General features: G+C 37.4%; 41 protein-coding genes (1 of these 41 running past the window's edge). 18 read left to right on the forward strand and 23 right to left on the reverse strand.

The window, feature by feature from the left end:
- On the forward strand, positions 1-122 hold the 3' end of the coding sequence (locus BC008_RS40960; protein WP_027844235.1) for a DUF1349 domain-containing protein. It extends 514 nt beyond the left edge of the window; 122 of the gene's 636 nt are visible here — the last part of the coding sequence; its start codon lies beyond the left edge, outside the window; it ends in the stop codon at positions 120-122.
- Entirely contained in the window at positions 109-606 is a 498-nt protein-coding gene (locus BC008_RS40965; protein ID WP_058184634.1) for an NUDIX domain-containing protein, read from the forward strand. The genes BC008_RS40960 and BC008_RS40965 overlap by 14 nt, the downstream gene beginning before the upstream one ends.
- A 126-nt stretch (positions 607-732) precedes the next feature.
- Here BC008_RS40965 and BC008_RS40970 read toward each other — a convergent pair whose 3' ends face one another.
- From BC008_RS40970 to BC008_RS40995, 6 genes are all read right to left on the reverse strand, one after another.
- Positions 733-1,893 carry an ATP-binding protein gene (locus BC008_RS40970; protein ID WP_027844234.1) on the reverse strand — a complete coding sequence of 387 codons (1,161 nt, stop codon included), beginning with the start codon at positions 1,891-1,893 and terminating at the stop codon, positions 733-735.
- Between the two features lie 128 nt (positions 1,894-2,021).
- On the reverse strand, positions 2,022-3,539 hold the full coding sequence (locus tag BC008_RS40975) for a DUF5691 domain-containing protein (RefSeq protein ID WP_027840835.1): 1,518 nt from the start codon (positions 3,537-3,539) through the stop codon (positions 2,022-2,024).
- A gap of 229 nt (positions 3,540-3,768) precedes the next feature.
- The gene (locus tag BC008_RS40980; RefSeq protein ID WP_027840834.1) at positions 3,769-5,079 is read right to left on the reverse strand and encodes an SWIM zinc finger family protein; all 1,311 of its coding nucleotides are present in this window, start codon (positions 5,077-5,079) and stop codon (positions 3,769-3,771) included.
- A 124-nt stretch (positions 5,080-5,203) separates the two neighbouring features.
- Positions 5,204-5,515 (reverse strand): DUF6464 family protein, encoded by a 312-nt coding sequence (locus tag BC008_RS40985; protein ID WP_058184636.1) that lies wholly within the window; start codon positions 5,513-5,515, stop codon positions 5,204-5,206.
- A 571-nt stretch (positions 5,516-6,086) separates the two neighbouring features.
- Positions 6,087-6,593, reverse strand: a complete 507-nt coding sequence (locus BC008_RS40990) for a hypothetical protein (RefSeq protein WP_058184638.1) — start codon at positions 6,591-6,593, stop codon at positions 6,087-6,089.
- Positions 6,594-6,860: 267 nt separating this feature from the next.
- Positions 6,861-9,509: an ATP-binding protein gene (locus tag BC008_RS40995; protein ID WP_235596013.1), complete on the reverse strand. Its 2,649-nt coding sequence runs from the start codon at positions 9,507-9,509 to the stop codon at positions 6,861-6,863.
- Between the two features lie 546 nt (positions 9,510-10,055).
- Between BC008_RS40995 and BC008_RS41000 the strand changes: the two genes are divergently transcribed.
- Complete coding sequence (locus tag BC008_RS41000) at positions 10,056-10,892, forward strand: hypothetical protein (protein WP_027840833.1); 837 nt, start codon at positions 10,056-10,058, stop codon at positions 10,890-10,892.
- Positions 10,893-10,924: 32 nt separating this feature from the next.
- Here BC008_RS41000 and BC008_RS49015 read toward each other — a convergent pair.
- A protein-coding gene (locus BC008_RS49015; protein ID WP_235596014.1) for an IS630 family transposase occupies positions 10,925-12,009 on the reverse strand; the annotation gives its coding sequence in 2 pieces (ribosomal slippage) (positions 10,925-11,535 and positions 11,535-12,009; 1,086 coding nt in all).
- 156 nt (positions 12,010-12,165) lie between these two features.
- On the opposite strand from BC008_RS49015, the gene BC008_RS41015 reads away from it, so the two are divergent.
- The 5 genes from BC008_RS41015 to BC008_RS41035 all read left to right on the forward strand — a co-directional run bounded on the left by BC008_RS41015 (position 12,166) and on the right by BC008_RS41035 (position 18,259).
- Positions 12,166-14,805 carry a CPBP family glutamic-type intramembrane protease gene (locus BC008_RS41015; protein WP_036264389.1) on the forward strand — a complete coding sequence of 880 codons (2,640 nt, stop codon included), beginning with the start codon at positions 12,166-12,168 and terminating at the stop codon, positions 14,803-14,805.
- A 1,041-nt stretch (positions 14,806-15,846) separates the two neighbouring features.
- Positions 15,847-16,212 carry a Mo-dependent nitrogenase C-terminal domain-containing protein gene (locus BC008_RS41020; protein WP_036264387.1) on the forward strand — a complete coding sequence of 122 codons (366 nt, stop codon included), beginning with the start codon at positions 15,847-15,849 and terminating at the stop codon, positions 16,210-16,212.
- Positions 16,213-16,245: 33 nt separating this feature from the next.
- Positions 16,246-16,533 (forward strand): cupin domain-containing protein, encoded by a 288-nt coding sequence (locus BC008_RS41025; protein ID WP_036264385.1) that lies wholly within the window; start codon positions 16,246-16,248, stop codon positions 16,531-16,533.
- A 218-nt stretch (positions 16,534-16,751) separates the two neighbouring features.
- A complete protein-coding gene (locus tag BC008_RS41030) occupies positions 16,752-17,498 on the forward strand; it encodes a creatininase family protein (RefSeq protein WP_027840828.1) in 747 nt (248 codons plus the stop codon).
- 179 nt (positions 17,499-17,677) lie between these two features.
- Complete coding sequence (locus tag BC008_RS41035) at positions 17,678-18,259, forward strand: TetR/AcrR family transcriptional regulator (RefSeq protein WP_027840827.1); 582 nt, start codon at positions 17,678-17,680, stop codon at positions 18,257-18,259.
- A 461-nt stretch (positions 18,260-18,720) separates the two neighbouring features.
- Here BC008_RS41035 and BC008_RS41040 read toward each other — a convergent pair whose 3' ends face one another.
- Positions 18,721-21,435: a DUF3536 domain-containing protein gene (locus tag BC008_RS41040; RefSeq protein WP_027840826.1), complete on the reverse strand. Its 2,715-nt coding sequence runs from the start codon at positions 21,433-21,435 to the stop codon at positions 18,721-18,723.
- Positions 21,436-22,011: 576 nt separating this feature from the next.
- On the opposite strand from BC008_RS41040, the gene cax reads away from it, so the two are divergent.
- From cax to BC008_RS41060, 4 genes are all read left to right on the forward strand, one after another.
- The gene (gene cax / locus BC008_RS41045; RefSeq protein ID WP_027840825.1) at positions 22,012-23,106 is read left to right on the forward strand and encodes a calcium/proton exchanger; all 1,095 of its coding nucleotides are present in this window, start codon (positions 22,012-22,014) and stop codon (positions 23,104-23,106) included.
- Positions 23,107-23,349: 243 nt separating this feature from the next.
- Positions 23,350-23,535 carry a DUF4089 domain-containing protein gene (locus BC008_RS41050; RefSeq protein ID WP_027840824.1) on the forward strand — a complete coding sequence of 62 codons (186 nt, stop codon included), beginning with the start codon at positions 23,350-23,352 and terminating at the stop codon, positions 23,533-23,535.
- Complete coding sequence (locus BC008_RS41055) at positions 23,532-24,938, forward strand: AtzE family amidohydrolase (RefSeq protein WP_027840823.1); 1,407 nt, start codon at positions 23,532-23,534, stop codon at positions 24,936-24,938. The genes BC008_RS41050 and BC008_RS41055 overlap by 4 nt, the downstream gene beginning before the upstream one ends.
- Before the next feature lie 322 nt (positions 24,939-25,260).
- Positions 25,261-26,757, forward strand: coding sequence for a serine/threonine protein kinase (locus BC008_RS41060; RefSeq protein WP_027840822.1), 1,497 nt, complete (start codon positions 25,261-25,263; stop codon positions 26,755-26,757).
- A 42-nt stretch (positions 26,758-26,799) separates the two neighbouring features.
- Here BC008_RS41060 and BC008_RS41065 read toward each other — a convergent pair whose 3' ends face one another.
- The 4 genes from BC008_RS41065 to BC008_RS41080 all read right to left on the reverse strand — a co-directional run bounded on the left by BC008_RS41065 (position 26,800) and on the right by BC008_RS41080 (position 31,034).
- Complete coding sequence (locus BC008_RS41065) at positions 26,800-27,234, reverse strand: DUF488 domain-containing protein (RefSeq protein WP_058184642.1); 435 nt, start codon at positions 27,232-27,234, stop codon at positions 26,800-26,802.
- Between the two features lie 15 nt (positions 27,235-27,249).
- On the reverse strand, positions 27,250-28,053 hold the full coding sequence (locus BC008_RS41070; RefSeq protein WP_027840820.1) for a hypothetical protein: 804 nt from the start codon (positions 28,051-28,053) through the stop codon (positions 27,250-27,252).
- Between the two features lie 147 nt (positions 28,054-28,200).
- The gene (locus BC008_RS41075) at positions 28,201-29,013 is read right to left on the reverse strand and encodes an ester cyclase (protein WP_027840819.1); all 813 of its coding nucleotides are present in this window, start codon (positions 29,011-29,013) and stop codon (positions 28,201-28,203) included.
- Positions 29,014-29,240: 227 nt separating this feature from the next.
- Complete coding sequence (locus tag BC008_RS41080; protein ID WP_058184644.1) at positions 29,241-31,034, reverse strand: HEAT repeat domain-containing protein; 1,794 nt, start codon at positions 31,032-31,034, stop codon at positions 29,241-29,243.
- A 560-nt stretch (positions 31,035-31,594) separates the two neighbouring features.
- Here BC008_RS41080 and BC008_RS41085 point away from each other — a divergent pair.
- Both BC008_RS41085 and BC008_RS41090 read left to right on the forward strand, forming a co-directional pair.
- Positions 31,595-34,054, forward strand: a complete 2,460-nt coding sequence (locus tag BC008_RS41085; RefSeq protein ID WP_027840818.1) for a 3'-5' exonuclease — start codon at positions 31,595-31,597, stop codon at positions 34,052-34,054.
- Positions 34,055-34,887: 833 nt separating this feature from the next.
- Positions 34,888-35,565: a response regulator transcription factor gene (locus tag BC008_RS41090; protein ID WP_036264392.1), complete on the forward strand. Its 678-nt coding sequence runs from the start codon at positions 34,888-34,890 to the stop codon at positions 35,563-35,565.
- 186 nt (positions 35,566-35,751) lie between these two features.
- Here the strand turns inward: BC008_RS41090 and BC008_RS41095 are convergent, their stop codons facing one another.
- The 4 genes from BC008_RS41095 to murC all read right to left on the reverse strand — a co-directional run bounded on the left by BC008_RS41095 (position 35,752) and on the right by murC (position 39,822).
- Complete coding sequence (locus BC008_RS41095) at positions 35,752-36,240, reverse strand: low molecular weight protein-tyrosine-phosphatase (RefSeq protein ID WP_027840816.1); 489 nt, start codon at positions 36,238-36,240, stop codon at positions 35,752-35,754.
- Positions 36,241-36,494: 254 nt separating this feature from the next.
- Positions 36,495-36,839: a YbaB/EbfC family nucleoid-associated protein gene (locus BC008_RS41100; protein ID WP_027840815.1), complete on the reverse strand. Its 345-nt coding sequence runs from the start codon at positions 36,837-36,839 to the stop codon at positions 36,495-36,497.
- A gap of 381 nt (positions 36,840-37,220) precedes the next feature.
- Positions 37,221-38,228: a UDP-N-acetylmuramate dehydrogenase gene (gene murB / locus BC008_RS41105; RefSeq protein ID WP_027840814.1), complete on the reverse strand. Its 1,008-nt coding sequence runs from the start codon at positions 38,226-38,228 to the stop codon at positions 37,221-37,223.
- 133 nt (positions 38,229-38,361) lie between these two features.
- Positions 38,362-39,822, reverse strand: coding sequence for a UDP-N-acetylmuramate--L-alanine ligase (murC, locus tag BC008_RS41110; RefSeq protein ID WP_027840813.1), 1,461 nt, complete (start codon positions 39,820-39,822; stop codon positions 38,362-38,364).
- Positions 39,823-41,059: 1,237 nt separating this feature from the next.
- On the opposite strand from murC, the gene BC008_RS41115 reads away from it, so the two are divergent.
- Positions 41,060-42,079, forward strand: coding sequence for a type I glyceraldehyde-3-phosphate dehydrogenase (locus tag BC008_RS41115; RefSeq protein ID WP_027840812.1), 1,020 nt, complete (start codon positions 41,060-41,062; stop codon positions 42,077-42,079).
- Between the two features lie 173 nt (positions 42,080-42,252).
- Here the strand turns inward: BC008_RS41115 and thiL are convergent, their stop codons facing one another.
- The 7 genes from thiL to BC008_RS41150 all read right to left on the reverse strand — a co-directional run bounded on the left by thiL (position 42,253) and on the right by BC008_RS41150 (position 51,689).
- Positions 42,253-43,260, reverse strand: coding sequence for a thiamine-phosphate kinase (gene thiL, locus BC008_RS41120; protein ID WP_027840811.1), 1,008 nt, complete (start codon positions 43,258-43,260; stop codon positions 42,253-42,255).
- Positions 43,261-43,516: 256 nt separating this feature from the next.
- Positions 43,517-44,626 carry a peptidylprolyl isomerase gene (locus BC008_RS41125; protein ID WP_027840810.1) on the reverse strand — a complete coding sequence of 370 codons (1,110 nt, stop codon included), beginning with the start codon at positions 44,624-44,626 and terminating at the stop codon, positions 43,517-43,519.
- Between the two features lie 353 nt (positions 44,627-44,979).
- Entirely contained in the window at positions 44,980-47,136 is a 2,157-nt protein-coding gene (locus BC008_RS41130) for a GumC family protein (RefSeq protein ID WP_027840809.1), read from the reverse strand.
- A gap of 48 nt (positions 47,137-47,184) precedes the next feature.
- Positions 47,185-48,561, reverse strand: coding sequence for a polysaccharide biosynthesis/export family protein (locus BC008_RS41135; protein ID WP_027840808.1), 1,377 nt, complete (start codon positions 48,559-48,561; stop codon positions 47,185-47,187).
- Between the two features lie 215 nt (positions 48,562-48,776).
- The gene (locus BC008_RS41140) at positions 48,777-49,493 is read right to left on the reverse strand and encodes a cyanoexosortase B system-associated protein (RefSeq protein ID WP_027840807.1); all 717 of its coding nucleotides are present in this window, start codon (positions 49,491-49,493) and stop codon (positions 48,777-48,779) included.
- A 101-nt stretch (positions 49,494-49,594) separates the two neighbouring features.
- Entirely contained in the window at positions 49,595-50,461 is an 867-nt protein-coding gene (gene crtB, locus BC008_RS41145) for a cyanoexosortase B (RefSeq protein ID WP_027840806.1), read from the reverse strand.
- Positions 50,462-50,495: 34 nt separating this feature from the next.
- Complete coding sequence (locus tag BC008_RS41150; RefSeq protein ID WP_027840805.1) at positions 50,496-51,689, reverse strand: DegT/DnrJ/EryC1/StrS family aminotransferase; 1,194 nt, start codon at positions 51,687-51,689, stop codon at positions 50,496-50,498.
- An 808-nt stretch (positions 51,690-52,497) separates the two neighbouring features.
- Between BC008_RS41150 and BC008_RS41155 the strand changes: the two genes are divergently transcribed.
- The 3 genes from BC008_RS41155 (at position 52,498) to BC008_RS41165 (ending at position 57,450) form a co-directional block, all read left to right on the forward strand.
- Positions 52,498-54,090: a GAF domain-containing sensor histidine kinase gene (locus BC008_RS41155; RefSeq protein WP_027840804.1), complete on the forward strand. Its 1,593-nt coding sequence runs from the start codon at positions 52,498-52,500 to the stop codon at positions 54,088-54,090.
- A gap of 305 nt (positions 54,091-54,395) precedes the next feature.
- A complete protein-coding gene (locus tag BC008_RS41160) occupies positions 54,396-55,823 on the forward strand; it encodes an IctB family putative bicarbonate transporter (RefSeq protein ID WP_027840803.1) in 1,428 nt (475 codons plus the stop codon).
- A gap of 169 nt (positions 55,824-55,992) precedes the next feature.
- Positions 55,993-57,450, forward strand: coding sequence for a serine/threonine-protein kinase (locus BC008_RS41165; protein ID WP_027840802.1), 1,458 nt, complete (start codon positions 55,993-55,995; stop codon positions 57,448-57,450).
- Positions 57,451-57,546 lie beyond the last annotated feature (96 nt).

A 57,546-nucleotide genomic window follows, 5' to 3' on the forward strand; every position in this document is an offset into this window, starting at 1 on the left:
TAGCAGAGCAGTCTATAAAATTTGGTTTGTACGCTTGTAGTCCTTTGAATTCATCTTTTAAAGCTAAGTTTGATAGTTTTAAACTTAATAACTGTTTATGGAAAGCTCATGAAACACAATGACACGGTTCTATCCGATTCATATATCTTGCGCTTGAGAAAAAAAGTTGGTTCTCAACTATTATTAAACCCTGGTGGGCGGGCGATCGTGCAAAATAAAGCTCAGGAAATTCTTCTTCACAAACGAAGGGATTTCGGTTTTTGGGATCTTCCCGGTGGTGGTGCAGAAGTAGGTGAATCTGCTGAGCAATGTGTGATTCGTGAAGTTTATGAGGAAACTGGCTTAACCGTTGAAAGTTTTGAACCCATTGGTTTTGCATCTAATCCCGAACTGGAAGAAGTTATTTATCCTAATGGAGACATAATTCAGGGTTTTTCTCTGATACTGCACATTACTAAATGGTCTGGAAGTTTAAAAGCATCAAGTGAATCAACTTCACTAGAATTTTTTAAGATAGACAAGCTACCAGAAATGCGTCGGAATATTCGTATAACAATTGATAAGTTTTTAGAATATCAAAGCAGTGGAAAATTTCAGTTGTTTTAATAGTTTATTTTATTAATTATGATGTGCTGTTTTTCCCAAAAAAACCAGAAAGACGTAGTGTAAATATTACAATCATACTACGTCTTTACAACTATGAGATATCTTACAAATAACTTAAAAACTATTCTAACTGACTTCCCTACAAGCTCTGTATAAATCTCCCCACCCATCTCGTTCTTTAACAACCGTTTCCAAATATTCTCGCCACACAAGTTTATCTTGCACTGGATCTTTGACTACTGCTCCAATTAATCCAGAAGCTACATCCCCAGCACTCAAACTTCCATCACCAAAATGTGCGGCTAGCGCCATTCCACTATTAACTACAGAAATAGCCTCAGCTGTACTCAAAGTACTTGTAGGAGATTTAATCTTAGTTTTACCATCTTCCGTTACCCCACTACGCAGTTCCCGAAATACTGTTACAATGCGTCGAATTTCTGTTAATGCTGGGGGTTCTGCAGGTAATTCTAACGCCCGTCCTAAAGTTTCCACCCGTCGTTGAACGATTTCCACTTCTTCTTCTGCAGTTTTTGGTAAGGGTAACACTACCGTATTAAACCGTCGTTTCAAAGCACTAGATAAATCGTTAACGCCCTTATCGCGATCGTTAGCAGTTGCAATTACACTAAAACCTTTATTTGCTTGCACCTCCGAACCTAATTCTGGAATGGGGAGTGTTTTTTCGGAAAGAATAGTAATTAATGTATCTTGAACGTCTGCCGGAATTCGAGTTAATTCTTCCACCCGAGCAATTTTACCATCTTCCATTGCCCGCATTAGGGGACTGGAAACTAAAGCCGCCATAGAAGGACCATCAGCCAATAATTTAGCGTAATTCCAACCATAGCGAATTGCTTCTTCACTGGTTCCCGCAGTTCCTTGAATTAACAAGGTTGAATCGCCGGATATAGCTGCTGATAAATGTTCGGAAACCCAAGATTTCGCTGTTCCCGGTACTCCAATTAATAATAAAGCCCGATCCGTGGTCAAAGTCGCCACCGCAATTTCAATAATTCTGCGATCGCCGATATACTTGGGCGATATCTCAAACCCATTTTCCAATTCTCCACCCAATAAGTAAGTAGTCACAGCCCAAGGTGATAATTTCCAGTTAGGGGGACGATGACGTTTATCGACCTTTTCTAGTTCTGCGATTTCAGCAGCAAACTGTTGTTCTGCATGTTCCCTCAATAAACTTGTACTAGGAGTATTATTGGTTTTTACCTCTTCTTTCTTCTTTCTCGATGTTCTTGGTGTTTTTGTTGTTTTATTCTCTTCAGCCATTTCTTAATTTCCTAATTTTGGTTGGTAATTGGTAATGGGTAATTGGTAATGGGTAATTGGTAATGGGTTATGAATAATTTATTCTCTCAACTTCTGACTTTTTACTTTTTACTTCTTACTCCTAACTTTTAACTTTTCAAAGCTTCTTGCATCTCCCCCCGAAAACGCAACTTAGCCAAAAATTCATCTATACATTTATTCCAAAATTGATCTTCTTTTAATCCAGAAAGTAAAGTTGTAGCTTGTTCAATTGTGCAAGGTTCCATATAAAGAGCAAAGCTTTGCAAAGCAGAACGCAAATTCCAGTCAGATTTATTTTGATTAGACTTAATAGAATCAACTAACATCGACAGGACGCGATCGCTAATTTCATAATTCCAAGCATAACCACTATTTTGAAGTAGCTCATATGCTGGATGTTTTTGGTTAAAAACTTTGGATTGGTTTTCTAACAAAACATCTAAAACGAAACTTTGAGCTTTTTCTGGCGGTAATATTTTCAGCAATTCATCCTTATTCATCGCAACACCCACACTACCAAATTGGAATTGCTCGGAAACCTCAAGTAAAGCAATAGCCCAAGAATCATCTTGATTTCTAATAGCAGCAACAGCCCAACCCTCTAACAATACTTTTTTCCATTGGTTGTAATTAACTGCTTTTACCAATTCCCTTGGTGTTTTTTCCCAAGTATTACACCAAAAACTTGGCGGTACGCAGGAAAGCATTTGTAAAAATAAACTTGCTTTTTCACCCAATCCAGAATTATATCTCGATTGATCGATACCATCGCGAGTCATGTCTTGAGTGCAATTATGAGGTAGTCTAATTTCCATTGCTTTTGCATTCAGACTGATTAACGGACTGACTCGTTCTATCATCCGTTTGACTAAATCGGAATCTGGTAATTGTAGGAGTAGCTGCGCTGCAATATCTCGTACCTGCTTGCGGCGATCATCTAGGACAAATTCTAAAAATTGTTGATCGTTGACACTCAAGCCAGTTTGCAAAACCTGCAGTAAAGTTGCTTTCTCCTGAGCATTTGCTTTCTTCCAACTTTTTTCTAACAGTTCTAACGCCTGTTTGGGGTCTTCCAAGCGTAATTTTCGCAATAATAACTGTCTTGCCTCTAGACTCCCAGTTTCCCAAGTTTTGCGATCATTTTCACCTACTACATAATTCCACTCAGAGTTTTGTGCTGCTAACCAAAGTCCTCGTTTCCCCAAAACCGGTAAGATTAGATTTCTTAATTCCTGCTTTTTTCTCCCTAATGTCAATAAATCAGGTAAATACTTAAAAGGAACTCTTATTCTGAGTTTATTTGCTAATGTTAACCATTCCGGTAAAATATCGGAATGTTCGCCAGCTAACATTATTGATAAATGCTGTTGTGCGAATTGAGTGCAGCAAGGTAAATCATTTTGTTCGCAGGGCTTAAGTTGTGTTTGCTTATTTTTTACAGGTAATTGACCTGCTTTTTGATATGAAGAAATAGTTCCAGCAGCGCCAAGTAAATAAGCTTCACTATCATTACTATCGAGGCTACTTAATACTTCACCCAATTTATTATCTGGAAGGGTGAGTTTTAACTTTTGTCGTTCGGTACCGACAATTGCTGTTTTAACCAATTCTTGCCAGAGATTCATAATAATTATTAATTATTAATTATTAATTCGTAATTCGTAATTCGTAATTCGTAGTTCACACGCGCTAGAGCCTGCAGCGTCGACATTTGTCCTTGGCGCTGTCAAAACTGTTGTACGACAACATCCTCTACACCTAATACCGAACTAATTCGAACTAATTCAAATTACCTTAGCGCAAGCGCGTAGCAATACCTTAGGTATTGGGTGGCGTCAACCATATTACGAATTATTAAAGTGAAACAAGCATATTATCTGTCCACACACTCAAAGGTAAGAAATATTCACCATCCCATTCCCCAAATATATCGAGGGGATAACCACCACTGAGTGCTAATATTTGCCAATTTTTACGGGACTTGGGCTGGATGGGAAGTGGATGTTTATGCGCGTCATATACAAACCAAATACCATTTTTTTGATTAGGGATAACATCGTGCAACGCTACTGGAAATTGCTCTATCCAAGGATTACGTGCTAAAGCTTGAGCACAGGTTTGCATAATTTCAGCAATAGTTTTGCTTCCAGGTATTTTATGCAGTGGAGTCGGAATCCCATCACGATTTTTCACTATCGCTCTTAAAGGATAGGCGCTTTCAAAAAATACTAACTCTGCATCGATACAAGTTCCTGGTACGAGACTAGTATCAAATGGCTGACTACCATGGGCAAAATTAAGAATTAATGCTGTTTGTTGAGTTTGTTTTCCCCACAACCAAATACGCTGGGCTCTTAAACGGTCTTCTTCTTCCACATTTTGCCCTAATATTAGCCAAGAATCTTTTAATCCCTGTTTTTTCGATAATTCTTCCTTGGTTTGGGTCCAACCAATTTGGGTTCGGATATCTGCTTGTACCTCAGGCGATAATTTATCCAAGTTTTTAAAACCTTCAATCAAAAGGTAAACTTTTCCTAGCTGTGCTAATAATCTTTCTTGCCATCCTTCACCAGAAAAAGGAATGCTACCCATCTGACGTACTAAACGAGCTACTCCTGGAGCTTGGGCGTCAACTAATCTAGCAGCAGTACCGTCCCAAAAACTGTAAGATTCTCCTTGTACAGTGGCTAATCCTTGACGTATTAAATCCCGCAACCACAATTCTAAATCTTGCATTCCTGCAGTTACTTTATCCAAACGTTTTTGAGCCCGCTTAGCTCGAGTTGCAGGGTCAACTTCTTTCTTGACTTTCTCAGTCTGCTTAGCTTTTCTTTCTTTGCGGCTATCCAGCCAAGAAATTACCCACTCCGGTGGTACATTTCCACTAAATTTGCTAATGTCATTTGCAAATAAAAGAAACAAACCAAGACCGTGTTTGCACGGGAATTTGCGGCTAGGACAACTACATTTAAACGCAGGTTCTGTAAGATCGATTTGAGTGCGATAAGGATTTTTCCCACTTCCAAGACACTCACCCCAAAGAGCTTGTTCGTTATGACCCAAGGATGACCATTTTCCCGGATTGGCTAAAGCTTTACCATTTTTAGTAGAACTTGCATCTGGTGATAATGCCAGAATTTGTTCTGACGTCCAATTTGCAGACATAAGTTATAGTAATATATCTACGACAAAATATCCGAGAGTGATGATAATTTCTTGTAAACTGCCATAAATGCGTTGATAATTCAAATTTAAACTTCAACGCCTAGTTTTAACAGTCATACCTAGTTTAAGCTACTTCTTGATGTGCTTCATAAAAACGGCAATTTTCACATGGACCTTCGGGGTTGACAGCACAGCGCAAATAACCAGAACGGGCATTATATTGGCAACTAATATCGCCAACTAAATAACCAACTCCTTCTAAATAATAGCGGTCGCTGGGGAAGGATATGGTGTTTTCTCGAATCCTGTCTACGGTAAATCTTGTAGCACGTCGTCTAATTTGTAACCGCCGTCGCCACCTTTGTTTTCGCATTACCCACAGGGAGAATAAAGACGGTAAGAAACCGATGGCTACTACCACAAGTATCTTGAACATCTTCTATTTACCTTACTATTGTGCGTTGATTGTTTGAAACAGCAAGTATTATGTGCACAAAGTATCACCTACTCGCTTAAACCAGCATAACAGTTACTAATTTATAATTCGTAGCTCGTAGTGAGACGCGTCCTGACGGACGAACGTAATATGTCCTATCATATGGGGCGGAGCCGTTCATTGACGCAGCTACGCTGAACACCGTCAGGTGCGGGCTAACGGACACGCAATACCTATAGCTCGCTACCTACGGTTAAGCCTTACGGCATTGCTGCGCTAACGGCGCAAGCCGCGTGCATTCGTCTTTAGACGCGTCTAAACCGGTACGCTGTTGCTAGGCGCTAACATAGTTTGCATGAGCTAGAGCCTACGGCGTCGACTTTAGCCTCTAGCTGAACTACCTGCGGATCCAAGAACGTAATTCACATTATGGCCTTCAACCGAAAAATTTGGCTTTTAGCTGCTTAAGTTGAAATCAATGTAACGCCACGATCTACTAGCGTAAGCATACCTCAGGCATTGCATGGCGTTAATCATATTACAAACTATAAATTATTTACCTTTACAACAATTAACTAAGATTAATATATTTTTTTGCTTTTGCTTGTTTGAAGTGGAAGTTTTTTCTTTTGATTTGATGGCGAAGTTTTTGCGCTAAGTATTTCGCTTCTCTTTCCGAACGAAATAAATCGACCTTGCGTTTTTTTACGATTAATGTCCCATCTGATTTCTGTTGGACATAGGGTACAGTTAAGGGAATATAGCTACATACTTTTTTACAAGATATTTTTTTCAATGGAAATTGCTTGCTAGCTTGAGCTACTTTCTGCTCGTCCAGATTATCAGCAATCGTCTTTAATTCTAAAATCGCCGCTTCTAACTCATAAGCCAATTGGTTAATCCGCTTTACCTGCATCGATAAATGCTGCCATCCATCTGTAAAATCTTCTTGAGGTGGTTGCAAGGGAAGTATTACGGTATTTTTTTTCTTAAATAGACTAGAAGCAGATAAATAAGGTACTGGTAAAAGGATATTGCGTGCCTCAGATTGTCGATCGCCGTCAGGGAGTAATTTCATACTGATATAATTTAACCTCGCGGACAGTATCCCGGGCATTTTAGCAAAGTAAATACAAAAGTACTATTTTAATTTGAATAAAGTAAGAAAAATTTTGCGGACAGGGTTGCTAATACTCCACCAAATTAATTTTGCTAAGAGAATACAGTAATTGCAGGTTTATACGAGTATCATCAACTACTAAAACTGTATTTTCCTGGTGAGTAATATTCATCGACATCTGAACTAAATTTTTAAAATCTAAATTTTTAAACTAAATGATTTGATTTAAACTAATGGTTTAACTAATTTAATAATGGCTGCATCGTCAAAACTCTCACTAAGTTCTAGCAATTTGTTCGCAAAGGGAATGTATTGGGAATCAATTTGTTTAAGGTGATTAGCTTCTTGTTGCACATCGCCAATAAAACCATCCCTGGCTGCCTGATAAAGAACTATTAACAATTCTGGCGGTGGTGTGACAAATTTCGTTAGCTCAGTGACCTGTGGAGATGTTTCCTCCGTATCTAGCTCGCGATCCTTAATCCACTGGAGTTGTAAATGTTTTTGTAATATTTTTAATAATTCTGTAAATTCAAACGGTTTAGGTAGGAAATCCGTACAGCCAGCATTCAAAGTTTCTTGTGGCTCCACTCGTGACAAGTGGGCAGAAGAAGCAATTATTGGTGTTGTGGCAAAATTGGGAATTTGTCGTAAATGACGAGTCATCTTTAAACCATCCATCACTGGCATAATTGCATCTGTAATTACTAAATCTGGTTGAATTTGGATGATTTTATCTAGCCCTTGTCGTCCATTTTCTGCTGCAATTACTTGGAAACCTAAAGGTTCTAAAGTATCGATGACCACATCTCGGTTCGCCTGATTGTCATCCACTACCGCAATAGTTAGGCGTTCGCCTTGATAACCCACAACTTTACTATTGGAGAATTCAGTTTGAGCAGTCCATTCTGTCGTAGGAGATAACTCCACTTCAAACCAAAAAGTACTACCCTCACCCAATACGCTTTCAACGTGAATTTCACTTCCCATCATTTGCACAATTTGCTGGCTAATTGCTAGTCCCAATCCCGTACCTTCCACATTACGTTGTTGTTTTTCTGTTTGTTCGAAGGGTAAAAATATTTTCGCCAGCTTATCAGGAGGAATACCGATACCAGTATCTTCCACTAGAAAACGAATATGATAACTTTGGCCAGGATTCGTCTTATTTCCCAATACTTTAACTTGGAAGGTTACACCTCCTTCATCAGTAAATTTAACAGCATTACTGAGTAAGTTAAGTAATACCTGGCGCAGGCGTTTATCATCAGCACGAACAGCTATGGGTAGTTGCTCATTGGTTTGATAGTCAAGGAAAATTCCTTTTTGTTCTGCTTTGATCCGACAAATATCAACAGTAGCGGCTAAGAAATTACCTAAATGTAAATTTTGGGGATGGAGTTTCATTTTTTGCACTTCTAATTTAGAAAAGTCGAGAATATCGTTAATTAATGTCAGCAAATGAGAAGCACAGTTAAGAATAGTGGCTAACCCTTGTTGATGTTTATTTGCCGTTTCGGGGTCGCGCTGGAGGATTTGAGCATAACCCAATATGCCATTGAGGGGAGTTCTCAGTTCATGATTCATGTTGGCGAGAAATTCACTTTTGGAACGGTTAGCAACTTCTGCTAGTTCTTTTGCCTGTTCTAATTCAGTAGTGCGTTCTCTAACACGTTGCTCCAAATCAGTATTTACTTTCTCAATAGTTTCTAAAGAGGCTACTAAATCAGCTCCTGTTTGCCGCAATCGTACTTCAGATTTCTTCAGTTCTGTTACTGCTTGTTGGCGCTTGATCCACAAAGTTGTTAGGAACCACAAACCCAAGCCAAAAAACCCAGTCAGTCCAAGATAAATAATCAATAAAATAGGCTGTGCAGCCCACACTTGCTTTTCCAATCTTGCCGTTGGGACAAAGGAAACCAACTTCCATTGGTAGGATTTTGCATCTACAGTTTCTTGATCAAAACCAGATAACTGGGAAATTTCAGTACCCAATTTTGAACTCCAGATATCTTTGAGGGGATAAATTGTTGTAAAGCTAAATAAGCCGTTTACTGTCTGAAACTGACCTTTTTCCAAGGCTGATATCTGCTCCCATGCGTTAGGAAAGGCATTGGCAAAGGTACGATTTTTACCTTCTTCATACATGAACCCCCACTCATCTTCCGATTTTATACCCTTCAACCAATAACCCTGTGAATTAAGCAGGAAAATCTTGCTAGCAGTAGTGGCTTTTTCTTGTTTTAGTTGATTCAAAAGATCCTGAGCAAGATAGTTGAGTACAACCACACTTTCCATTTTTCCAAAATTAAAAATGGGAGTGGTAAAGCGAATCATTGGTTTAATTGGTTGTTCAATCTTGCCATTTTCTACATTTAAATCCATTGGTGAAATGAAAATTTCTCCTTTGCGTAAGTTAAGGCTATTGCGAAACCAGTAACGTTGTGATTGATTTTGTAAGTCACCATCTTGAACAATTTTAGGCTTTCCCTCATTGAAATTTACCCTTACCCTTTCTTGCCCAGCAGTATCAAGAAGGCGTATCTGGTCATATATCTGTTTCTGCTCAGACATTACCAGAAATTTTTTGCTAAGTAACTTTTGAAACCTCTGTTTACTCTGGGGTGAAGTTTTATAACTTAGTAGGATATGCTCTTCATTCCACATGGTCATCATCATCAAATCAGCCCGAATGTCACTAAAACGATTTGCTAAATTTGCTGCTCTGATGCGAATGCTCTGATTTTCAATAATAGTAATTGCACGGCGTTCGCTGTTCTTCTTGTTTTCATAAAATCCTACAAATCCAATACCCAAGAACATAGCTACTGGCAAAAACATACTGAGAAACCGCTTGACGATCTTTGCGGACATTGAGAAACTCCTTTTAAATCTGCAGTTAGTTCAGATCCAAACCTTATAACTACATAAATAATTCCCAATAGTAAACAACAGCAAACATCCCATCGCGAATGATCACATAACTAATTCATTTATAAATCAGTATAATTTCTGTTTACTATGTCTTATCGATCATAAATCGAAGCAATTCCCAACAATTAAAAAAATTATAAAAATAAAATACTGATATTTATTTGAGGTGATTGAATTTTATATCAAAGTCGATTATTGAAAGTTTAGTTTTTTAAAATCTTGTGCGCACTCTGTTCTATTTGAACAGAGAGGTTTAAATTACGAGTCTAAAGCCAAAAAAAAATCTCAGACTTTCTAATCCTAACGATACACAAGGCTAAAGCCTTGTGAGTCGTATTTCATCCCCTCGCTAAAACGGAGGGGTTCTCATGCTCCCACGTTATTTACGATAGGGGTAGTATTCTTTGGACAAGAAATACTTGGGGTACTGGTTTTTATCGGCGAACTTTACTCAGGGTATTTGCCAAAAAAGATGAATATATTCTCATGGGTTCTAGCACCGTTGGGGTAGGAAACGGAGATATCTTACTTTATAAACCTGCAACAGTAACTGGGGATGTAGCAAAGGAATTTATTCCTAATACTGCTGATTTTAGTTGTAATACAGATCAATTAGGAAGAGGAAAAATCCAAAACCGTACTGAGGAATTAGCTGGTCCCAAACCAGTATCCGGTGGTGATAATCCTAATGTGTTGTTAGTAAAACGAATCACATCTATTAATAGTAATATTACTAGTAATGGCGGAGATAATTTAAGTATTTATAACCAAGATGATAGTGATCACTACGATGACAACGTAATAGAAGGTGCAAATCCTCCCACTCAACCACACAAAGATACGGATAAATGGCCAAATACTAGCGGTAAAGACAGTAGCAGCTTCCTTATTGGTGGCATCAATGGTGGGAAAGTCAAACCAGGAGATGATATTGAATATACCATCTACTTTCTCTCCACTGGCAAGAATGAAGCCAAAAAAGTATTATTTTGCGATCGCGTTCCCGAACATACTACCTTTATTCCCGCAGCCTTCAATAGTTTTTCAACCCAAGCTCCCAACGGTTCGCCCGGTGTCCCAAGAGGAATACTCTGGCAATATAATGATGTTATCGAATCTCTAACTAATACCCAAGATGGTGATGCAGGTCAGTATTTTCCTCCAGGAGTAGAGCCCACAACTGTTTACCCTGATATTGATTGTGGAGGTAATAATAGTAATGGTGCAGTAGTCGTAGATTTGGGCGACCTCCCTAATGCGATCGCACCCGGTACACCAACAGGTTCTTATGGTTTTGTTCGCTTCGGGGGAAAGGTGAAGTAGGTGGATAATCGGCGTTGGTGCGTAATATAGGACTAGTATTTGATTTTTGAAAAAACTCCGTACATCTGGAGCGACATAAAATCAAATGTAGTGTTTCGGATAAACCACTCAAACATCCACTTTAAATGAGAGAAGGAGGGGATTAAAGCACAAAAGCGCCGAACCCATGTTTTTGCTTGTAACCAGATATCTTCTATTGGATTTTGTTCCGGGCAGTTAGGAGCAAAACGAATACAATGAATCTTCCATTGTTCTTCAGGTAAGCCCTGGTTTATCTCGCCTAAAAATTCTTGGATAAGATGGGAGCGATGATAAGAAGCGCCATCCCAAATTAGGAGTAATCTTTGGTTGGGTGACTGTGATAACAAGTAACGTAAATAATCAATTGTATTGTCTGAGTTACCAGCATCATATGCTTTAAGGAGTAATGTACCGTCGAGATAGTCAAGAGCGCCATAGTATGTTTGTTTCTCCCGTTCATTAACTACTGGAACTGCTATTTCTTGGTCAGTCCTTGCCCAAACATAGCCGATGGCATCTCCCCATAAAAGATGACACTCGTCTATCAGCAATACCCTCAAAAGCCCTGATTCTATTTCCTGTCTGCAGCTTGCCAGCAATGCTTCAATCTGTTTTTTTTTACTGCAACAGCCTCTGGGTCAGATTTTGGATTATGCTTTGTGGTTTTTTTCCAACTAATTCCTGCTGCATCAAACAAATTGTAATAGCTTCGTTTAGATTCATAAATTACGTCGTATTCAAAAGCCAATTTATACTCCAGTTCTCCAAGCTCCCAGCATGTCTTTGTTTGTAACCAACTTAATACCTCTTCTCTTTGTTCGCTGCTCAAATAGCTTTTCCTTCCTTTATGATTTAGCCGTAGTCCATCAATCCCACGTTCCTCGTAGGCTTGCTTCCAACCTGTTATTGAACCAACAGATACATCTAAAATGGTTTGAATTTCCTCATACAAATAACCTTGATAAACCAGCTTTACTGCTAATGCCTTCCTTACCTCACGCGCATCTGGACGAAGAGCTATAAATTTTTGTAAATCCTCGATGCCGGAGGCTATGCCCTGCGGGCTTATCGCAGATTGTAGATACTGACTTATCATTGTTATATCTTAGACATATTTATCTATAAGTATTATTTCGTAGTTTTTTTCAAAAATCAAATATTATTCCTATAAATAACCTATCACCAGTTACCCATTACCCATTACCCATTAATATAAGGTCGTGGATATAGATATAGGTAAATATTTGTTGATATGCCAAGCCACCGCAAACTTTACCGGCGACCTAGACCGCTATTAATAAAGTTTATTCTGTTGCTAATTGCAACTGTATATTTTACATTTAATACTTCACAAATACTTTTAGCACAACAAGTTAGCAATTATTCCATTCATTTCCAACAAGTTTTTAATCAACCCCAGTTCTATCCTATTAATCAAAACCAGACTCAAAATATATCATTTGACCTTTATCAACCTATAGATAATTGGGTAGGAAGATTAATTCTACCCCAAAAACAAGAAATTAAACCCGGTGAAGATTGGGTGTGGATGGAAATACAACAGGTACCGCCACAAATAAAAAATGACAACTTACTAGGAAAAGTAGTCCGCTTGGAATGGAAAAATACTCCCGAACTTAGGTCTTATATCAAAACTGTCAAGCGAGATGTTAAATTCACTGCAAATACTGAAGCAAGCCAAAAAGAAGGAATAGTCCATCCTTCTCGTCTAAACAATCGCTCCCAAGTTGGACCGTTACAATCCCTTGCAGGTTTTAGACCCAATGATGATGTTATCGTTAGTTTTCATAATTCTGAACTAATAACGTCTGTAGATAGTTTTAATCAAGAAAAATTAAATCAAGAAAAATTAAATCAGAAAAACTCAAAGGAGGATAATACAAGTTTTATCCTAAAAATTGATCGCGAACCTGTTTTAGCAACGGGACGTTTTTACGGTTTGGTAAAAATTCTCAGTTCCCAAGTAACTTCTCAACCTGCAAATAAACTTGATTCTGTAGCTAGGAACGAAACACTTCAAGAAATAAATACAACCTGTACTCAAACTCATCTTTGTGCAAACGAATATTTTACAGTAGTTCATTACAATCGAATATCAGGAAAATTTGATGGTCAAAAAGAAACTATTCGTATTCCTCAACAAGTTATCGATACGCGAGATATTCCCCCTTCGACTGCTTACCAAATAGAAGCTTCAACTGCAGGTGCAAATGGTTGGTATATTTATGGAGCCAGAGATAAAAACGGGATATTTACCGTCCAAGCTTTAGCACCGCGTTCTTTATTTCAATTACAACCAAAACGCGTAATTTTAGGCGAACAAGCTGGATTAACCTACATTAAAGAAAAAAACTGGCAGATAGATCGAACTGATAAAGGTAAAGTCAATACTGTTTTGATCGATCCAAATATTAAGGAAAGCAAACAAGCTATATCTCAATGGCAAGTAGGAGATAAAGCAATTGTTTTAAACTTGTTTGGTGGAATTGGCGGAAAAAAAGCAGAAGAGTTAGGCGTACCCAAAACTATCACTGGACATTTTGCCTTTGGTGTAGCTCAAGTAGTCCGCGAACCCATTACCCAAGAATTACAATTTGACGTAACATACGGGCAAGTTTATGCTCATAATCCTGATGGAATTATTTCTGCAAAACATTCTTGGGTAAATTATATGGGCAATCTGACAAGAGGGTGGATGGCAACCCGCCCAGTTGTCGATATTCTCATTAAATTCGATCCAGTGACCCAAAATTATAATTTTGATGGCGTTAAACTTTCACCATTACAAGAATTTTCGCAGCAATTGCAAATAATGATGGCACGATATCGAGTCGGTGACGGAACTGGAAGTGCAACCGTTACTCCCGCAACTTCTTGCGTTCAAGATTCAGCCCAAGCTTTATATGCAGCGATCCAAGTTATTAAACAAAAAGTTAGTTCCAGCCCAGATATTCAAAATTGGTTAGCAAATCATCTTGACGATCCCCAAACCGAACGCTTCAATAAACTAATTACTTTGGGACAAAGCCTAGAAAAAGACCTATTTCCCTTGGGAATAATTCGGGCTGACTGGGAAAGCAGCATCGGAAATTTAGCCGGAATTGATAACGGTAAAAATCAACTGAAAAAACCATTTCGAGATCCCAGTATTTGGGCTGCATTAACAACTTGGAGAACCATGATGCCCCGACAAGCACAAGATGAACTTGCTACGATGTTTTTACAGCAAGGTGGTAAACTGTGGTTCCTGGAAACAAATCAGGTCGGAGGAGTAAACTCAGATATTCAACCCTTAGCAGCCACACCTTTGTTGGGAACGATCAAGATTCCTTTTACTAATATTTCTCCGATCCCCGTAATTCTTCATCGTATTTTAGCTGCAATTGCTATCCCCTCAATTCAAGATTGGTTAATAGCCGGATTAATGCTAATTATTTATGGCGCGATCGCCCTACCTTTGGGTTTCTCTTCCGGCTTTTTACAAGGAGAAATATGGTCTGCACCTTTGTCTCAACACTGCTTAGCTACATTACAAATTCTGTTTGCCCCAGCTTTTGTAGAAGAATTAATCTTTCGAGTTTTACCCCTTCCCCACCCCACAGAAATCATCAATTGGAGTCAATGGGTGTTTTTAGCAGCATTGCTACTTCTATTGTTTATCTTTTATCATCCTCTAAATGCTAAAACCTTTTATAAAGTTGGAAATCCAACATTTTTTCAGCCAATTTTCCTCATTTTGGCTGGTTTGTTAGGGTTGACTTTAACCATTGCATATGGGATAACAGGTTCTTTGTGGATAATTGTTTTTATTCACTGGATCGTTGTTCTTGTTTGGTTACAGTTATTTGGTGGAATGAAAAAATTAATTTGAAAGTCATTTGCTCAAGGCATTTTTAAGGTTCGAATTTTTAAGGTTTGAAGTTATCGGGTTAAAAGCTCTCTTAAGCCTTAACTATAAATTTTCTCTATGAATTTATGAAGTTAGATAATTTTTTCATTACAAATGCTTGCAACTTAATATTCCCTAATATTTATGACGAGATATATGAGAAATATATAACGGATTGTAAGTAAGATACAGATCAAAAGTTAAAACTCCACTTAAGGTGTAAGGTGCACATCTTTCCTGTAAAATCTTAATATATATTCTGTAGGACATATTTTCCTATTTTTAGTGAGGCTAATCCTTGCTGTAGACGGAACTTAGGATACTCATAATAGCTCCCAGGATTTGACAATTCTGTTACAAACACAAACACAAATTAGTTTATGAGAAAATTTTATCAATTATAGATATTTTTTAATAAAATTTGTACTTATGATTAATTGATATTTACCTATTTTATGATTTTTTGCTTTGAGATAAAAATATTAGATTTATGCCATAACTTAATCTATTAAGTAATCGTAATTTACGACTTTAATATAAACAATTCATATAAGTTATTTAGCAACTAATCAAAAAATTAAGTTTTGTAAAATTGCTTACAATTTGAAAGAATTATATAAAAGTAGTTGACCTTTCAAAGATATAAGGGTAAAACCTATATAGCATGTGTAAATAAGCATTATTTGCAATAAAGTTGGGGGATTATAGGCTTTAACTGCATTAAAAACAAGTTATTAGCATAGGAAAGAGAGAAACAGTGGGTATTGCAAGTAGTAAATCAAAGAAAGAAAAGTATCATTGATTTTTGATTGTTTTGTAGTCAACAGGACAGTTATAAGATTGGTACTAGGCTTAAATATTAATTAGGTCAATGATTTTAGAATCGCACATGAAGTAACTAATTTTATATGCGGGTTTTTTAGTTTCAGTCTTGTAGTGAATTTGGATTATTTGAGAACTACAAATAAAGCAATCATCTTCAGACAACTTGATTTTTTATTTTGATAAAAGAGGCTTAGGACTATGGTGAATACAAACAGTCGATCAATTAATTTTTCTGCTTACGTTCAACCTGTCGCATCTAACGATATCAAACCAGCAAAAAAAGTATCAAAATTAAAATCTTTCCGATTTAATCTTTTGCAACCATTACGTCAATCCTTGGATAGCCTAAATATCAAAAATCGTAAGTTTGCAAAGTTCATAGCAAAGTCGATCCCAGCCCAATGTCCCTTTGAACGCGATATTGTAATTTTTAGTCGCAAAATAGGTCATATTCCTCCCTTATGCAAGTTAAACCCTTTGTACGAAGAACTAGTGTGCTTGCGTTTTCGTGCATTATGTTATTTGGTAGATGAATGTGGTGAAGATATAGAATCTTACTGCTAATATTGGATTCAGATTGATTTGCGACTATACGCGATGGAAACTAAAAGCTCAGAAATTACAATTGAACATCAACCAACCCCAGAACAGCTTCAGAAATTAGGTGTATATAGTTGGGATATTTGGACAAAAGAGGCTTCAAAGTTTCCTTGGAAATATGATTCTCAAGAGATCTGTTATTTTTTAGATGGTGACGTCATCGTAACTCCCGACAATGGACAACCATTGCAGATGGGAAAAGGTGATTTGGTTACATTTCCTGCTGGGATGTCTTGTACCTGGGAAATCAAAAGCGATGTAAAAAAGCATTATAGTTTTGATTAGTTTTTAGGGAATTCTCAAAAATAACTCCAATAAATACTTCCCAAAAAATAATTAATACCACCATTTATTACCTGTAGGATGTACAAATGCCTACATATTGCTTGGTGTTGGTTTGTTTTAAAAGATATTTCTATCGAAGATATTTCTGGAAGTCAAACTCTTCTAGTGAAAACTAGGGTAGGGTTAAAAAAGTTTTACGAAAATATCGGATAGTATCAATGCTGTTACATTTGAGTACTTGGCAAGAAGTCGAGGAATATTTACAGCGCTCTCGCGGGATAATTGTACCAATAGGTTCAACGGAACAGCATGGTCCAACAGGTTTAATTGGTACTGACGCCATATGTGCAGAAGCAATAGCTAGTGCAGTTGGGAAAGTGACACAAGCCATAGTTGCACCGACAATTAATGTGGGTATGGCGTTGCATCATACAGCTTTTCCCGGTACCATTAGCCTGCGTCCAAGCACAATGATCCAACTGGTCAAAGATTATTTGACCTGTTTGGTAAAAACTGGTTTTTGCAAGTTTTACTTTATCAACGGACATGGCGGTAACATCGCGACTCTGAAAGCGGCTTTCTCGGAAACTTACGCTCACTTAGCAGATTTACAGCTATCTAATGCTTCACAGGTACAATGTCAAGTGGCTAACTGGTTTATGTGTGCAGATGTGTACAAACTGGCGAAAGAATTATATGGTTCGGAAGAAGGTTCCCATGCAACACCTTCAGAAGTTGCCTTAACCCAATACGTTTATCCAGATTCTATCAAACAAGGAAATTTATCTGCAGAGGTAAATAAAGAGCGAAAAATATACAGCGCAACCGACTTTAGAGATCGTTATCCAGATGGGAGGATGGGTTCTAATCCCAACCTTGCGACACCAGAACATGGTAAGCAATTTTACGATTTAGCAGTTAAAGAATTAAGCAATAGGTATTTGGAATTTTTGAATTCACAATAAAAGTTCATCTAATTAATGGACTATGATGGACTTATAGTTATATTCAAAGCACTGTAGAGACGTTATATGTGATGGCGTCTCTACAGTCACATGAATCAAATACTTTTTAGTTCCTGGAAGAACATTTGAATGTTTATTCCGGGATCGTCATATTAAATTCTACTTAAGATAAAATTGCTATGGCTCGAAAAAAGGAGTTCGAACGAGAAAAAGTACTTGGACAAGCAATGGAGACATTCTGGCGCTATGGCTACGAAGGTACTTCAATTCAAGACTTGGTCCAAAGTATGGGGATTAACCGCGGTAGTATTTATGATACTTTCAAAGATAAACGCTCTTTGTTTAAAGCTGCATTAGTCCATTATAGTGACACATTTGTCAGTTCTATGTTTGCTGCATTAAGAACTCCTGATGCATCAAAACAAGAAATCATCGATCTTTTTTATGAGCTAGTTGAGAAAGCCATCATTGATTCTCAATACAAAGGTTGCTTGATTACTAACTCAGTCGTAGAAATTGGTCACCACGATCCGGAAATTGCAGCACATTTGACAGAAGAGATCCAAAAAGTTGAAGAACTACTATATGAGGCTTTGGTAAGAGCTAAGAAAAAAGGGGAAATTCAAGCTAATAAAGACCCTCGTGCATTAGCACGTCATCTAGTCTGTAGTCTAAAGGGTTTACGAGTTATTTCTAAAATTAATCCTGAGAAAGAAGTTCTCTTAGATATGGTTGATGTAACTCTTAGTGTTTTGGGATAAGTATTAAAAAAGGAATTAATTGTAGAGGCTATTTTTTTATTTTATATTTACTTTTAATTCTTCGTTTCTCCTTCGAACAAAATATAATTTATTCATCTATAACAATCATATTTAATTTGTGAACGGATAAATCCCGTAGAGACGCAATAGACGCTAAAGCAGATAACACAGCCTCTGTCACATCCCTATAATATTCATTTTTGTGAATGATTTAACATTGCTATGAATGTTTTCTGGTATCAATAAGTTTAATAGATAGAACGGAGAGGTTTATAGCATTAAATTTTTGAATAGGGATGTTTTTTGTTATCAGTTATCAGTTTTCTATTCTATTTTAAGAAATGATTGCTTATAACAGCTTAACCCGTATACTTAATACTATATTTCTCCATTCAAATAGCTGAGCAAAATACTAAATAGTTAGTTCAGGAAACTTTACAAAAAATATTTCCTAGCAATAACTAATATCTTAACCAAGAACTAACATCAACTTGTAATTTTTGACCCAGCTTCAATATTTTCCGGTATTTACTCATCTCCTCAGAGTTGTGGATAAGGATTTGTAATTGTGGAACAATTTGAGTGTACAAACTGTTCAAGTACAATTCTTGGGAGCGATCTAACGAAATACCAATATCTAATTTGTGTGCAACATCAATTAATTGCTCCAAACGTTCAATACATGTGTGGAAACTACCGTTACTTTGATGTAATAATTGCCAAAGCAGTCGTGTAATTAATTGTTCAATTGTTTGCTTACTTTCTGGTACTTTCAAATGACAGCGCAAATGTTTGGCTTCGGCTGCGATCGCTTCTAGTTCCAATAAATGGTTCCAACTTAGCTGTGGTTCGGTAATATCCTGCTCTAAAGCTTTAATAGTTGTTTTACAACGATATCCCAAGGCAACTTCTGCTGCAACTTGCAATTCCTGGGGTGCAGTTTGTCCATCCTGATGAAATGCTAGTAATACACCGTAATTTTCTCGATAGGCTTGGGTATAAAGTTGGTCGAGCCTCGTCAGAGTTTCCTGGGTAAGTAACCGCATAATTCGATGGCGCTCTTCTGCAAACATATTTTGCAGGTTATAGGAATTTTCCCCAAACAACTTAGACATTGTCAAAATCACTCGGGCTGCACTTACTTCTTGCAGTACTCCAAATAATTCTTCCTTAATTTGTGTATAAATCCGTCGTCCGGTAAAAGGTTGAATACAGCAGTGGAAATCCCAACCACCTAGATGAAGCACAGCAAATATGACATCTTCACTTTCCCAAGTAATATCTGACACTAACTTTAAGTGTCCGACAGCTAAAGTTAAAGTTCCCATACGTTGGAGTTGGTAATCTAACTCATGGGCACTGTAACAGTAAACCTGTTTGTATTGAGAATGGGTTTGAGATGCAATTTGAGGGTGAGTTTTCGATTGCTTTCTTTCAGCCGAAGTATATCCATTAAATAGGGAAGCAATTGCATGGTGAGCGGCGACTTTTGGAAGGCTAATTTGGGAGCTAACTACTAACTGACGGTAAACTCCAGCACCAGTTTTAAAGTAATCAATATTGCTCGGTGCTTCCTCCAGACGCTGAAGGAACTCTTTTTCTAATTGTACTCCCGCCACATCTCCTGCCAATTCTAAAGCACGGGCTGCATAACGGAGAATTTGAGTTCCCTCTGGACGTGATATTTCTTCAAAAAACCAACCACAACTGGTAAACATCAACAAAGCATGACGTTGCATTTCTAATAAGCGCAAAGCGTCCACTTCTTCCGATGCATTTAATTCGTGATTTTGGTGACTGCTCAAAAAACGATGTACATTGGCGTTGGAGCGATCGCGAATAACTTCAATATAGTTGTCTCGCGCTTCCCAAGGATCCTTAAAAAACTCTCTACCGTGCTCTTCATAAACTTCAACTAACCGATCCCGCAGCCAATTAAGAGCATTTCGTAACGGACGTCGCCATTTTAGGTGCCATCCCGGCGCACCTCCACAACCACAGTCATCTTGCCATCTATCTACTCCGTGGGAACAACTCCAAGCAGTAATGGGTTTTAACTCAACTTCCCAAGCTGGGGGATTTAAACTTAAATAGTGACCAAAGTTAGTTAGAGTCCAACCTCTTCGTTGAAACTCTTCACTGAAAGCATAAGCCAAAGTTTTTTCAGTACCACCCTTATGGTGTCCGAAAGTTTCTCCATCAGTTGCAACGGAAATTAACTGTGCGGGACGATGGTCCCCTCGGATGGCAGCCCCAATACGTCCAGCAAAATGGCTGGAATTATACACCACATCACTAAAGCCCATATCGCGTGATATAGGGCCGTCATAGAAAAAGATATCGATGTAAGGTTGGTTCTGAATCTCTTGGCAATCAATATTCTGATTCTCAATCTCTTCTAAACCCTGACTTACTGAAATTTCCCTATTTCCTTTTAGGTAACACCGATAAGGTCGGGTGGGATCGATTTGACCTCCCCCGACTTCACACCATTCCGGGTTGGGATCTTCAACTGTCGGCAGAAGACGACAGCGTTCTGCTTGGGAGGGAGCAAGAACAATAAACCGAATTCCTTCGGCAATTAATGCTTCAAGAGTTGGGTAGTCTACAGCCGTTTCCGCCAACCACATTCCTTCAGGATCCCGACCAAATCGCGAACGAAAATCTGCTTTTCCCCAACGAATTTGTGTATATTTATCCCTTTCGTTAGCCAAAGGCATAATCATGTGATTGTATACCTGCGCAATGGCGTTCCCGTGACCATTTAGGCGCTCTCTAGATTTGTGATCAGCGTCTAAAATTCGTTGATAAACTTCTAGGTCATGGGACTCCAACCATGACATTAATGTGGGTCCAATATTAAAACTCAAATACTCATAGTTATTAATGATCCCTGCCAATTCACCTTTATCATTTAAGACTCTCGCAAAGGCATTGGGGCGATAACATTCATAATGTATTCGCTCGTTCCAGTTATGGAATGGTGCAGCACTACTTTGACGTTCAATAGCATCTAAATAAGGGTTCTCCCGTGGTGGCTGATAAAAATGCCCATGTACTGTAACGTAAACACCAGTAGCCGAATTCAGGGGATCGGGCTGATAGCTATTTACCGTATTTTTTTCTTCATCCAGTATCGTGTCAGCATGAGCTGATTTTTCAACTAAAGAAGTCATGTAGAGATTGTCCATGTTATAGAAAAAAATGCAATATCATCCTGAAATGTCATCTTGAAATAATCCATGTATTGCTTAAGATACTTGCATTACAACAAAACAAATTTATAGATGAAAATTATGAAAAATGACAATTATGGAAAGTATAGTTACAACAAATAATCAAACACTTTTGACAACAGACATTAATTTTTCTTTACTTTACTTGACTAGATGGCTTGTCCCTATAGCCAACAAACAACTGTTATTCTAACTAAATTCTTCAGAATTTTTTTTGTTGCAAGTACCGATAAATAAGACACCAAAAATTTTTATTACCCTTTAAGATTCTAAAGCCCATCTTCTCTACAAATTATAAAATTTTATTTACAATTTTATACAGAAAATAACAAATCTGTGATTGGTATTACCTCTACCATTACGAACAAACATTTTTATGAGAAACAGTAGATCTTCGGAACCTGAAATTAAGTCTTGCGAGGGTATTCTAGAGTATAATCCGTTGCGTTACCATCTCTCTGAGGCATCACGAGATTTTGTAATTTTGTGACTGGTATTCCTGATTTGAAATGATAAATGTCAGTTAAAAAGAAAGTATTTTTTGTCTTGCTAGCTTTTGTTCCAGTTTCGATCGCAGCCCACTTCCTAGGGTGGGGAGAATTAACTGTTTTTGTTACCGCTGGGTTAGCGATTTTACCTCTAGCAGCTTGGATGGGTACAGCCACAGAGGAAATTGCTGTGGTGGTCGGTCCTTCATTAGGCGGATTGCTAAATGCTACTTTTGGTAATGCTACAGAACTAATTATTGCTTTGTTTGCATTACGGGCAGGACTTGTAGATGTGGTCAAAGCAAGTATCACCGGTTCGATTATCGGTAACCTGCTCTTGGTAATGGGTCTGGCTATGCTTTTGGGTGGTTTTCGCCATAAGGAACAAAGTTTTCAACCTGATGTGGCACGCTTAAATGCTGCGTCAATGAATTTGGCAGTAATTGCAATTTTGGTACCCACAGCGATGGAATTCACATCGAAAAGTGTTAGCCGGATCGCCCTGCAAAATTTATCCTTGGCTGTCGCTGCGGTTCTAATTTTAGTTTACGGTTTAACCTTATTATTTTCTATGAAAACCCACTCTTATCTTTATGATGTGGGTGTAGTAGAGGGTTCTGAACAATTGGCAAATAATGATCACAAGCCCAATGTTTGGAAATGGATGGGAGTACTGTTACTTTGCACTTTACTAGTGTCATTTGAATCGGAATTTTTGGTTGGTTCCTTGGAAGCAGCTACATCTGAGTTGGGACTAACAGCATTATTTACTGGGGTTGTCATAGTTCCCATAATTGGTAACGCAGCAGAGCATGCTACAGCAGTTACGGTAGCAATGAAAAACAAAATGGATTTGTCTTTGTCTGTTGCTGTTGGTTCTAGCATGCAAATTGCTTTATTTGTTGCTCCTGTACTTGTAATTGCGGGTCGATTACTTGGGCAACCAATGGATTTAGATTTTAACCCTTTTGAATTAGTGGCAGTAGCTGTATCGGTCTTGATTGCTAATAGTATTAGTTCCGATGGTAAGTCCAATTGGCTTGAAGGTACATTATTACTCGCATCCTATGTAATTCTGGGTTTAGCTTTCTATTTTCATCCAGTTATAGAAGGAATTGGATAGATCATCTATTTCAGTATTTGACTATATTTTTTGCAGATTTTTGCACATCAAACCTTAAACTTTTTGCATGTTGGTGTAACTTACGCCAACATATTTTTTTGTTTCAAAGGGAACAGGGAATGGGGAACAGGAAATAGATAATTTGTGGTAATTGCTATAGATCTTTGCGAATAGAAGAGATAGAAAATTTGAGGGACTAAAAACACCATAAAATAAAACTATCACAAGGGTTGTGAATAAAAAATGACTGAAAAAATTGATGTGAGTCAATATGTAGAACAGGCAGCGTTATTAGTAGATTTGCAATTGCGAGATGAATACCGAGATAGTGCGATCGCAAATTTTGAGAAAATTCAAGTTATAGCCAAGCTTGTAAATGAGTTTTCCTTACCGAAAGATATTGAAGCAGCGCCAAAATTTGAACCATGAATCTAGAACGAGCAGACGCGACCGCCACAGCAGATGCAGTACGTAACGGTAAAATTAGCGCAGTGGAAGTTACCCAAGCTGCATTAAATAGAATTACAGCACGACAGCAGGAATTAAACTGTTTTACTGAGGTAACAGTTACAGCAGCTTTAGCAGCCGCAAAACGAATTGATAATGAAATTGCAGCAGGTAAAGACCCTGGGATGTTAGCTGGGGTACCTTTCGCAGTTAAAAATTTGTATGATATCGCTGGTTTAACAACTCTTGCAGGTGCAAAAATCAATGCGGAAAACCCACCTGCCATCCAAGATGCTACAGCGATCGCCAAGTTAAAACAAGCAGGTGCAATCCTTGTTGGCGCTTTAAATATGGATGAATATGCTTACGGATTTGTGACCGAAAATTTTCATTATGGTGCGACCCATAATCCCCATGATTTAAAACGTATTGCTGGTGGATCTTCAGGAGGTTCAGCTGCTGCTGTTGCAGGTGGATTGGTTCCTTTAACTTTGGGTTCCGATACTAATGGTTCTATTCGGGTACCTGCTGCTTTATGTGGGATATTTGGTTTCAAGCCCACCTATGGTAGATTATCGCGTGCGGGTGTTGCCTTATTTTCTAGCAGTCTTGACCACGTTGGACCTTTCACTCGTTCGGTCAGAGATATCGCTACAGTATTCGATTTACTTCAAGGAGAGGACGAACGGGATCCCATCTGTACCAAACGTCCTCCCATAGAAACTCGTAATTCTATCAACATAAAACCCAATATTGATGGCATTAGAATTGCGATCGCAGATGATTATTTTACTAAAAAAGCTGTACCAGAAGCCTTAGAAGCGGTGCACCATGTCGCTAAAGCTTTAAATGTAAGTGAACACGTAACCATCCCAGAAGCAGAACGCGCCCGCGCAGCAGCATATATAATTACAGCATCCGAAGGCTCAAACTTGCATTTAGATGACTTGAGAAAGCGTCCCCAAGATTTCGATCCCGCCACACGCGATCGCTTTTTGGCTGGAGCATTAATTCCTGGTATTTGGTATATTCAAGCTCAACGCTTTAGAACTTGGTATCGAGATCGAGTTCGAGAAATTTTTAGTAAAAATAACCATCATGGAATTGATGTAATTTTGGCACCAACAACACCAATTACAGCACCCAAGATCGGACAACAAACTATGGTGCTGGACGGTGAGGAAATTCTGGTTCGCCCTCATCTCGGCTTATTTACTCAACCATTATCTTTTATCGGGTTACCCGTTTTATCTATTCCCATCCAACGTCCCAATGCTTTACCTTTGGGAGTGCAGTTAATAGCTGCTCCTTATCATGAAGAATTAATTTTAAGGGTTGCAGCAGTATTAGAAAAAGCAGGTGTAATTTCTGCAGCAGTTGTTTAGTTAATGCAATTGGAAATGTAGTCCCTCATAGAAAGAAGAAAATTGTTACGATAGAACAAAGAAGCATTCTAGTTCGTTTTTTAACGATGAGAATAAACTCGTTTCAATAGTGAACTACTAACCCAAGTTGCTATAGGCAAAACTTTTAGATTCTCTTATATATCACTAAATCCGCCTTAAAAAGGTGGACTTTGAATTCATTTACCCCAAATTATTAGACGTGCAGCGCGAAGGATATTTAGGGGGATCTAAATCCAACAGACTTGAACTAGCAACTTACTTTACTATCACGCTTAACAGTTAAAGATAGAGATTAGTTCTGATGAAAGACAAGGTTTTGCAGGGACGTTATCAAATTCAGCGCCAATTAAGAAAAAATGCTGGAAGACGCGCACTACTAGCAAAAGATTTAGTAACAGAAGAATTAGTCATCATCAAACTGTTAATCTTTGGTAACGACTTTAAATGGCAGGATTTGAAATTGTTGACTAGGGAAGCTCAAATTCTTCAAGAACTATCTCATCCTGCAATCCCTCGCTATCTTGACTACTTTGAACTCGATTTACCGGACTTAAAAGGTTTTGCTTTGGTACAAACCCATATTCCAGCAAAGTCTTTAGTAGAACACTTAAGAGCGGGACGTACCTTCAGCGAAGTAGAACTTAAACAAATTGCTAAATCTTTATTAAAAGTACTCATTTACCTTCACGAATGTCTCCCTCCCGTTATTCACCGCGATCTTAAAGCTAGTAATATTTTGCTCGGCGAGCCCCCCTCTTACTACCTAAAGCACAGAACTAGTTCAAATTCAAAATCTCGAAAGAAGTTTGGAAGTGATTCCCTCACCCATCGCTCTTGGGAAAATGTTGGTCAAGTATACATAGTAGATTTTGGGTCGGTTAAAACTGCTATGGCGCAGCAAGATGGGACCATGACAGTGGTGGGAACTTATGGTTATATGCCGCCAGAACAGTTCGGTGGACGTGCTTTTCCCGCATCCGATTTGTATGGTTTGGGAGCAACATTAATTCATCTGGTAACAGGGAAACATCCTGCAGATTTGCTCCAAGATGACATGACAATTAAGTTTGAAGAATTAGTAAATCTTAGTCCTGCTTTTGTTGACTGGCTGAAGTGGTTAACAGAACCAAGTTTAAAGCTTCGCATGGGTTCGGCGCGAAAAGCATTGGAAGCCTTGGACATGTTGTCCCATCGTCACTTCCCCCTGGTTGTTTTTCAACCACAGGATAGCAAAATTAAGTATCTCAACCAAAAAGATCTCCTAGAAGTTATTATCCCTCCCCCTGGTTTTAGTTTGAGGGTAGGATTTCTATGTTTTTTCGATTTGATTTGGCTTTCTTTACTAATTAACTGGAGTATTTCTGTTTGGGGAAAGCCTTTGCTAGTATTGTTTCCACTTTTTCACTGGGTATTTGCTATCTGGATTTTATTAGCAATTCTGTTTACCTTATTTGGCAAAATCCGTTTTTCTCTGACTCCAAAAAAGATTTCCTTAACCTACGAGTTATTCGGATTAAAATATCCTTCACCTTTTTCAGCACACAGTGATGATATTTGGAAAATAGAATTGCTCGACCGACATATTGTTAAACCCCAGGGAGCTAGAGTAGAACCAATTCGAGTTAGTGTGCCTAATAAATTAATTATTTGGGCGAGAAAACGTAAATATATCTTGGGACAAAATACTTTGACTCAATGGTTACGAATTAGTCAAAGAAAAGTTCTTCATGCTTCAGAGTTGGATTGGTTAGCCCAAGAGATCGGTGACTGGTTAGAGCTACCAATTAGTAGAGAATAACTACAAATTATAAGTAAAAAACAATACATTCATAAATCAATCTTATTCAAGATGCTGTATTGAAATTTGTATTAACTCCTCAAGTTTTTCCGCAACCTCCGTCCTATGACATCGACGCCAGTCTTTCTCCGCACACATCAGTAAAATATTTCCATTTACAGCAAATTTTGCAACTTCTTGTAATGATTTTTGAGCCTCTTTTTTATCTGGAGGTTCCCATTTTGCATTACCAGATGTGTTACCGAGGGCTGGTTTAGAAATATATTTAATATTCTTTGAAACACAAAGTTTTTCAACTTGATCGCCGTACCATTTTCGACTCCAAGCACGCGGACGAAATCTCACGTCTACAACAAATGATACATTATATTTTTCAAGATAATCGACAAATTCTTTGTAATCTTTACGATTCCCATATCCAAAGGTCAGTATATACTTTGTTTTACAGTTATCTTCAATAATATTTGAAATTACCATTATCAAATTCTTCCCTTACAAAAGACTTAGTTGCTCAGACTTGACTCTGGGTGGATAAAATAAGCCGATAATCATAAAACCTTTAGGGAATCTCTTTTGATTTCCCACTATAAAGTATAAATCCTTTGTTTTCAAAAAATCATCTTCTAATTTTTGTCTCATTTTTTCTAAAGCTTCTTTTTCTTTCTCTTGTTGACTAGATTTTTTAGAACTATTTCGGCATTTTCTATATAGTTCTTGTATTTCCCAATCAATAATAGAAAATTTATGATTAGTATCATTTTGAGAAACAAAACTATAATAGAACTTATAAGGTATTTTCTCTAATTTTACGGAAGGCTCAAATAAGTCAAGTTGGTTTTGAATAGATTGCTGCCTAAGACTCCATTCACGTGTATCCTGTTTATGATAGTATTTATTGATTCTTTTAGGTTTCATAATTCCTAAAGATTTACCTTGACTTTTAATATCTTCAATTGATGAGAATTTCAAATGTGAAGTTAAAATCAATTTTTTTCGCTCTTCCCAATTCTTTTCAGTACTAATTTTTCTAATAATTTGTATTGATTCATCATTAATCCGAAAACTTTCTTCTCTATAATCTTTGGGGTTTTTCTCTATTTCGGCACTAATTATAGACCACCTAGGATAACGCTGCTCAGAATCTAGATAGCGATAGCGTATAGGATAAATACGAATCCACTGTATTGGATTTTCCGAATCATCTAGTAATACTCCTGCTGTACATACAGTTTCCCTATAAGTCATGCTGATTGATGGATAAGTCTTTGTTGCAATTAAAATTTTTCTTCTTTCCATAAATTTATTTTTTCAATAAATATATTGTTGTTATATTTTTCAATATTTTACGTTAGGTATAAATCAAACAGCAACTAGAGCTAAAAAAAGCTGACATAAACCCTGTTTTAGAGTGTATATGTCAGCTCATTTAAAATATAATTAAAACTAACTAACCAAACTCTTAAATGGACAACGACTAGTTTCTAATTTTCTACTGCGCTTTTTTTTAATCCAATTCCAAATTCGTTTAGGAAAACCAAAAAAGTTTAGTTTTTTCAGGAAACCGAAAAACTTATTGGGTTTTTGTTTCTCTTCCGTTACTTCTAATGGTTTTCCTACTGATGTCAAACTGTCCAAAAATTTGGTGTTGTCGTAAAAGTGCTCCAAAGAAATAATTTTCAAATCATCAGTTACTCGAACAACACTCATTCCAATAATTTCTATTGTTTCTCCGGTAGGTAAATAATCTTTGTACGAACCGGTGAAATGTCCCCAATGTCGCCACTTAAATGTAATATTTGGTGGTTCCGAGTATACTTCTAAAACTTCCCATAGAAATCCATCAGGGAAAGCCGTATGAAAAAGATTTGTTGAACTTTCAAAATCTTCTTCAGAAGCTTTGTAATGAGTTGTATCGCCAATCAATGCTTTGTAAGTACCTGACTCTATTAAGTCTGGAACTGTATGATCTTTACCACCATTAGTACTCATACGAAACTCATCATTAACAACCGATATCCACTGTTGGGGATTGGTTTTAAAGTTTGCTTCGATATCAAAAGTTCGTACCAAATTTTGTACCAAATCTTCTAGAGAATACTGAGGATGATTTCGGGTACTTTCTTCTGCTAACCTGGCGTTAGAACGACTATAGTCAGGCTTTTCATCATAACGCCATTCGACATTATCGCTGTATTCGAGAACTGTGTCTCTATCTTGTACCCATAAATGAAGGTCATTAGGTTCTCTAATAGTCATAAAAGCCTAGCAAAAACAGTGAGGGGTTTAGATTTCGGATTTCGCAGCAATTCTTCCCTCAAATAGAAGCACTCAACTATACAGTTTTTCCCACAGCTTCAAAAAATAATTAGTTTGCAGTGTACAAACTACTGTATTTTCATCTCTATAGAAATCATGACATTTTTCATAGGTTAATAGCAGCAAAGATCAGAGCATAAACTCACAGAATTTTACAGTGCAAATCATTATTTTTTCTTTTTCTTTTTCTTTTTAGATTTCCCTTCAGTACCACTTACTTTCCCAAAACCTTGAATGGATTTTTTCTCAGTAGATAAAGCTTCTACAGCTAACTTGAATTCAGCTGGATGCAATACTTCTGGTTTTATCTGACTTTTCTCAGATTTTTTGGTAATATCCTTAACTTTCTCTAAATTATCCAAGGAAACATCTGGGATAGATAAGCCAGAATCCGATGCAGGGAGATTTCCTTGCTTAGTATCTAATTCCTCTTCATTGCTACTTTTTTCCTCGGAAGTTACCTCGGAAACATCCCGAATATCTTTTGAGATAACTTCTTCAATCTCATTTAATTCTTCCGCAGCAATTTCATTCTCCGCAGCTTCTACAGGTGATGAAAAATCTTCTTGCGAGCGCACTACATTTGTATCGTCAGTTGCTTTTATTGTCGCTTCTATTTCTTCAATCTCTTCCGAAACGATTTCTTGAACAGAGGAATTAGAATCCGAAGCGATCGCCCGAGTGTTAGTTAGACTTGCTTGTTCTTCACTATTTTGTTTCTTAGAAACTGGCTCAGAATCCGAATTTACATTATCCAAGACCAGATTTTCCGGTACAACAGCTTCAAGGGTGTTTAATTCTTCTACAGTAATTTCGTCGTTAGTTATTTCGAGCAATGATGACAAATCTTGCTGCGATCGCACCAACACCTCTATATCCTCAGGGATACTTGCTTCTTCAACCCTTTCAAGTTTTGATGAAACAACTTCTTTCCCGGATACGAGAAAATCTTCGTTTACCTGTTCTTCCGAATCCTGTTTGTCCTCAGAACCAAGATTCTCGACAGTTTCAATTTTTTGTACAGGAAATTCCTCTAATGTAATTGAGCGCAGTTGTTCGGGGGTAATTTCCAAAAATAAATTGACTTCTTCAGTAGTAATTTCCACAACAGGTGATGAATAATCATCCGACCGCACCAAATCTGTGTCGGGGATCGTTGTTGTAGCTTCAACTTTCTCAAACTTTTCTGGGATAATTTCCTCAACAGATGAAACGGGATCTAACACAGGTTCAGAAATACTAACCCGATCCTCATCGTCCGAACTAACATTTTCGAGTAATTTTAATTCATCATCAGTTACACCTAAAGCTTGCTTAATTTCATCCCAGGTTCCGGCGATATCTTCAGGGACTATTTCTCCTTCATTCGTTACCGTCTCAAACGCAGACTTAATAACTAGTGCAGACTCTTTTGCTTGTAAATGAGTTAAGGAAGCAACAAGAAAACCATTAAGTTCCGTAGGATTCTGGTTGAATAATTTAAGTTGTTGAGTTAATACTCCAATAGACTGCGATCGCGCAATAGGGTGATGATTAGCAATTTCTTCTAAACTATTGGTTGCAGCAATCCGTGGGAATAAACCGTGGGAAGGATCTGCTAAATAAGTTTGCAGGTAAGGAATCGCCATTGCACCAATTTTGCCAAACACTTTTGGCATTTCTTCGCTGACTAGATCGCAATCTTCCCTTTGATGAAATAGCTGCATTAGGGGTTCAATAGCTTCCTCTGCACCTAATTGCGCCAAAGCACGCCAAGCATGAACAGGACCCCAGTTTTTAAAGTCTCCAGAATCTACACCATAAAACTCCCCATCAATAGCCATTTGAATCAAGTCTGGGATATGCTGTGAACCCAGATCTAGTTCTGCAATGTAATCACGCCACTGATTTCCATAATTGTAACAATTACCGAAGGTCAGCAACTTATCCACAGGGGTTTGGTAACTGGTGCGACTGGTCATGGAAAATCATCTGATTCAATACTCAAATACCAAACTATAGCAAAATTTGTGAAGTTGCACATTATTTAAATTTAAAATTATCTATCATAAGTAATTGTTTTCACTGTTGTTTACTTTACTTTCATAAATGTTTGTATTCTTACCTTGAGCTACAATCCAGACTCAGTAAGATATTCAGGGAAAATATCTCAGAAAAACTTTTTGTACGTCAATAAAAAATATTGATTTTTTGTTGGTTATTAAAGTTTTAAATATTTCGTGACGTATACTTTTTTGTTTTTTTGTAACGAAAAATTATTGACTTTCGCTACACGTAGATATACCAATATATTGTTGAGATGGAATTTTAATTTAATAGGTTAGAATTTCCTAACTCTAACTATTTTATTTGCAAATAATAAAACTTACAGACAATTTTCAATAAAGGGTTTTCGGTAGTATTTTGAGTCAGAAGAGAAAGACTAGTAATTATACGACAATATAACTCCGTAAAACATGCTAATGATAATGAAGAAGAAAGAAAATATTCTTTATCTTAGTAATATAAAATTCATATTTTGATGGATAAACATCAACCTAATCCAGAACAACAAAAAATTATTAACCATATTAACGGAGCAATTTTAGTACTTGCTCCCGTTGGTACTGGAAAAACCTTTGTTCTTTCGGAAAGAGTTGCTCGAGCCATAAAGAATGGAATTCCTATAGAAAAAATCCTCTGTCTCACATTTACCAATCGTGCAGCCAAAGAAATGAGTGAAAGATTATGGCGGATGCATCCAGAAGAATTCCGCCAAATCACGATTAAAACTTTCCACGGTTTGTGCGCTCAAATGTTGAGAATTGAAGCTATAAATATTGGCTTACCTACAGATTTTGTTATTTACGATGATAGTGATTGTAAGGAAATCATCAAAGAAGTATTTGGATATCAAAAAAATCAAGATATCCAAAGGACTTTTTTTGATATTGCTAAATATAAATCTCAAGCATGTACCGAGGAATTATCCTTTCTTTACCCAACAGAGAATATTTACCAACCTCTGGGATTAAATTTTGCTAAAAAAGCTATTCGCTATCAGTCTATTCTACAGGAACGTCATGCCATAGACTTTGCTGATTTGGTATTTTTTGTTAGAGCAATGCTTAATTGCAAACCAGAAATATCACAAAGGTGGCAAGAACGTTTTGATTTTGTCCAAATAGATGAGATTCAAGATACTCATATATGTGAGTATGAAATTGTTCGTCATCTAGCCTCGCGTACTAGAAATCTCGCTACAATTGGCGACTTGGATCAAACAATCTATGAATGGCGAGGTTCGGAACCAGATTTAGTAATTCAACAATTTACTGAAGATTTTCAACCGAAAAAATATTCTCTCACATTCAATTATCGAGCTACTCAAACATTATTAAATGCAGCATCATCTTTTGCAAACTCATTTGAGCAAAGACAAACCCAAATTACTCCAGCTTCGAGTTGTAAACCTGGAAAATTAATTAAAACCCATTTCGCAGAAAATGAACAAACAGAAGCTATATGGATTGGCGAACAAATTCAAAATTTAGCAGCAAATAATCAAAGATTCCCTTATAACAGAGTTGCAATTCTAACTCGTACTCATAAGCGTATAGAAATCATTAGCAAAGTTCTAGAACAACTAAATATCCCCTGTATCACAATAGAACAATATCAATTTTTCATGCGCCAAGAAGTAAAAGATACACTGGCTTATTTAAAATTGATTTTAAATCCATTTGATACGGGTTCTTTTCGTCGAATTTTATTACGCCCCACCCGTGGGATCGGTGCTAGGACAATTCAAAATGTGATTACTGAAGGAGAAAAATGCGGTTTTTATTTAACCGATATGGGTTCGATTCAGACCTTTGTTGATGGGGACCCTTTTAGTAATCTTATATCTGCCTATAAATCTGGAATCATAGTCGTTTTTGATGTCGAAACCACAGGACTTTCTGTTACGAATGATGAAGTTATAGAAATTGCTGCACTCAAACTAGTAAATGGCAAAGTAGAAGCAGAATTTCACCAACATATTCTTAATACAATAAGTGTTGGTGACTCACAACATATACATGGCTATACAGACAAAGAATTAGCAGAAAAAGGTAGACCCGCAAATCAAGTTTTTAGTGAGTTCTTTGACTTTGCACAAAATGCATTTTTGATAGGTCATAATGTCGGTTTTGATATCAAAATGGTTACAGCACATGCTAGCAAAGCTGGAATCACTATTCCTAAATTTCAGTGGGGAGATACTTGGAATTTAGCTAACCGCTTCATTGATTTAGATAGTTATAGCTTGGAGAACTTAGCAAAAAAACTAGGTTTACCCAATCTACCAACCCACAAAGCCCTTGATGATACCCGCACCACAGTTGAATTACTGGGATATCTGATTCCAAAAATTGAAAGTAAATCTGATTATCGCCAAGCCTTAGTTTACCGTTATGGAGAGGAATTTGAATCGCTCGCCGAACAAATAGAAACTTGGCGGGATGATACCCAAAAATTAAGACCGGCAGATTTACTGGAAAAATTATTAACAGAATCTGGCTTACAAGCTTACTACGAAACAGATCCACAACGTGAGAACAATCTCTTAGAACTGATAAATATCTTCAGACAAAAAGATAAACCGGAAATAAATTCAGATACTGCCCTGCGTAGTATTCTTGAATTTACAGCCTTAGCCAAAAACTTAGATCAAATTTCCCAACAGGATAATCAAGTAATGATTATTACTATCCATCAATCAAAAGGTTTGGAATTCGATAGCATTTTTATTGCAGGAGCTTCACAAGAAGAATTTCCCAGTTTTCTCAGTTTACGAAATGATAATCTTGAAGAAGAAAAACGTCTATTTTACGTAGCCATGACCAGAGCTAAACAACAACTTTTTATCTCTGGATTTTTGGAAGATTCTAGAGGATATTCAAAGGTCCCCAGTGAGTTCATTGATTCCATACCAGACAAATATTTACAATTAGAGTAGTAGTGCTTCGTGAGTTTAAGACTACTTAAAATGGCATATTGAAATAGCAAAACACATATTCAAGAGAAATTATATTTTAGCGAAACTTTTAACCTTCACAGTTAACTTTTTCTAATTTCTCAGTTTGTATGTACTACTGTGCTCAAGTTCCCTGTCAACCGGCTGCATTCCTGTTTACTGTGTGGATTGCTTTTTTTAGCAGTATGGGACTTACAACACTCACTCGGTAAAAATATAAGCCTTTAGAATTACTTCCTAGTCTCATAATGGACCTAGACCCATTGTCTGTGCGTAACGTTTGTAGTAATTTGTATGCTTGTTTATCCTTACTGTTTCCTCGATATTCAATAGATTTAACTTATATGACAACTAGAATATAAAATAAATGTCAGTGGTGCGGTCGAGTTTTAACTCAAGATACAAGTTTATTGATCGGGTAGATTTTGTAGCGTAAAGGTTTATCTTGCTTAAATATCCTGCTTAAAGTTTAGTCTAATTTACCCATAGGTGGGATTATTTCCAACAAAATACTTTTACATACTTGAAATATATGACTTCATTATTATGAACTCCGATCTAATACTGTTTTTTGCTATCTAATAATCTGACAAAATATTTTTCATGCATAAAGTACGCCAAATTTCAACCAGAAAAAACTGTCAACCCAGGTAATTAATTGGAGAATTGTCAATTCTACTTCATATTTATTTTGACAACAAAAGAATGTCAAAGTATTACACACAAGAGCAAAGCTATTATTTATGCTCCACAATCGTGTTTATCAGAATAAACATATTAGTAAAAAACTTGGCGATGTAACACTCATGTCTTTAATGACGATTCTTGTAGTCGATGATGATTTGGGTACTCGCTTGTCTATCAGTGATTATCTAGAACTGTCTGGTTATTCCGTAATAACAGCTGATGATGGTCAAGACGGACTGAAAATGGCAGAAGAGTACCATCCTGACTTGATTGTGACTGATATTGTGATGCCACGTATGAATGGCTACCAGTTAGTACGGCGCGTACGTCAAAAAACTGAATTTCGGTTGCTACCAGTTATCTTACTAACAGCTAGAACAAAAACCCAAGAAAGAATTTTGGGTTATCAGTCGGGTTGCGATCTGTATTTACCCAAGCCATTTGAATTGGAAGAGTTAGCAGCAGCGATTCAAAATCTTTTGGAGCGGTCGCAGATCATTCAACAAGAATATCGCGTTTCCCAAAGCCACGAACAACAAAAATCAAAGTCTGGGGAAATAAAGAAAAATGAAAATTCCCTATTGAGTAAAGATCGTGATTCAGTGATGTTCACATCTTTAACCCCCAGAGAACAGGAAGTTTTAGAACTTTTAATTCAAGGTCTTTCTAATGCAGAAATAGGAAATAAGTTATACATTAGTCCCCGTACAGTTGAAAAATACGTTAGTAGCCTATTAAGGAAAACAGACACAAGTAACCGCGCGGAATTAGTTCATTTTGTTATGAAGCACGGACTTGTGGAATAAGTAAATATTTATATTTTGCAAAACTGATGACTAGCGATGAGAACTCAATTTGAAATCCTATTGACTCTTAGGATTATATTTAAATTAAAATTAAAAACCACTATTCCCTTCACTGAATATTTAATGAATATTTAGTAAATATTTAGTAAATATTCAATAAATTATTTAAATTCAATTAAATATACCTTAAGACTTAATATTGTTCTCCTCAAGATGCTTTAATAATCCTCCACAAGCATCAATCAATAAGTCTATAACTCGATTAAATCCTTCGGTCCCGCCATAGTAAGGATCTGGAACTTCTTTTAATGTATTTTCAGTACAAAAATCACACATTAAATGCACTCTATCTTGATACTCACCTGTTGGGTCCAGCGCGAGAATATTCCGATAATTACTTCGATCCATTGCCAAAATCATATCAAATTCTTGAAAATCTGATACAACAAATTGACGAGCTTGACCGTACATTTTAATTCCTAAATTCTGGAAAGCAGCTGCACTCATGCGGCGATCAGGAGCGCTACCGATATGATAGCTAGATGTACCAGCGGAATCACAAAAAATATCTTGTTTGGATTGACCCTGTTCCTCTATCATATAATTCATAATATTTTCTGCTGCAGGGGAGCGACAGATATTTCCCAGACAAACAAATAAAAGTTTATAAGTCATAAAATCAAACTCAATTTTTGTCACGAACGAACGCACATTTCCAAGCAGCAATTACTAACAGCTAACGCTTAATAGGGAGCTAGCTAACAGATGGAATGCCCAAGTGGTTATTCTAAAAAGAAACACAATACTTATTAAAGTCAGATGTGCTAGCCCCTAGCAGGAATGTCGCTAGTCAAAAGTCAACAGCCCCCCAGTCCGTAAGAATCGGATTTTTTGACTATTGACTATTGACATTGACTATCAAATTTTAACTAAAATCCGGGTAGTTCTAGTCCACTAGTCAAATCTTCCATGCGTTCGCGCATTGTGGCAGTAGACTTATTATATGCATCTTTCATCGCAACGGTTACTAGATCGGATAGAACATCTGCTCCTTCTTTCAATGCTTCTGGAGAAATTTCTACCCTTTTAGGTTCTTGGTTTCCGGTTACAACTACTTTAATTAAACCACCACCTGACTCTCCAGCAATTTCCATTTGCTCCAATTCGTCTTGGAGTTGCTTTGCTCCTTCTTGAACCTGCTGTGCTTTTTTGAAAGCTTCAGCTAGTTCTTTCATTTTTCCTAAACCAAAGCCAAATCCCTGTCCTTTTGTCATGATTTATATTCCGCGAGTACTTTCAATAACAAATCAAATTCAATTATAGATGCGGCAGGTCATTTACATATTTTTTTTACTAATCAGTAATTGATAAATATGAAATTCTACATTGTCGAAATTGAAGAATATAACTACAGCCAATCTAAATTGTTTGGGAAATTCCCATACTAAAGAGAGCTAACATATTTCTCTCTACCGCAATCGTATTGTTCCATAAGTTATTTAGGATTGCTACTGATCGTTTGGTGTTTTTAGGTTAGTATTACTATAATTTATAGGTCAAATCAAGCATTTAATATAACTGTCCGCGCCACCAAAAATGGTAAACGCGGACAGAAAGCTAACTAATGCAAAAATTTTACTATTGAATTTTTATTCTTAGCCAATAGCTTGAAATTCCCCAATCATCTTCACTTCTGGATGTAACAAAATTGACCATCTCTTCTGTACTTCATTTTGTACGTGACGAATAAGATAGAAAATATCTCGAGCTGTTGCTCCACCACAATTGACAATAAAATTAGCATGACGCTGTGCTACTTGCGCATTACCAATTTGGAATCCTTTCAGACCAGTATTTTCAATCAACCAACCTGCAGCATAGGGTTTAGGATTGCGGAATACACTACCGCAACTTGGTAAGTGATAAGGTTGGGTTGTCAGTCTTTGTTTTTGATGTTGCTTGGTAACTGCTAATACTTGTGTTGGGTCTGCTCCTGGCTGGAGTTGAAAAGTCGCTTGGGTAACAATAATGTCACTTCCCTGCAGCTTAGAAGTACGATAGCTGTATTCCAACTGATCGCATCTTAAAGTTTGTAAGCTTCCGTCAGGAAGGAGAACTTCAGCACTTACCAAAATATCTGCGATACAGCCTTTATGGGCACCTGCATTCATAACAACTGCACCACCCATGGTACCAGGGATACCAACAGCCCACTCAAATCCTTGGTATCCTTGCTTTGCTGCTTCACAGGCTAAAGCTGGAATTGGCTCTCCTGCAGATACAGTTACTAACCCCGTATCTTTGTCAAATTGAGTATGACGTAAATGGCGGGTTACTATTACTAAACCTTCAATACCATGATCGCTCACTAGTAGATTAGAACCAGCTCCCAATACAGTTATTGGTAAACTATGCTTTTTGGCATATTCAACGCTAGCTTGTAACTCTTCCAAATTACGAGGAGCAACATACCACTGTGCTGGTCCACCTACTCTGTAGGAAGTATAAGCTGCAAGAGAAACTTGAGACTTAATAATGCTATCAGTACCTGCTAAGGGGATTTCTTTACTATTCACTGATTGATTTTTTAGTTCTTGATTATTGCTCTGGGAAACACGACAGACACTTTCATTTGACTGGTTATCTTTCGGATTCAGCAGCATGATTATTATTTTTTATTCAGATGAACCACCATGTATATAACTACGGTCATCTCATTAGCTTTTTGGGAATATCAAAGATAGATGCATTCCTCAGGCAAAGAGAAATAACTTCCCGGATTTTGATAAACTTTGATTATGAGGTTGCTTTAGCTGGTTGGCGTAGTGCAGCGATAACTTCAGGAATTGCCTGATTTAGATTACCAGCACCTAAGAATAATACTAAATCCCCTGGTAGTAAGGTTTCTAGCAAAGAATCACAAATAGAGGCAATAGTTGGTTGATAATTGACGTTGGGATGTTGTTTCGCAATTTCTGCAGCTAATTTTTCGCCACTTACTAACCCCAAATCGGTTTCGCCTGCGCTGTAAATATCTGTGAGTATAACCAAATCTGCTCTATCAAAGGACTGAGCAAACTCTTCCAAGAATGTGTGGGTACGACTGTAGCGGTGTGGTTGGAAAACAGCAATTACCCTTTGTCCTGGTCTTGCTTGTAAACGGGCTGCAGCTAAGGTTGCACGTAGTTCGCTAGGGTGATGGGCATAATCATCTATAAAAGTAATACCATCAACTTCACCACGAAATTCAAAGCGACGTCTTGCACCACCAAAAGTAGCTAATCCTTTAGCAATTTCTCCGAACTCCAAACCCAATTCTCGACCAACGGCGACTGCTGCTAAAGCATTACTTAGATTATGATGACCGAGAACAGATAAATTGAGAACACCTAAAGCTGTATCTCTTTCCCAAACTAAAGCTGTGGTACCATCAGCCCGATAATCAATATTTGTAACAGCGTAATCCGCCTCTGTATCTATATTTAAGCTATAAGTAATAGTTGGTCGCATCATTGAGAGAACAGTCTTACAATCGATACAAGCAACCAAAGTTTGACAGTTCCCAGCAAAGGTCTGGAAAGTATCAACTACTTCTTCCAAGCTATCGTAGTGATCTGGATGATCTAATTCGATATTGGTAATAACACCAACATGTGGCACATGCTTAACTAAAGAGCCATCAGATTCATCTGCTTCTGCAACTAAGTACTTACTTTGACCCAATCTAGCATTTCCATCCCAAGAATCAACTTCTCCACCCACCAAAATAGTTGGATCTACACCCGCTTCCAGTAGCATACAGCCAATCATACTACTAGTTGTAGTTTTACCATGGGTTCCCGCTACCGCAATACTGTAATATTCTGCGATTAAAGCCGCTAGAACGTCAGAACGATGGAAAATTGGGCAACCTAATTCTAATGCGGCTCTATACTCTAAATTATTAGTGTTAATTGCAGTAGAGCATATAACTTGTGGTAGTTTTTTATTGGCAGAATTTAACTCTTCTGGAGTCCTTGATTGTAAATTGTTTCCCTCAGAATTAGGATGGAAAAATTCTAAATTACTTGCTTGTTGCTGATTAAATATTCGAACTCCTATTGATTCCAAACGACGGGTAATATGATTGGGACGAACATCCGAACCAGATACGGGTAACTGGCGTTTTGCAAGTACATAGGCAACAGCTGACATTCCTATGCCACCAATTCCAATAAAATGAAATGGTCTACCACTAAAATCCACAGATTGTTTCATTTATTATTCCTCTTACACCACACCGCACTATCATCTTCCAATGACACGCGTATCATATCAGGAATTTGTTTTTTACCGATACTATCTATGTGTCATTTTTATGTTTAAATTTCTAGTTATTTCCTTGCCTATTTATAAAGATTTTAGGTTACGAACTGTTTATTTTGTTTGTGACTAGTTCATCCGTTTCTTCTTGAAAAAAAATCAGAATACGAAAAAATATGCTGTATTGTAAAATACAAGACTTCCGGAAAATCATTGACATTTAAATACGGGTATTGTAGGAGGCGCAAAACCTATTTTCAATTAAATGTTGCCACAACGAAAATTAATCTACCCGACCAATTTTTAAGATTAGACTTAGCTTTTTTGCTGGTTCCATTTACTAATAAATCTGATTATTTATCCATCAGGGGCGAGTTTCAAACAAGTTCAATTGAGATTACAGTTTTTGAACAGCTAATAGCTAGCTCAACTAAAAATCTATGTAATGTCATCTCTCTGCGATATCGTTTGTGCAAATATTAGCAATTCACCCGCGATATCAAATACAAGAAACAATCGGGGAAATCCAGAAATTATTGATAACGTCACTAAGAGAGATAGAAATATTACTTAAATTCCACTCAGACCCTAAATGTATAATCAATTACTATAGCCTTGCTTTATCGTCAAAAGATGGATAAATAGGCTAGAATAACACAGATTTTAAAACCAACAATTCTTAAGTCAATAAGGTTAACCTCCAATTCTTTAGATTGTATTTTATTTCTAAATTGTGAGAGCCTAACTCAAAATTACACTTCCTGCAACCACAATCAAACCATACTGGGAAGTGCTTACATACCATAACCCCGTACTTATTGCATATCCCTTTAGGAGTAGTTTCGTCAAGTCTTATTTGCAACCCATAATCCTGAATCTCCCTCGTACCATAGTTTTTCAGTCTTGGGAAAAAATACTTGCTTTTTGTAAAGTCAAAGCAAAGTAGATGCTGAGATGTTGATAAGAAATTTATCTTGGATAGTAATGGCACTTAGGAGATGTATTCAATTACTCTTAGTATATTGTTGTTGGTTACACACGTAAATTCAAGCTTTAATGACAGAAAAATAGTAATCAGTACAGATTTTTTTTATAATCTGGGAGTCAATAGTTATAAATACTCCCCTCTTTGCGATATGATTGGGGTCATAGATAGCATTTTGACAAGCATACATACAGAGGGCAAGACGCTGTGATTAGAGTAGCAATTAACGGTTTCGGTCGAATCGGGCGTAATTTTATGCGCTGCTGGTTGGGTAGAGAAAATAGTAATCTAGAAGTCGTTGCTGTAAACGATACTTCAGACCCAAGAACCAACGCGCATCTACTCAAGTATGATTCGATGCTGGGCAAATTAGACCAATATGACATCAGTGCCGATGAAAATTCTATTGTTGTTGATGGCAAGACTGTTAAATGTGTATCCGATCGCAACCCAGAAAACTTGCCCTGGAAAGAGTGGGGAATTGACTTGATTATTGAGTCAACAGGAGTATTTACCACTTATGACGGAGCCATGAAGCACGTCAAGGCTGGTGCGAAAAAAGTTTTGATCACTGCTCCTGGAAAAGGTGGCGACGTTGGTACTTTTGTGGTTGGTGTCAACCATGAAGATTATGACCACGACCGATACCCAGTAATCAGTAACGCTAGTTGTACTACCAACTGTTTAGCTCCTGTTGCTAAGGTGTTGCATGAAAAATTCAACATCATTAAGGGTACAATGACCACTACTCATAGCTATACTGGCGACCAACGCTTGTTAGATGCATCTCACCGTGATGTAAGACGGGCAAGAGCAGCAGCAGTAAATATTGTACCTACTTCTACCGGTGCAGCGAAAGCTGTAGCACTTGTAATACCAGAGCTTAAGGGTAAGTTAAATGGTGTAGCTTTACGCGTACCTACCCCCAATGTGTCAATGGTTGATTTTGTGGTGCAGGTAGAAAAACGTACCATCGCAGAAGAAGTCAATCAGGCATTTAAAGACGCTGCTAATGGCTCCATGAAAGGTATTTTAGGCTATAGTGAACTACCTTTGGTGTCTTCCGATTATCAAGGCAGTAATGATTCTTCTATCGTCGATTCTAGCCTGACCTTGGTCATGGGTAATGACATGGTAAAAGTAATGGCATGGTATGACAATGAGTGGGGTTACAGTCAACGTGTATTAGATTTGGCTGAGATTGCAGCAGCCAAGTGGAAGAATTAACTATTAAGCAGTACTTTTAATCAGGATTTTTCTGTTTGTCTGCAAGTTTATGGGAACGCATAACACGTTGATTTGCTTGTTTGGGATAATAGTAAACCAAAAGAACAAATAATTATTAAATAGGCAGTACAACTAAACAGAAAAATCAACAAAAAAGCGCTAGTAGCCAAAAATTAAAAATGTTGAAAACTCTGTTTTAAACTGAGAAGTTTTTCCTTAAATTCCCCAGTTTCATCTGTTAATAAAACTGTGGAGTCAGCTGTAATCGTGCCAATAATGGCTGCATTAGTATCCAGGATTTGCACTAGCTTTACAGCTGGCTCTTTTGGTAAGCAAAGTACTAGTTGAAAATCCTCGCCACCATAAAGAGCAGATTCTATTTGTGCTGCTTTCCCTAATAGTTTTTTCATTGCTGGATGCAGAATAATTCGATTACGTTCGATCACTGCACCAACATTACTTGCACGACAGATTTGGAATATAGCATCAGCTAACCCATCGCTGCTATCCATCCCCGCAACACGAGCAGAAGCGAACTCAGAATCTTGAGAATTTAATATATCCCATAATATCGGTAAAACATCCAATCGCGGCTGTGGACGTTGATGTGCTTCGATTAACGCCGCACGTTCTGATTCAGTTAAATTTTCACCTTTTTGAGGATCTAAGAGTAATTCCAAGCCAGCAGATGCAGCCCCATGAATTCCCGTCACAACAATTGCATCGCCGACTCGAGCCCGATTGCGGTAAATAGTCTGGGATTTTCTAACTCGACCAAAAGCAGTAATCGCAATAGAAATTACGGGCGATCGCACTATATCTCCACCAACTATTGGGGTATTATGTGTTTGTAAACATTGGGTTAGACCTCGATACAAATCTTCCACCCAAGTTACAGATACATCGCCTCTGAGTCCCAATCCTACAGTAATTCCCACAGGTGAAGCACCCATGGCTGCTAAATCCGATAGGTTAGCAGCAGCAGCCCGCCACCCTGCATCTTCAGCACTAGTAGTGCGATCGCTAAAATGTACTCCATCTATTAGTACGTCTGTTGTCACAACCAAAGATGTGTTTGGTACTGTTTCCAGGACAGCAGCGTCATCACCAACAATCTCTGACGGACAAAAGCGTTGTAATTTTTCTAAAAGACCTTGTTCGCCAATATCTGCTATTTTCATGGGTCGCTTGTAATTTGCTCACTTTTGTCCGCTCTCATTAATTTTGGGTCTTGTTAATTTTTAGGATTTAGCATGTTACTAAAACCCCATAGAGACGCGAAATGTTTCCCTTGGGGAACATTAGGAAGATCGCGTCTCTACAACAAACAGTCCAAAATTAATGAAACAGACCACTAGTTATTAGTTACTGCTGTTTGGGACAAAAAAGCAAATAACAAATTACCGATCACCAAAGATCTATGGAAATATGACAGATCTATGCATCAGTTGGTTCTACTAAGTTTTCTAGTCCCTTAATCACTTTAGCTGATTCAATTTTGTCACCCGCTTTTAAGACTTGTAAAACATCTTTTCCTTGGGTAACATAGGCAAAATTTGCATATCTACCATCTAAAAGGTTACGTCCCGCAGGTGTCAATTCTGGTTCAAACAAAAAGAAGAAAATTTGGGATGAACCACCATTCACTTCATCTTCCGGACGTGCTAAAGCAACACCACCATAAGCAGAAAATGGTAGAACAGGCATTTCTAAATAACGACCGTCTTCTTCTAAAGTTATGCCGTAAGTAGGTTCCTCGTCTCCTTCGACCAAAATTTCTAAGGGAATTGCTCGGTATTTACCAGTTTTTGGATCGATAAAACCTTGCTCTTTCCCTGGTGGATCTCCGGTTTGCAGAACGTAAGATTCTTCCGAACGGATGAACTCCAAACCATCATAAAAACCGCGTTGTACTAGATCTACAAAATTCCCAGCAGTTACAGGGGCGCTATAACCATCTGCAACTACGGTAATGTTGCCTTTAGCTGTTTCAATCTCAACCGTAGCGCGCCCTTTTAATTGTGGTAAATTGCTATACTCAGCCGGAACTTCAAAAGGAAATCCCGTTACCATTAATTGTTCCAATTCGCCAACAGTATCTAAGAGTTTACCTCTTTGTATCCAAGCTTGTTTTTTATTTCTTGTATCTACAACTTCTCGGTAGGATTCAATTCCAGACTGTAGTTTTTCGATTAATGCTTCGGCTTGTGAATGACGTTCTTCAGGAACGCTCGCCAAAATTTTTTCTGGTTTGTCAAGAACCCTTGAAGCTTGCTTGACATCTTTAGAGATTGCTCTCCATCTACGATTTGCCCGTAATTGGTTTGCAATATCCTCTAAACTACCTTGCAGTTTTCTTACGGGCTGGTTATCTATTGGTAATGCATATCTTAACAATGCCTTGCCATCAGAAATTGGATTCCCAGATGGTAGCAAACCAGCCAAAGAACTCGGAGTCCATCCAATCGTACTTATTCCTAAAAATAGTGCGACTAGGAGCAGCGCGATCGAACTATTTTTCAACCTAGATTTTAATAACTTCAACATTCCTATGGCTCAAATGCAGCTTTAAATTGTCGATTAGGGCTAACCCTCAATAATCTTCCCATGATTGGGACAGAGAATGGGGTATTAGAGCCGATAAGGGCACAGATAAGGGGGTTAATTAACAAAAAATAAAGTAGATGGATGTGATAACTAAGGATATGCCTATTTATAAAATAAGGAATTTAGAATAGGTCCAAAATTAGACTTGACAAGGATTACGTAAAATAAAAATTACTTATTCATCCTTATTCATCCCTTCATTAACCTTAGCAAGTTTCAATAATTAATTTTTATACCCTAATTTTATATTCTGACTCCTGGCTCCTAGCTCCTGTCTCCTGACTTCTCAAAAATTACTGAGTTGTGAGTTGTTCTTCTGGTTCTTCAACCGGTGAATCATCTACAATTTCCACTTCTGGAGTTGGCTCTCGCAAAGATACGGTAATATCAGCAGCATTAATTATTGCTCCTAATAACCCCATTTCCGATTCCTGTAACTGGTCGATAGCTTCGCTGAATAAATTTTCCTCAGTATAGTTTGGTCTCGCAACTATGATTGTGCCATCGCTGTAGGGTTGAATGAGCAGAGCATCATTAGAAAAAGTTAATGTATGAGTATCTAAAATTACTAAATCATATCGCTGACGGGCATCCTCCATCAACCTTTTAATTTCACTAGATTCTAAAACTGCAGCAGGTTGACGTACTGGTCCTGCACTAGGGATGATGTATAAATTTTCTACATCAGGTACTAAACGGATACATTCACTCAGACTGCCGTAATAACGCAGGGGCTCAATACTTGCTTCATTATTGGGAGTAACTTTAAGGGATTCACATCGGGAAGGCGATCGCAAATCGGTTTCAATAATCAAGGTACGTTTCCCAGCCCGTGCAGCAGCAATACCCAGATGATAAGCACTAAACGTTTTACCTTCAGAACTGCTTGTAGAGCACAGTAAAACGACCTTTACATCTTGACCCCCAATTCGACGCAAAGTACTGCGTAGTCTTTCACAATACTCTAAATACGGAGAATTTGCTTCTAAAGCTATTGGTAGAATATCGGGCTCCAAATCTTCCTCAACAACTAAAGGTAATTCGCCCAAAAGGATAACTTCTTTTTGTTTCAAGCTTTCACGAATATCTTCCTTAGTTTTGAAAGTACCTTCTAGGGAACCTAATAAGAATATAACCCCACCTCCAACAATCAATCCAAAGAAAACTCCTACGCCAAGTGTTGTCACTAGACTTGTTGGTGGCTTTGCATCAACTATAACTGAAGGCGGTCTTGCAATATCAAGGCTAGAAACTGTTTCGGCTTCTGCTGCTTTAGCATCTGCTAATTTCGCCTGTATTTGGTCGTAAACGGCTCTATTGAGGGCTATTTGTTGTTCTAATCGAGAACGCTCTAATTGTTTATTAGGAATCAGAGAATATTGTTTGCGTAACTTTGCCTCTTCTTGAACTTGCATTTCCAGTTGTCTTTGGAGAGTTTCTTTTTGAGTTTGCAAAGCTACCAATTGATTTGCTAACTGTTGACGCGCTGGATCTAAATTACTTTGGGAACGAATTCCCTTGATATTACCGGGTAAGGGACTCGCAACCCCAGCCCCCCCAACAACCTCTTCTGCTCGTTGCTGAAATAATTGTTCATAAGCTTCTTTTTGCCGACGCAGTTGAATCATAGTCGGATGATCAGGGCGCAAATCTCTATGAAGTACCTGCATTTGCGTTTCAGCTTGATAAATCTGACTGCGTAAATTAGCAATAATTGGATCTGCACTTAAAGCAGAAGAAATATAAGCTCGTTCCACATCAAGCCCAAGCTTTTCTTGAAGGCTGCGAATTTGAGCATCAATCCCCGATAATGTCAGTTGCAACTGTCTTTGCTGAGCTTGACTATTGGTCACAGCATTAAGCAAAATTCCATTCTCTGCAGCTAAGATTGCTGGTCTTTCCAGTCGGTCATAAATTTCAAGTTTTCGCTCTGCAGCTTGTAATTCTTTCTGAACCAGAGGTAAACGTTGATCGATATTATCAATAATTACTTTCAATCGCCTGGTATTCATTTCCTGACTCAGTTTGACCATTGCTTGCATGTATATTTGCAATGTCAAACCTGCTCTTTTGCGATCGCTATCTTTATATTTTAGACCAATAGTCCCACCCCCTCCATCTGTTGGAGGCGGTAAATTGATATTAAGATTTCTCGCTATTTCCTGTGGCTTTCTACCTACTTTTTCTGCAACTGCTTCAATGACAGCAGAAGAAAGAAAAGTTCCCTTGCTTAGTTGCTGTCCCTGCTGTTGAATTTCCGTACCTGTAACGGAGAAAGAAACCGGAGGGCGAGTGTAACTTAACGCAGATTCTCCCAAGTAACTTGGCGGAGGTGCTGGTTGCATTGCCATAAAAGTAGAACCAATGACAATTAAGCCAAAACTGGCGCATCCGATCCACTTATACTTTGCAAAAGCTATTAAATATCGTTTAACAATTGGTGGTGCCATGACAATTATCTCAAGGATTAGTGGCAGTTCTGGAGAGCAAATATTTGATCAAAAACCCCCACCAAAAGAATCAAAAAAGCGAATAAAGTTTTGAACGTCAAAGAAAGGGCGGGTAATTAAAGAAAGAGTGTTGGTAATTCTGGTAATTAGGTTTCGACCAACAACGATAACATCATTATCTTGGAGTGGCACGTTTTGAGAACGATCTCCTGCAAGTGCTTTTTTTGCATCCAACCTTTGAGTTATGGCTTTACCCCGCTCTGGATCGAATCGAACTAAAGCTATTTGGCGAAGATTAGCATTTTCAGGATTAATTCCTGTCAAAACATCAATAAAAGTGCTGCCATTGGGTAAAGTTTGGGTTGCGATACCACCTCCTGCGTAGTTTAAAACTCGCACTTTAATTTGGGGTACAGCTAAGGAAGAACGAGCAACCAATCTGCGATCATAAGTGTCATCAGTACCAATTTCGCGAGGAGGAACAAAAATTGTATCGCCATCTTGTAAGCGTAAACTAGGTAAAGAAGCACCATTTTGTAAAGGAGCGTATAAATCTACATCAGTTGTCAAAATTGAACCATCAAGCCGCCTTCTTCTAACCTGTATTTTGCGTAAATCAGCCTTCATTGTTGAACCGCCAGCTATTTGTAATGCATCCGTTACCCTTGCTGTTATTGGACTAATTGGATAAATTCCCGGACGGGAGATTTCACCTGCGATCGCAATTTGTACAGGTCGTTCGCCAACTAAAGCAACTGTAATTAACGGATCTACAAAAATACGACTTAAGCCCAAACGAATCTTTTCTTCTGCTTCTGGTAAGCTCAAACCTTGTACTGAAACCGTTCCTAACCTAGGTATAGTAATATTTCCTTCGGCATCAACTATGGCTTGGAAATTTGGATCTTGACGCTTTGCAAACAGAGATAAGGTTACTGCTGGATTCACAACATAGCGATTAAAGCCTGCACGAATATTATTTTGTGCTTGTTGCAAAGTTAAACCCTTAAGAAAGATTTTTCCCAAGAGTGGTGCAGTAACATTACCTTCAGAATTAATTGAAGCTTGAAAATTTAAATCCGGAAAGCGTTGGACAACAACGCTAATGGTGTCTCCTTCATCTAACCGGTAATCGCCAGGTTTTTGATTAACTAAAACATTGATAGCATCCCCTGGGCCCAAAATATAACGTGAAAATTCTGGAGGAATGGTATTTTTCAATGCTGGTGGAAAACTTTCAGCATTCAGTGGTGGAGTGGGTGGTGGTACTTGTGATGGTGGAATTTGTGGTATTACTTCCGGGAGCGGCGGATTTTGTGCAGCAACAGGTAAAACCGATGTTGGCAATAAAACTCCCGTGATATGAATGCTAATAAGAGATAAAACTCTAAATGCATTTACATGAAACCGAGTAACTACAAACATCAGTATTTTTTCTGTATAACTCAAGTCAAGTATCGAACGCCCATTCTAAACTTAGATAACCACAAATGTCTGCTCTAAATGGTGAAAATTTATGATTGGAATTTTTGCAAAGGTAGGGAAGAATGAAAAATAAACTAAAGATGATTAATCAACAAGAACGGATCGAAAACCCACTCTTCAATTCCTAATACTCCTAATTTAATCCTCAATAACCTTCATTTTTTCTGAAAAGAATTGACTACCAAACTAGCTTGTACCTGTTCGACCAAAGATTGTGCAATTGACCAATTTTCCTTTACCTCTCCCAGAGGTTCCATAGGAATCATAATATTTACTGCAACCCAGGGAACGCGTTCTTTTCTTAACTGTGCCATTTGGTCAGCAACAAACCACTTAAAAGTCGAAGGACTTCCCCCATTCGGCGTTGCATACCATTGTAGTATTGCGTAGGTTTGACGATTTTTTAAAACTGCTCGAAAAAAATTAGCTTTAATTTTATTACTGGTATTTGAACTTGAATCAGTAGGTTGGATCGTAAATTCAGGCGTTTCAAATTGAGCAATTTTCCACTGCCAAAAACCTTTAATTTCTGTCCACTCTGTCTGTGGTTGGTTTCTTGGACCATTTTGCGGTAACAAGAGCAAGTAGGAAATTTTATCTGAGTTTTTTTGTTTAATTTTCTGCCACAACCATTTACGTCCCCCAATTTGTCTTTCTACTGTTTCTAAAGTTTCCCATCCAGATAGTTTTAACCCTGTTTGACGTATCTGTTTAACTTCTTTCAGGTTTACTACGCTTGGCGGCTCTTTCCACTGCCAATCACCACTTAAATATCCTGGAACACCACTAATTAATAAAATTAAGATTAGGAGCAGAACTGCAAATACATGGGGAATATTATTTCTTTGAAAAGGTGTATCATTGGAAATCATATTTCTTAAAAATAAATAATCATAAAAACCAATTTTAAATTTTCAATAATTCTTTACCGCAATAATAGCTTCAACATAAAATAGTTAACGATTACTAACGGTTAATTAACAGAAAAACGCCGATCTATCCAATTCAAAACAGGTATTAAAGAAAGCAACATTACAGCAGAATAAAGGTCACCTCCCCAGCCATCATGTAACCATTTAAAGGTTTGATCTTGAGCAGTGCCGTGAAAATATGTCAGTAACGTATTACGAATAACATTGGCAGTAACACTAATTAAAACAGCACTAGACAAGAACCAAATAGTCTTACGTTTATCAGATAAAATCCCTACCCAATAAAGTAAAATTAAACTGACATATAAGGTTGTAAAGAGCATTTTTAAGCCCGCACAGTAAGGTGCAACTTCTACAATTCTTCCTCCAACATAAATATTAATTCCATCGACAATAACTTCCATTCCAAATTGATGTAATACAAAAGCTGCAGTACCTGCAATAAAACTTTGTAAAGGTAAAGTAAAAGGTGTAATCAAATAAGGAATAGCAGTTGGGGTTGCAAGAAAAACTAATAGTAAAGGAAAAGACTGTAATTTGAAGCCAGCAAATCCCTTAAACCAGAAACAAATTCCTGTCAAAATGATAGGAAAAGATAAATTAACCCATTCCGGAACTCCAGTGAGGTAAAAACAAGAACCGATTATGAGTAAAGCACCTCCCAAAGGATGAGCAATATTCGGTAGACGTCCCCATTGTTTTCGATGGGACCAAACCAAGTAAGCAGCAAAAGGTATACCAATAATCCCATGACTAAAATATTCGTGTTCGATGCTGATACTTTTTTTCAGCCAACCATCTAGCCAATGAAGCAAAACGGGTGCGTAAAGTAGTAACAAAACTCCGAATAAAGCGAAATTGAATAATTCCAGCCGATTATGTTTTTTAAGTGGATACTGAAGTGACATAATTTTTTATAGTTCAAAACTTAAATGTCAGGAGTCAGGAGAGTTGTAGAGACGCGACAGAGTCTGCAGCGTTGGGGAAGCTTTCTGATCCACTAACACCTGTAACAATCGAGCCGAGTGCTGCAATAACTTCGCGAACTTGATTGTTGCTTAAACCGGGATACATTGGTAAAGAAAGTATTTGCTGTGATAGTTTTTCTGATACGGGAAAATCACCTGCTTGGTAACCCAAGTCAGAAAATGCTGGTTGTAGGTGACAGGGAATTGGATAGTGAATACCTGTTTGAATTCCTAATTCTGCAAGTTTTTCTTGAATAGTTTCCCGGGTTTGAGGACAAGAGTTATCAATTTTGATTACATAAAGGTGATAAACATGTCCATCACCACTGTGATTTTCTAAAGGAATAATTCCATAGTTTTTCAGGAATGCAAGTTCAGTGTCATATTGTTGAGCAATATTGAAGCGATCGCGATTCCAATCTGATAAGTATGGTAATTTTTGCAGTAAAACAGCAGCTTGCAATGTATCTAAACGGCTGTTAGTTCCATAGTCTGTGTGGAAGTATTTTTTAGATGCTCCATAATTCCGCAACTTTACCATCATTTTGGCAACATCTGGATCTTGAGTTACTAGCATTCCTCCGTCACCTATTGCTCCCAAATTTTTACTGGGATAAAAACTAAAAGCTGCAGCTATTCCCACCGAGCCAGGATGACAACCTTCTCGTTGTGCTAGATGGGCTTGGGCTGCATCTTCAAAAATTAGTAATTTATAAGTATCAGCAAAGTCTAATAATTCTTTTGGCGATACCATTTGACCATAAAGATGAACAGGAATAATTGCTTTTGTTAGAGTAGTAATAACTGCTTGTGCTGCTTCTAAATCAATTAATGCTGTATCTGGTTTACAATCAACAAAAATAGGTTTTGCACCGGCACGTAGTACCCCTATTAATGTGGCAACAAAAGTATTAGCAGGCAAAATTACTTCATCACCATTCTTGATTCCACAAGCCCTTAAACCGAGGGCGATCGCATCCGTTCCTGAAGCTACCCCAACACCGTATTCTGCACCTGATTTTGTTGCGAAAGCTGTTTCGAAATCTGCGAGTGCTTTACCCAGAATAAAATCACCTCTATCTAATACATTTTCAATTGCATTTTCTAGTTGATTTTTAATTAGTTGATGTTGTTTACTTAAATCAACAAAAGGAATTTTAATGTTCATTTTATTATTTTTTTTTAAAATTTACTTAAACTATTTTTTATCTAATTATGTTTGATACCAAATCTGATTTTTAAAACCCCTTTATATTTTTTGGAATTTTCCCCCACACTTTCCACACCTTCCACACTTTCCTCTCTCATTCTAAAAAGGGGAAATTAGCCCGGACTTAGTATGAGGTATACCTGATATGTTTGTATTTTAAAAAATTGAAGCTGGAAAAATATGATTCCATGAATTAATAACTCAAATTTATTTCAGCTTTTTAGAAAGATGCAAAATAAATAAAAACTTTATCATGAACATGTTTTGGTAAAAGTAAATTAACTGTGTAGAGAATGAGTTATTTATCGAAAAATTAAAATAATACAATTAACTAAATACTCTTATTAGTTCTAACTAAGCTTATATTTCCCATTTTGAGAATAAAACTAACATTATCAGAGTTGGAAAAAATCAGTTAAATGAATAATATTTTCTTTTTCTATATTTTGTCGATTAAGTATCAGAATTTATACTTATGAATTATAGTAATTAATCAACTAAGTAACACGTAAAAAATCAAAATATTAAAAATAAATATGAAAAAAACTTTAAAGAGAACCTTTAAGACTAAACTGCTGTAAAGATAGTTGTTTGCGGTTCTCCTGGAAACTATATTTTAGCTCTTCAAAAAATCAGTTAGTAAAAAAATTACCTCTGAGCTTGTTTATCAGAGGTGAAATTCGGGAATGCTTAGAAATAGAAAAATAACCCAAAAATAACGGTTATATAAATTACCACTAAACCAATTATTAACGGAACTGTAACAATGGTAGAGCCCAATCAGAAAACGTTTGTTCTCAAAGAAGGTTGGGCTTCTCAAGAAACAAGGGAACAACAACGCTTAACAGCATTGTCAGAATTAGGTTTAATGCAACCTGAGACGATCCCAGTATTTGAAGAAGCCACTCAAACAGCCGCACATTTTTTAGAAGCACCAATTTCTATGTTGGGCTTTATGGATAATGAACGCCATTGGTTTAAATCTGCTGTTGGTTTATCCAGGTTGGGATTGATGAACCAATTAGCTCAAACTCGTCAACTGATGCGAGGAGAATCTTTTTGTACTCAAGTAGTTGAAAATTCGCAGCCAGTAGTTATTAACGATACTCGTAAACATTCCCAATCAGAACTATTCGCTAGTAAGTTAGTGAATGATTACGGTGTCGGAGCTTATTTAGGAGCCCCACTAATTGATTCTCAAGGTAATTGTTTGGGAACTTTAGCAGTAATGGACTTGCTCCCACGTAATTTCACCAATCGGGATATTGAATTTTTACAAATTATCGCCCGATGGAGTATGAGCGAATTTGAACGTAATCGAGTACTGCAATCTTTACCATCAGTAGCTAAAACCGTGACTCCTCCTGTTGCTGATTCAACTGGTTGGTCATCTTCACAATCACCAACTCCACCAGCAATCACTGATGTTAAAAGAACTCCTCAGGTTTTACCCAAAAATATAGACAGCACAAATAAGCTCAAATTACAATTGCTCGGACAACTGACTCAGGAGTTGCGTACTCCTTTAACTTCCGTACTTGGTATGACAAGTGTTTTGGGAAGAGAAATTTACGGACCCTTAACAGGTAAGCAAAGAGAATATCTGGAAATAATTCAACACAGTGGTCGCTATTTACTTTCCTTGGTAAATGAAATTTCTGAGTTGGGTGCAATGGATAATATTTCTCATGCTCTCAATCTGACACCTGTAGATATTGAAATGCTCTGTCAACAAGTTATTAATACTTTAGATGAAGTAGCAAATCGTCGAGAGCAAAATATCCGACTCTCTATAGAACCCGGACGCAATCGAATCTGGGCTTTGGATAAAGATAAAGTCAAGCAAATACTATATCACTTAGTTTTTAGTGTGGTTCAACTTTCAGCCACCGGTAGTATTGTCCGCATTCACGTTTCCTACAAAGAAGATTTTATCAGTATTACTGTTTGGGCTTCTCATCCTTGGTTGGGAGATGGAATTACAGAAGTTGACCCATATTTCCGTTTAAAACAAACACCTTTATTAGAATTAATTGGAGAAAAACCGAAGTACGAACGAAATTCCCACAATTCAGGACAAACTCACAATGTAAGTGGTTCAAGCTTCACGGATAATTTTTCGTTTGCAAGTAATTCTAAGTTAGGTCTTCTCGGAGATGTAAGTCAAGAATCAAATACAGCTAACGGAAGTATATCTCGTGAAAGTTTGGGTTTATTACTAAGTTCCCAGCTAGCAGAAATACATGGTGGTAGCATCACCATTCAAGGATCGACAGAATCAGGAAATCGCTATCTATTAAGTCTACCACTACAAATGGCATCTACAGATTCAGCGAAAGAAGATTCTGATGAAATTTAAAGTATGTGAAATTAAAGCATGTGAAATTTGAAGCATAAATTAATTAGCATGGACTATGGACTGGGTATTTTTTGCGGAATTATCTGCAGGACATAGTTTAAAGAAATAGGGGAAAGTCAAAACTCTAGTTGAATATTAATGGGAAATCGACGATCATCAATATTTAGTCAATATTTAACTTGGTCTTTTGAATCAATAGCCGATGATTATTTTCCATTTGCAATCTAGAATCTTACTTTTTTGACCTTACCCCAATTATGATTAGTCCAAGTTCAGTGCTAATTACTAACTGCTAAAAAGTTTTTATGAATTTAGTTTGGCAAAGATTCACCTTGTCGAGCGTACCGCTCAAAGAATATCTTCGCGGTAGTTTGTTGTATCGCTCTGTATTCGGAGTATTGGGTTCTTGGCGACAAGGTAGTATTTTACTACAGTGGGGAGATGCGATCGCAGCAGCTTTACTCAGCTTAGTGTACGCGCTAGCACCCTTTGTCTCTACAACACTTATAGGTTTACTGCTGGTTGCTTGCGTAGGATTCTGGTTGTTATTAACAGTGTCAGATGATACGCGTTCGCCTGACTATGTTGGTGTAACCCCCATTCATATACCTGTATTTATATTTTGGGGAGCAGCTGTTATTGCAACAGCACTATCACCGGTAAAAGCTGCAGCACGGAGCGATCTAATTACTTTCACTCTGTATTTGTGCCTGTTTGCTTTTTGTGCGAGAGTTTTAAGATCGCCGCGAATTCGCTCCTGGTTGATAATACTTTATTTGCACGTATCGCTGATTGTCAGTATTTATGGATTGCGACAGAAATTCTTTGGTGCTGCACAATTAGCAACTTGGGTCGATCCCGAGTCACCCTTATCAAAAAGTGTGAGGGTTTACAGTTATTTAGGAAACCCCAATTTACTAGGTGGATATCTCCTACCAGCTGTGATTTTAAGTTTAATTGCCATATTTTCGTGGCGTGGATTACCCCGGAAAGCTTTGGCGATAACTATGTTTGTTGTCAACTTGGCTTGTTTTCGCTTTACTGACAGTCGTGGTGCTTTTATTGGCTTAGCTGTAGCTTTAATAGCTTTAGTATTTATATTGCCGTATTGGTATCAGGAATACTTACATCCATTTTGGCGCAAATGGTTATTACCAATTCTAGTTGGAGGTTTTGCCGCTTTGATTGTAGCAGCGTTGGTATTCTCCAATGAGTTTCGCCTGCGAATTCTCAGTATTTTTGCAGGTCGTGCGGATAGCAGTAACAACTTTCGGATGAATGTTTGGACTGGTGTGTTTAAGATGATTGGGGATTATCCTGTGTTTGGAATTGGTCCGGGTCATAATTCTTTTAACAAAGTTTATCCTCTCTACCAGCTTCCTCGTTACACTGCTCTAAGTGCTTACTCAATTTTTTTGGAAATAATTGTGGAAACTGGCTTTGTTGGTTTAGCAAGTTTTATTTGGTTATTAATCGTTACATTTAATGCTGGGTTGTTACAGTTGCAACGTTTGCGTCAATTAAAAAATTCAGATGGACTCTGGTTAATTGGAGCGATGGTTACCATGGTGGGAATGCTTGCTCACGGTTTAGTGGATACTGTATGGTATCGTCCCCAGGTAAATACCCTCTGGTGGTTAATGGTTGGTATAGTTGCTAGTTATTACACGCCTTTAAGACAAGCAAGGAAACAAGAATTTACTTCACCAAACCCAAATTCTGCAGCGTATTAATCGGTATTCATTAAGTTGGATGGAAATAATATGCTGCTAATTGTAAGGACGTACATCAATGCGTTCTTACAGATGGGTGGTATCGTTAAGTTATTATCCAAGTATTACTTCCAGTTTTTACCCCCCAATATGTCATAAATTAATAAGTGCAACATAGACGGTGGTTTGAATGGTCGGTAAAACCCTTGATGGGCGTTACAAAATTATCAAACAGATTGGAAAAGGGGGTTTTGGTGTCACTTTCCTAGCGGAAGACATTAAACGTCCTGGAAATCCTAAATGTGTGGTGAAGCAGTTTCAACCCACCCGTACAGATGCGTTAACTTTAAAGGTAGGAAAAATTCTATTTGATCGAGAAGCGAAAAATCTGGAAGAATTAGGAAACCACGAGCAAATACCACGACTTTTAGCACACTTTGAAGAAAATAAACAATTTTATTTAGTACAAGACTTTATTGAAGGTCACGATCTAACTCAAGAATTATACCCTGGCAAGCAGTTCAGTGAAACTGAAATCATTGAGTTGTTAATAGATATCTTAGAAGTTGTAGCATTCATTCACAAACAAGACCGCATTCACCGCGATATCAAGCCTTCTAATATCATGCGCCGCAGATTAGATGGCAAAATTGTATTGATTGATTTTGGTGCTGTTAAACAAGTTGCAGGAGTAGAAGGTAATCAACATGGGTATACTGCTGTTACCCGTCACATTGGTACTCCTGGCTACATGCCGAGCGAACAAACCCAAGGAAATCCCAGATTTTGTAGTGATATCTATGCATTAGGAATGATTGCAATTCAAGGATTAACAGGTTTGCATTATCAGCAGATAACATCAGACACCAATACAGGGGAAATTGACTGGCAAAGTCATGTTAAGGTCAACCCCAAGCTGGCAAATGTTATTGATAAGATGGTACGTTATGACTTTCGTCAACGTTACCAATCTGGAGAAGAGGCTTTACAAGCTGTTAAGGGTTTGCAAACTGTAACGGGGTTAAGACCTAAATCTTCTTCACCACCATGGAAAGTTTGGCTTGGAGTTGGATTAGTAACTAGTTTAATTACATTAGGAACAATTTTTTATTTATTGAGTGATAGATCTCTAATTAGTGGTAGAAGTAGAAACTCTGTCTCCAATAATTTTTTACTTTATGAAAATCCTAGTTATGGAATTAAAATAAAATATCCTGAGAATAATTGGGGAATACAAAAACAAGATGACTTTAGTGGAGAAGTGGTTAAGTTATTTCCCGGCAATCAAAATCAATTATCTTCTTGTCCTATAGATGTTTTTATTAATGTTAATGATTTTCCAGAAGGTAAAATATTATCTTTAGATGAATATAAGAATTTTGCTCTGAAAAAGATTCAAGATATTAATCCAAATACAAAAATTACTGATAGTTCTACTTCAAAAACTACTTTATCTAATTTCAGAGCTTATAAATTAGTTTATACTCGCCAGGATGAGGGATGTGATTTGCGGGTGATGGAAGTTGGTACTGTAAGAAATGGTAAGGTTTATTTTATTAACTATACTGCCGAAGAAAAACAATATTCTCAGTTGTTACCAACCGTGGAAAAGATGATTAATTCATTTCAAATTGTGGAAGGTAATTAATCTAATTTCAGGTTATACCAACTCTATGTGAAGTTGCATATAACTGTAGAATAAAGAATGAAGAAATAAAAGAAGCAAAAGCGAACAATGGGGCGT

This window comes from Mastigocoleus testarum BC008 (genome assembly GCF_001456025.1).
Classification (GTDB): domain Bacteria; phylum Cyanobacteriota; class Cyanobacteriia; order Cyanobacteriales; family Nostocaceae; genus Mastigocoleus; species Mastigocoleus testarum.

Bases quoted from the DNA above. Each gene is read 5' to 3' on its own strand.
- murB (WP_027840814.1), bottom strand. From the start codon at position 38,228: ATGCTGCTGAATCCGAAAGATAACCAGTCAAATGAAAGTGTCTGTCGT.
- BC008_RS41075 (WP_027840819.1), bottom strand. From the start codon at position 29,013: ATGACTATTAGAGAACCTAATGACCTTCATTTATGGGTACAAGATAGA.
- BC008_RS41020 (WP_036264387.1), top strand. From the start codon at position 15,847: ATGGTGAATACAAACAGTCGATCAATTAATTTTTCTGCTTACGTTCAA.
- BC008_RS41125 (WP_027840810.1), bottom strand. From the start codon at position 44,626: ATGTTGAAGTTATTAAAATCTAGGTTGAAAAATAGTTCGATCGCGCTG.
- BC008_RS41165 (WP_027840802.1), top strand. From the start codon at position 55,993: ATGGTCGGTAAAACCCTTGATGGGCGTTACAAAATTATCAAACAGATT.
- BC008_RS41095 (WP_027840816.1), bottom strand. From the start codon at position 36,240: ATGACTTATAAACTTTTATTTGTTTGTCTGGGAAATATCTGTCGCTCC.
- BC008_RS41090 (WP_036264392.1), top strand. From the start codon at position 34,888: ATGACGATTCTTGTAGTCGATGATGATTTGGGTACTCGCTTGTCTATC.
- BC008_RS41085 (WP_027840818.1), top strand. From the start codon at position 31,595: ATGGATAAACATCAACCTAATCCAGAACAACAAAAAATTATTAACCAT.
- BC008_RS40970 (WP_027844234.1), bottom strand. From the start codon at position 1,893: ATGGCTGAAGAGAATAAAACAACAAAAACACCAAGAACATCGAGAAAG.
- BC008_RS40990 (WP_058184638.1), bottom strand. From the start codon at position 6,593: ATGAAATTACTCCCTGACGGCGATCGACAATCTGAGGCACGCAATATC.
- crtB (WP_027840806.1), bottom strand. From the start codon at position 50,461: ATGTCACTTCAGTATCCACTTAAAAAACATAATCGGCTGGAATTATTC.
- BC008_RS41080 (WP_058184644.1), bottom strand. From the start codon at position 31,034: ATGACCAGTCGCACCAGTTACCAAACCCCTGTGGATAAGTTGCTGACC.
- BC008_RS41135 (WP_027840808.1), bottom strand. From the start codon at position 48,561: ATGTTTGTAGTTACTCGGTTTCATGTAAATGCATTTAGAGTTTTATCT.
- BC008_RS40985 (WP_058184636.1), bottom strand. From the start codon at position 5,515: ATGTTCAAGATACTTGTGGTAGTAGCCATCGGTTTCTTACCGTCTTTA.
- BC008_RS41160 (WP_027840803.1), top strand. From the start codon at position 54,396: ATGAATTTAGTTTGGCAAAGATTCACCTTGTCGAGCGTACCGCTCAAA.
- BC008_RS41155 (WP_027840804.1), top strand. From the start codon at position 52,498: ATGGTAGAGCCCAATCAGAAAACGTTTGTTCTCAAAGAAGGTTGGGCT.
- BC008_RS41035 (WP_027840827.1), top strand. From the start codon at position 17,678: ATGGCTCGAAAAAAGGAGTTCGAACGAGAAAAAGTACTTGGACAAGCA.
- BC008_RS40975 (WP_027840835.1), bottom strand. From the start codon at position 3,539: ATGAATCTCTGGCAAGAATTGGTTAAAACAGCAATTGTCGGTACCGAA.
- BC008_RS41130 (WP_027840809.1), bottom strand. From the start codon at position 47,136: ATGGCACCACCAATTGTTAAACGATATTTAATAGCTTTTGCAAAGTAT.
- BC008_RS41055 (WP_027840823.1), top strand. From the start codon at position 23,532: ATGAATCTAGAACGAGCAGACGCGACCGCCACAGCAGATGCAGTACGT.
- BC008_RS41015 (WP_036264389.1), top strand. From the start codon at position 12,166: ATGCCAAGCCACCGCAAACTTTACCGGCGACCTAGACCGCTATTAATA.
- BC008_RS41040 (WP_027840826.1), bottom strand. From the start codon at position 21,435: ATGACTTCTTTAGTTGAAAAATCAGCTCATGCTGACACGATACTGGAT.
- BC008_RS41025 (WP_036264385.1), top strand. From the start codon at position 16,246: ATGGAAACTAAAAGCTCAGAAATTACAATTGAACATCAACCAACCCCA.
- thiL (WP_027840811.1), bottom strand. From the start codon at position 43,260: ATGAAAATAGCAGATATTGGCGAACAAGGTCTTTTAGAAAAATTACAA.
- BC008_RS41030 (WP_027840828.1), top strand. From the start codon at position 16,752: ATGCTGTTACATTTGAGTACTTGGCAAGAAGTCGAGGAATATTTACAG.
- BC008_RS41065 (WP_058184642.1), bottom strand. From the start codon at position 27,234: ATGGTAATTTCAAATATTATTGAAGATAACTGTAAAACAAAGTATATA.
- murC (WP_027840813.1), bottom strand. From the start codon at position 39,822: ATGAAACAATCTGTGGATTTTAGTGGTAGACCATTTCATTTTATTGGA.
- BC008_RS41060 (WP_027840822.1), top strand. From the start codon at position 25,261: ATGAAAGACAAGGTTTTGCAGGGACGTTATCAAATTCAGCGCCAATTA.
- BC008_RS40995 (WP_235596013.1), bottom strand. From the start codon at position 9,509: ATGTCCGCAAAGATCGTCAAGCGGTTTCTCAGTATGTTTTTGCCAGTA.
- BC008_RS40980 (WP_027840834.1), bottom strand. From the start codon at position 5,079: ATGTCTGCAAATTGGACGTCAGAACAAATTCTGGCATTATCACCAGAT.
- cax (WP_027840825.1), top strand. From the start codon at position 22,012: ATGTCAGTTAAAAAGAAAGTATTTTTTGTCTTGCTAGCTTTTGTTCCA.
- BC008_RS41150 (WP_027840805.1), bottom strand. From the start codon at position 51,689: ATGAACATTAAAATTCCTTTTGTTGATTTAAGTAAACAACATCAACTA.
- BC008_RS41140 (WP_027840807.1), bottom strand. From the start codon at position 49,493: ATGATTTCCAATGATACACCTTTTCAAAGAAATAATATTCCCCATGTA.
- BC008_RS41100 (WP_027840815.1), bottom strand. From the start codon at position 36,839: ATGACAAAAGGACAGGGATTTGGCTTTGGTTTAGGAAAAATGAAAGAA.
- BC008_RS41050 (WP_027840824.1), top strand. From the start codon at position 23,350: ATGACTGAAAAAATTGATGTGAGTCAATATGTAGAACAGGCAGCGTTA.
- BC008_RS40965 (WP_058184634.1), top strand. From the start codon at position 109: ATGAAACACAATGACACGGTTCTATCCGATTCATATATCTTGCGCTTG.
- BC008_RS41000 (WP_027840833.1), top strand. From the start codon at position 10,056: ATGGGTTCTAGCACCGTTGGGGTAGGAAACGGAGATATCTTACTTTAT.
- BC008_RS41070 (WP_027840820.1), bottom strand. From the start codon at position 28,053: ATGGAAAGAAGAAAAATTTTAATTGCAACAAAGACTTATCCATCAATC.